A 56,505-nucleotide genomic window follows, 5' to 3' on the forward strand; every position below is an offset into this window, starting at 1 on the left:
CTGGCTTCTCCCTGTTAGCATTCGCCCGGAGGTCCATTATGCGTGGGGATCGAAGGTCGGTCGCGATTATAATCGGATTATAAAATTCTTATAATCGATCGCCGGGCACATCCTTGTCGGTGCCGCGAAATGGATCGCGGTCTATCGAAGAGGAACGTGTGATGGAAAAGACTGTCGAACGTCGCAACGACGATATGATCGACCTCGGCGCAATCAGCGTCGAGACGAAGGGCCCGGGCCTTGGCCAGGGTGACGAGATCGGGCTGCAGAACCCGGTCGGCCTTTCCGACGACTGACACCACTGCCGGTGCGCGGTGCTCCCGCGCACCGGTTATCGGAAAGGCGCCGTCATGGCCTTGTCGCTTCGCCCCGGACTGACATTCTGTGAAATCCAGCATCACCTCATCTTCATGGATTATGAGGCGGATCGCTATTTCAGTCTGACAGGGCCTGCGCGCGACAGTCTTCAAAAGCTCCTGAAGTCCTCCGATGCGGGCTTTACGGAACAGGAGATAGCGCCGCTGCGCGCTGCGGGGATCATAGGGCACGGTGAAGGTGCCAAGCCACTTACACCCTGCCAGCATGTACCAGCTGGGCGCAGCATATTCGACCAAGAGGATGGCGCCTCACGCATGGCGGCCCAGATTCCTGAAATTATTGTCCGTTTGGCGGCAATGCGTCGCACATTGAGGCGGCAGGGTTTGCCGACTACCCTGCGTCGGCTTAGGGAAGCAACGCCACTGCCTGTTGTCCTTGGATCGTCCGCGCCCGGCATGCGGCGCCTGTGCGCTGCCTATGAAGCGTCGCGTCGCTACTATCTCCCTGTCGATCATTGCCTGATCCGGGCACTGGCGCTCCACCGCCACGCGCAGCAGCGCGGCCATGATGCAAGGCTGGTCTTTGGTGTGCAGTTGCATCCCTTCTCGGCGCATAGCTGGGTCGAGCAAGACGATCTCATTCTCGACGATCGTGTCGATCATGTGCAGCGTTTCACCCCAATACTGGTCCTGTAATGGCGCTCCGCTACATCGCGCTCGTCTTTCCAGGCGATCTCCTCGAAAGCATCGAGACGATAGTGAATCGCGTCATTGCCGTGACGGGCTTCATCAAGGTCGCCGCATTCGGCCGCGCGGTCGTGTTGGTTGAACCCGGCAGCCCTTTTGTCATGGCGGATGACCGCGCCGGGATCATCCTGGGTTATATGTTCGAAAAGGTTGGCGGTCGAAGCCGCCAGGTCGAGGCCATCTCCCAAGCACCGTCGGCCGGTAGCGGGTCATCGAACTGGGGGGCCTATGTCACCGTCCGGCAGAGCCCGGACGATATGGCGATCGAGATCGCCCGCGATCCCTCTGGCATGATCCCCTGTTATCATGTGCGGCGAAAAGGAATTATTGCCTTTGCATCTGAGCCGACTTTGCTCGTCGACGCGGATCTTCTTCGGACCAATATCGATTGGCGGGTACTCACGCGGTTCCTGATCGCCGATCAAATGCGTCCGGCGCAGACCTGTATCGAAGGCCTGACCGAGCTGCCCGCGGGCTCGCATATGCGGGTTGCCGAGACGGGTTCGCAAGATATTGCGGCTTTTTGGTCACCGTGGCAGCACACCGATCGCCTGTCGCTCATCCGCGATGAGGTGGAGGCCGTCCGCCTGCTGCGCGAGACTATCATGGACTGCGTCCAGGCGTGGACGCGGCCATTCGCACATGTCCTCCTCTATTTGTCGGGGGGGCTTGATTCCTCCATCGTCGCGGCGGCCATGCCCCAGAATGTTCGCGCAAGCCATATTACATTGGTGACCGCCGATCCGTCGGGAGACGAGCGGGATTATGCCCGGCAACTGACCAATCAGTTCGGGCAGCCTTTGTTCGAAAGAATGCTGGAAGTGGGCCTCGTTGACCTGCATCGCTCTGGCGCCGCCCGCTTTCCACGCCCCACGGTCCGATCCTTCGCCCAGGCAGGCGACGCGCTGGGGATCGGGCTTGCAGACGAGGTCGGGGCAGATGTCTTCTTCAACGGCGGCGGTGGTGACAATGTCTTTTGCTATCTGCAATCCGGGGCGTCGATCGCCGATCAGATGCTGGTCGAGGGCATCGGTCGTGGCTCTTGGCGGGCGATCATGGATATGAGCGCTCTCGCCCATGCAGATATCTGGTCTGTTGCCAGAAGCGGCTGGCGGAAGAGTCGGCAAAAGGCAGCCCGTTATGTCTGGAAGCCGGACCTGAGCTTTCTGTCCCCCTTTGCCACGCAGGAGGCGACTGCAGCCTGCAGGCACGATTGGCTGGACGCGCCAGACGGTGCGCTGCCGGGAACGGCAAGCCATATCGCCCTGCTTTTGCGCATCCAGAACCATCTCGACAGCGAACGTGGTTTCAATAGGCCCGTCATCTCGCCCCTGCTGTCGCAGCCAATCGTGGAACTTTGCCTGAAAATTCCATCCTGGTTCTGGTGCCGCGACGGCCGCAACCGCAATGTCGCCCGTAAGGCGTTCGAAGATGTCCTCCCGCCCCCCCTTATCGCCAGATTAGCAAAAGGCACGCCCGACAGCTTCGTAGCGACCCTGTTCGAAGCCCATCGGCAGACCATTGCGACCATGTTGCGGGAAGGTCTTCTGGCACAGGCGGGCCTTCTGGATATGGGCGCGATCGAGCAGAGCATCGATCGGTCGCAACATGCCCGGAACGGCGATTTCTGGCGGCTGATGCGTCTGGTCGATGCCGAAGCATGGGCGCAGTCATGGGCAGCGCGCTAATGATGAACCCATAGCATTATGGACGACGTTGCGATTTCAGCCGCCGCCACCGATCATATTGCGCCGCCTTTTCCGGTGCTGGATCGACGGCATCACGCAACCAGAAATTGAACCAGTCGATATTGCGCGCATAGATGGCCAAGCGGTGAGCCGGTTGCCACTTGATGTGGTGATCGCCCGGAAAGAGGAACATCTCGACCGGCGGGCCAATCTCCCGGAAGGCGGTATAGGCCTCGAGCGCGCGCAAATATTCATCGCTGGCCAGTTGCATCAGCACGGGTCCCTTGATCCTGGCGGCATTCATGGCGGGCGAAATGGGTTTCCAGAAGGCGGGATCATCGGTGGTTGGCGCGGGGTAACCGAAACGCCGCCGTTCCTTTTCCCAGGCCGGTCCACCCATGATCAGGTCCGTCTTGGGGTCGGCGCAACAGGTGCTGACGGAGGTTGCGGCGAACAGATCGGTGTTGATGAGCAGATACCAAACGGTGGTTGAGCCATCGCTCAGACCGGTCAGGCCGATCTTCTTTGGATCGATCACGCCTGTCGCCATGGCCGTCTCGACGCCAGCGACGATGGACGAGGCCACATTATGCCGTTCCCGCCATCCTTTCACATTTTCCGATTCCGCATCCTTCCACGTCCGCCAGTTGCCTTGCTTTAGACTGGTAGCGAAGAATGGCGGGCTCTCGACGCTCAGGACGGCGAAGCCCTGCGCCGCAAAGGCATGGATGGGGTATTCGTCACCGATACTGCCGCGCAGGAAGCCGCGTGTTCGATACTGGACGACGATCAACGGCAGTTTTGCGCCGACGGGGTAACTGGCGGGCAGAACAAGATCGCCGAAAGTCTCAAAGCCCAACGGGTTCTTCCAATAAAGGCGCTGGACCTTTCCCATCTGTAAATGCTGAAATTCCGGGTTTGGATCGAAGATAACCGATGATCGGCCGGTATCGGCATCCAGCGCCACGATGCGCCGGGGCTGGGTCGATCCTTCCTGGGCGCAGATGAGATGATCCTCCAAAGGGAGGCAGCCCGTCAACAGGCCATCAGTCCCCCACATCTTTCGCGGTGCGGAGTGTCCCGGCGTCCATAGATAGAATGTCAGGCGACTGCCGCCATAGCCGTCGCGGCGGAGATACCGGACGGCACCATGTTTGGCGGACCACCACATGCCGATGATGCCATCGGCGCAACTGCTGTGCTGACACTGCCATTCACGTCCCTGCCGGTCCTTGCCCCACAAGCGGATAGGACTGAGATAACGATCGGGCACCTCCGCCTTCACCCACCCTTCCTCGCCAGAAGGCCCGGTGATGGCCAAAGGTCGTCCCAGCAGCATGCCCGGACCGATCCGGTCGAGCGCGGTCCGCTCTGCTGGCGTGGCGGAGCGATCCGATGAGGACGTCGAAGAAATATCTGCAGCGGCATAATGAAGGGGTAATGGCCCCCGGATCATCGGTCGGTCACCATAGATGGGCATCGCCCGATCGTCGAACAGGTAGCCGGTCAGGCTTTCCAGATCGAGCTTAGCATTTTCTTCGATCAGGGATGGCCGGTTGGCATATATGAGCGCCCTCCCGTCATCCGACCAGGCGACGGCCTCGACATCGACGGGGGAATGGGACACCTGCGTGCCGCTTGTGCCATGCACGCTCGCGCGCCATGCCTGCGTCCTGCCCCGATCCTTGCGCAGATAGGCAATCTGGGTGCCATCGGGCGACCAGCGCGGCTGGTTGATCGCGGCGATACCCGTATCGGTCAGAAGCCCGCGCTGCTCGCTCTGGAAGGTAACCCGGATCAATTCTCCACCTTGATCGACGAGCCGGGCCACGCTGTCCGGCCGAAGATCGACCACCACGAGGCCCTGGCAATAGCTGTTGGTCTCAGGATGTGCCCGGGTCAGGATGAAGGCGATCGACCGCCCATCGGGTGACAGGGCAAGCGGACTTTGTCCTGTAGGCATGCCGCCGATTGGCCCTATGTCCCGCAACTTCGCGATATCGCCCGCCGTCACCGCGCGCGCGACGTCCTGACGCAAACCGGGTAGCAAATCCGCACATTGCGAGGCCATGGCTGGCGTCCCGCAGACATTGCCCAAGAACAGGCCGATGCCCATGATCAACAACCGTGCGCGATAGTTCATGCATGCCAATGCCATGGCGATCACCAATGCTTCGTAATCGAAAGGCTGACGAAACGGCCGATCGCTGAATTGTTGGTGGAGTCGTAGGGCAGATCGTAGACTTGCGAGCGGCGCACGATCCCCGGCTTCTCGTTGAGGATATTGAGAAGTGTCAGCCCCACATCCATGTCTGATAGCAGACCCGCCTCGCCTATATGGTGCCGCGCCGTAAGGTCGATCGTCGTCATCTCGCCCGATCGGGTGACAGGTGTGAAGCGAAGGTCTTCCGTCGATCCCATATGGCTCAGGGTGCTCGACAAGGATGTGGCGCCGTTGGTCCAGGTGACGGCACCGCGACCCCGATAATGGGGCGGATTGAAGATTGTGCCTGCCAGAGCCACAAGTGGCTGGCTGGCGCTGAGCTTTTGCGTGCTATGCAGATAGCTGCCGTTGGCACTCAATGTCAGTCGTTGCCCGCCGCCAAGCGCGAGTGCGTAGCGAACGGACAGATCCACGCCCTTGATATTCTGCCGCGTAGCATTGGCGTTGCGATTATCCACAATGGCGACAACGGTCGCCGGATCGTAGGCGCCGGTCAGATAATTGATCGACTCGGTATTCGCTAGCGCGGACGCCTTGTCAGCCTCGGTCGGCGAGACGTTGATCAAATCCGCATAGATGGGATTGCTCAGCGACTGACTGCTATAGGTGATGGGTGCGACGATACGATCGCGATAGGCAATGTCGAAATAGCTCAGTTCGATCTGCAGGCCTGGGACTGCCCGGGGATGGAGATCGAGCGTCCCTGTCCAGCTCCTAGCGCGCTCGGGCTTGAGATCGGGGCTTCCCCCGGTCACCAATAGCGCGGTGGCGTTCGCCGGATAGCCCGATCCACCCACGTTGCGCACCGCGGTGACCGATACGAATTTCCCCGAATACTGCTGGAACATGGTGGGCGCCTTGAACGATTTCCCCCAGGATCCCTTCAATGAGACATCGGGCGTGGGTGCATAGATCAGGCCGAGCTTGGGCGTGGCGATCTTGTCGATGCCCGGATAATCCTCATAGCGGATCGCGCCACTGAACGTCAGTTGATCGACGAGGCGCACGTCCATCATGCGCGAGACAAGCGGCAGGTTCAGTTCTGCAAAACCGTAATAGCTGTCCTGGGACACATTGATGTTCTGCGGCGAGCCGGTTGTCCGATAGGCATGAAATCCATTGCGTCGATAGCCGCCGCCGACGGCGAGTTTGGCCTCGCCGCCCGGCAAATGCATCAGAGGCCCGCTAGCATTCAGTTCGATCGACTGGGCGTCGTTACAATAGCAGGCGCGGACCGACGAAAAGACGGATCCGCCGATATAGGTGTCGGAATCATAGTGCGTCTTGTCCTTGCCGTACATGCCAGCAAGGGAGAGCGACCAGCCCTGGCCGACCGACCAGTCCAGCGACGGCGCCAGAGCGAAAGAGGTGTTGCGCGGAAACAGCAATGTTCCCAACTGGCGATAGTCTCCGGTCGCGTTCAGCGGATAATTGTAGAGGCTGGTGCGGTGGTTGTAGAGCGCATCGAGCGAAAATGTGAGGTCAGCGGTCAATGCCTGATGGCCACTCATGATCAGGCTATGCCGTTTTACAGCGGGAAAAAGGGATTGCCCGCCATAGCTGGCGGTATAGCTGCGCTGGCGCGCCTCGATCGCCGTGTCGCGTTCGAAATCATAGGCTATGAAAGCCCCGCCGCTGCCCCATTTCTTCCCCACGATAACGCCATATTGCTGCTGCTCGTTGCCGCCGTCGGTCGACATCCCCAGCCGGGCGCTGGTGCTGACGCCGTCAAAGTCGCGTTTCAGGATGATGTTGGCAACGCCGGCGACAGCGTCTGATCCGTAAATCGCGGATGCACCGTCTGCCACGATCTCTAGCCGATCGACGGCCAGCATCGGGATGGCGGACACATCGACGCTTTGCCGCGACACATTATAGGCCAGCCGATGACCGTTCAGCAGCGTCAGAGTTGCATCCGATCCCAGGCCGCGCAGATTGATGCTTGATCCCGAGCCAACATTGACGCCGCTGGCCGAAGGGACATTCAATCCGACACCCACATTCTGGCCGCCGCCGAAACTCTGTGGGATGCTCCGGACGACGTCGCCGAGATTGGTTTGCCCGGCGTTGCGCATGTCGTCCTGATCGAGCACGATGGTAGGCGATGGCGACGTAACACCCTTCAGCCGGGATCCGGTGACGACGATCGCAGTCGCCGCTTCACCCGAGGCGAGGGCATCCGCCGCCCCGTCTCGCCCCCGAATGAAGATAGTCCCGTCCGTGATGCGTGCATGCAGGCTGGTTCCGGCCAGCAATCGATCGACGGCGACCTGCGGCGTGAATTGTCCCTGGAGCGAAGGCGCAGTAAGCCCGGCAACATCGGCAGGTACGAAGAGTATCTCCATCCTGGATGCAGCGGCGGCCTCGCGCAGCGCATCGGCCATTGGCTGGCTGGACTGATTATAAGGCACCGCGACGTCGGTCTGGGCCGTAGCACATTGGTACACAGCCAGCGTGGTCAGCGCCGCGCTGGCGAGCAGAGTGGAATGCAGAAATCCGGAAATACGCATTGTCAGCCCCTTTTGTGACGCCTGCCGTTGGCGGTCGTTCAAGGGGATCGATGCGGGGTCAGGCGAAGACCTTAAGGAGGACGTAAAATAATTTCAGCGTCGCAGGATGATCGCGCCAGAGGGTTGATGTTCTACGGCCAAATCGAGACTTTGGGCCAGGTTGGCAGCGAGCCGGTCGGGATCATCGATCCGAAACCGTCCGGACAATCGCATGTCAGGAAGGCCGCTGCCCTCGATGCGGATCGGCGCGCGGGCGTACCGGTTGGCGATCGCGACGATTTCCGAGAGGGGTGCGGACTCAAATGCCATCATGCCATCGACCCATTCGATGTCGCGCGGGTCGATGGCGGCGATCGGCACGGCATGATCGGTCCGGGTGAAGGTCAGGGCCTGACCAGGCTTCAGCTTACGCGGCGGCATTGGACGTGAGATCGACGGTTGCACATCGACGCCCCCTTCCAGCAGTCTGACCTGCACCGCGCCGCCAGGCGCAAGGGCGACGTCAAACACTGTCCCGGTTGCTGTCACTGTTCCTGTTCCGGCATGCACGATGAAGGAGCGGCCGTCATGGGCAACGGAAAAGCGCGCGCGGCCGGCATCCAGCCAGATATCCCGGGCCTTCGGGTTGAAGGCAAACCGCATAACGCTTTGCGTATCCAGCGATACGAATGATCCGTCGGGCAGGCGCCGGCGGGAAATCGCACCATGCTGGTTTTCTATGGTGGCCGATAGGCCAACGGTTTTGGCTGCAGCGGTCTGCCGACCATTGGTCTCGATGGTGGCAGGGGGTGACAGCGTCTTCCAGAGCGGCCAGGCTGCGCTCAATACCACGGCAACGACCGCGACGAGAGCCCATTGCGTGCGGTGACCGGGACTATCGACCGGCGCTGGCCGCCATCGCGTCGACCGGCTCAACATTTTCGCATCGTGAAAACGGCCGGCCGCCTTATTGTAAGCCGAAAGATTGGCAGGGTCGGCGGCGAGCCACGCATCCAGGTCCTGTTGATATCGCGCGGCGTCGGGCCGCTGCATTCTTGCCAGCCACATGGCCGCAACGGTGCGCCGGTCCAGGTCAGGGGCAGGATCAGCGGGCATGTTGGTCATGGTCGTCCAGATAGCGGTCGATATGGGCTATGGCGCGCATCATATGATATTCCACTGCGCCCATGCTCAGCGCGACTTTCGCCTGAATTTCCTTGTAGGTCATGCCGTCGCGCCTGCTCATCAGGAAAATCTCCCGCGTTTTTGGCGCTAGACCGGCAACGGCCTTTTCGTAAAGGGCAAGGAGCTGACTGGCTTCAATCTCTAGTTCTTGTTGTGGCGGATGAGCACAGTCGCAGTCATCCTCAAACGCCACCATCTGCCGCTCGAAGGCTCGGCGCGGTCCACGGGCGCGGCCAAACAGGAGGTTTCGGGCAACGCGTTGCAGATAGGCGGCGGGATTGGCCAGATCGCCAATGCGCGGGACGCGCGCGATCTGAACGAAACTCTCCTGGACAAGGTCACTGGCCGCGTCGGCATCGCCGGTCTTTCGCCGGAAATAGGAAAGCAGGCGTGAAGACTCCTGCCGAAAGAGCGTGTCGAGCAGCGCGCTGTCCGCGCTGGGCGCCGTCAGCACAGGCCTGTCCTTTGGCCCGGCGCTCATGGCAATGGCTCGCAGTTCGTCCGCACAGGCGGGCAGCAATGATAAGGCATGGAAAGCGTCCACGCGGCATGCTGGAATATCCGGAAAACCGGACAGCCAGATCAGCGATGGTCGCCGTCGTCCAGCGCGGTGTGCGCCTTATCCCGAAACGGCCACCCGTCCGGACAGGACAGGTGTGCATGATGCTGGCAGGGAAATCCTACACCCGGTAGCCAGATCGATCCCGTAGTGCCTGGCGATCATGCCAACTTGGCAAAGGGCATGCAAGGGCGGGTCAGCCCGCCTTGCGGACCTCGCCCTCGAGGAAGGCCAAGCGTTCCGAACACACCATATGTACGACGCGACCCAGCTCCTCGATCTGCTCCGCCAGCCAGTTGAGCTGATCGAGAGAGACGCGATAATGTTTCGAATAGCGCGCCTTCACATAGGCATCTTTGAGCTTTTCAAAGGCTGCGCGGTGAACCGTACCGGGTTTGCCGGAGGCTATTTGGTTTAAGTTACGCAGCCATGGAGACGTCGTCCAGCATGGCATAATATTGTGCTTCGGCCTCAGCCGGTGGGATATTGCCGATGGGCTCCAGCAGGCGTCTGTTGTTAAACCAGTCCACCCATTTGAGCGTGGCATATTCGACGGCTTCAAAGGACCGCCATGGTCCTCGCCGATGTATCACCTCGGCCTTATAAAGGCCGTTGATCGTCTCAGCCAAAGCATTGTCATAGCTGTCGCCGACGCTGCCAACCGATGGCTCGATCCCGGCTTCGGCAAGCCGCTCCGAGTATCGGATCGACACGTATTGCGATCCGCGGTCGCTGTGATGGATGAGACCACCCCGATGGACAGGACGTCGTTCGTGGATAGCCTGTTCCAGTGCGTCCAGCACGAAGCCGGCATGCGCAGTCCTGCTGACCCGCCAGCCCACAATGTAGCGAGCATAGACATCGATCACGAAGGCGACATAAACGAAGCCCGCCCACGTCGCGACGTAGGTGAAGTCCGACACCCAGAGCATGTTCGGCGCCGGTGCATGGAACTGCCGGTTCACATGATCGAGCGGGCACGGCGCAGCCTTGTCGCTGATCGTGGTGCGCACGGGCTTGCCCCGGATCACCCCCTGTAAACCCAGATCGCGCATCAGACGCGCGATAGTGCAACGGGCAACAGCAAAGCCCTCGCGGTTCATCTGCCGCCAGACCTTGCGCACGCCGTACACCCCGAAATTCTCGGCAAAGACCCGGACCACCTCTGGCTTCAGATCCTGATCGCGCCGGACACGATCTGACAGTCGCTCCGGATCACGTCGCTGTGCGACGCGCTCATGATAGGTGGATGGGGCAATTGGCAGAACCCTGCAAATCGGCTCGACCCCATATTCCGCGCGATGCTCGTCTATGAAGGCCGTCATCGTTTGAACGGGCGGTCGAGCTCCGCCTGGGCAAAATATGCGCTCGCCTTGCGCAATATCTCATTGGCCTGACGCAACTCCCGGTTCTCACGCTCCAGCGCCTTCAGGCGATCAGCCATCTCGGTAGGCACGCCAGCGCGCTTGCCGCTGTCCACCTCCGCCTTCTTTACCCACTCGTTCAGCGTGTGCGCCGAGCACCCGATCTTCTCGGCGATAGAAATCATCGCTGCCCAGCGAGAGGGATGATCTGCTTCGTGATCCAGCACCATGCGCACCGCCCGTGCGCGAACCTCAGGTGCAAACTTGTTCGTCGTTTTGCTCATATCGGCTCCACTTACTCAGAAGTTGGAGCCTCCGGCAAACCCGGTACGGTTCAGTCCGGCGATTATGGTCGATGGCACGTCGGTCCGCATTGGCGCGGGAGCGGCAGGCAAGGCCGCGACCGTCTGGCTGGTCCGCTATGATGCCAAATCGCGCGACGTTCCGATCCGGGCCGGCGAGAATGGCGGGCGCACGCTGCCGCATCGCGACATCGTGCGCGAACTGGCCAAGCTTGGCGACTGGTCCGGGTCATCGACTTCCTTTCCGCTTCCACCAGCACGTGAACGCGGTCTGTCGACCGCCATACTGGTCCAGCGTGGCGCAGGCGGTCCCATCATCGCCGCCCGAAAACTCTAACCACTACCCGTGGCCGACGGTGTCGCGGTCCGGTCCCCCTAAACGACGCCAAATCAAGGAGAAGACCCCATGCGTATCCTCACCCTTATAGCGATTTCTGCCATGTCTATCGCCGCCGCCACACCTGCCCTAGCACAGGACGCGATGATGAAAGGCGGCATGAAGTCCGACAAAATGATGAAGATGTCGGCCGCAGACACCAGGAAGATGCAATCCTGTCAGGCGATGTCGCACGATATGATGATGAAGAATGCTGGCTGCAAGAAGATTATGAAGATGCATCCCGACATGATGAAGTCCGACAAGATGATGCCGGGCCACTGATGCATCATGCTTTGACGGGTGCGGCATATGGTCGCGCCCGTCCCCAGTCCTACAACGCAGGATACCGGCCATGTCCGATCCCGATCGTTCCGTGCCAGAGGGCAGCGATCTCATCTACCGGCAGCGGCGACCGGTCCGCCTGTGGCATTGGCTCAACGCCTTTAGCGTCATTGTCATGCTGATGAGCGGCCTGATGATCTTCAACGCCCATCCCATGCTCTACTGGGGGCAATATGGAGCGAACCAGGACCTCCCCTGGCTGGTGATCGGCGCCAACGAGGGAGCAGGATTTCTCAAGATTGGTGGAGTGACCATCCCTACCACCGGCGTGCTCGGCATTTCCGGTGACAATGAATTGGCTTTTCCCGCGCTGGTCACGATCCCGTCGAGCTATGATCTGGCGGCTGCTCGCCGGTGGCATTTTGCCTCCGCGTGGCTGCTTGTCGTTCCCGGTCTCTTATTCTGGATCTGGGGTCTGGCGAGTCGCCACGTCCAGCGCGACCTCGCCCCTACAGGGCAGGAACTGCGCCCACGGCACATCTGGCAGGACGTCAAGAACCATGCCCGTCTGCGTTTCCCCAGGGGCGAGGCAGCGCGGCGCTATAATATTCTCCAGAAACTCAGCTATGTCGGCGTGATCTTCGGGTTGCTGCCGACAATGGTACTGACCGGCCTTACCATGTCGCCCGGCATGAATGCCGCCTGGCCGTGGATGCTCGATCTGTTCGGCGGGCGCCAGTCGGCGCGCTCGGTCCACTTCATCTGCGCCAGCCTGCTCGTCGCCTTCATCATCGTCCATCTTATGATGGTCGTGCTCGCCGGCCCGGTGAACGAACTGCGCTTGATGATCACCGGTTGGTACCGATTGCCTCGGGAGAAAGCGCGATGACGATCCTGACACGGCGCAAGCTGATCGGATCGATCGGTGTTGGGGCTGGCAGTCTGCTGCTGGCGGGTTGCGATCGGATCGTTGCGTCGCCGACGGTCAGGCAAGTCCTGGGCGTGGGCGAAGGACTAACCCGTCGGACACAGCGACTCGTGACCGATCGACATGCGCTAGCGCGCGAATTTTCGCCGTCCGACATGTCCCCCAGTTTTCGCGTGAACGGCAACAGCATGCCGACAAGTGAGGCGTACCAGGCCCATGCGGCGCAGCGCTTTGTCGACTGGCGGCTTGTCGTCGATGGCCTTGTGCGACGCCCGCTGGCTCTATCGCTCGCGCAAATTCGGGCCATGCCGACGCGGACCCAGATCACCCGCCATGATTGTGTCGAGGGCTGGAGCGCGATCGGCAAATGGACCGGGTTGCCGCTAAAGCTGCTGATGGACGGGGCTGGTCCCTTGCCGGCAGCGCGTTACGCCGTCTTCCATTGTGCGGACGATTTCGATGGTGAACCCTATTATGAGAGTATCGACCTGATCGATGTCTATCATCCACAGACGATTCTAGCCTGGGGGATGAACGACGAATTATTAAGTGTCGGTCATGGGGCACCACTCCGCCTGCGCGTCGAGCGGCAGCTCGGCTACAAGCAGGCGAAATATGTCATGCGGGTCGAGTTGGTCGACGACCTCGCCAAAGTCGGTTCGGGCAAGGGCGGCTATTGGGAGGATTCGGCCGACTATCAATGGTATGCCGGAATTTAGGCCAAGGTAGCGAAGGCCTTTCCGGCACACCATATATAGCATCCGATGGAGGTATATCATGGCAGACTATCGCAAGACCGATGAAGCTATCGCCGCGCTAACGCCCGAACAACATCGCGTCACGCAGCAAAGCGGCACCGAACGACCCGGCACAGGCAAATATGAGAAGCACAAGGAGCCGGGCATCTATGTCGATATCGTCTCAGGCGAGCCCCTTTTTGCCTCGTCCGATAAATATGAGTCGGGTTGCGGTTGGCCGAGTTTCACCAAGCCGATCGAACCGGCCAATGTCGCTGAACTGAAGGACGGCTCGCTCGGCATGGTCCGTACCGAGGTAAGGTCCGCTCATGGCGACAGTCATTTGGGTCATGTCTTCACCGATGGTCCGCGGGACCGGGGCGGCCTGCGCTATTGCATCAACTCGGCCTCGCTGCGCTTCGTCCACCGCGACGATATGGAGGCGCAGGACTATGGTGCCTATCTGCCGCAAGTAGAGGATATATCCTGTCCATGAGATGGCGCTTGTCCGTCAGAGCTTCTTGCGCACTCGCCCGTTGAAGTCGCGTTTGCCGATCTCCAGCCCCTTCATCCGCAGGATGTCATACGCCGTCGTCGCGTGAAAATAGAAATTGGGCTGGGAGAAGGAGAGGAGGAAATCTTCCGCCAGAAAATCGATATGATTATCGCCGAAGGTGAAGCGCATATCGCGGCCTATGAAACTTTCCACCTCATCGGGATCCATCCCTTTCAGGCTGGCGATAGTCTCGGCTACCCGATTACGAAGTGCGTCGAAGCTTGCCGGCGGTGGGGCGATGTCGGGCGAGAAGCTGCCCCTTCGCACCCCCTCGATCGCACCGATCGAATGCACCGCCGTCGATTTCACCTGGTAGGCGAAGGGCTGCATGTCAGGAGCCAGCCGGGCGTCGATCAGTGCGTCGGGCAACAAGTTATTTGCAGCGCAATAGGCTTCTGCCTTGCCGACGAGGCGTTCGACGGAACTGAGTATCTGCAAATAGGACGGAATCGTCGCCGCATAGAGGGTGAACGCCATGTCTAGCTCCCATATTTTCGGCATGAGTAGCGACTGGGCGCGCTTTCGACCAGTCTCATGCTTGAGCTATCCTCGCCTTACGCTTTCCAGTTTTTGGGAAACAAGCGCTTGAGCGCCTCGACCTTGGGTCGATCGTTATGGACGATATAGGGATAGGTCGGGTTGCGGGCCATGAAATCCTGATGATAGGCCTCGGCCGGAAAGAAGGCCTGACCGTTCTCGATCCGCGTCGCGATCGGTCGGCTGTAGACATGCGCGGCGGTCAACTGGTCGATATAGGCGCGCGCGACCTTCTGCTGCGCGGGGGTCGTCGGGAACAGGGCAGAACGATATTGCGTGCCTGTATCTGGTCCTTGCCGATTAACCAGAGTGGGATCGGCCACGACGGAAAAATAGATACGCAAGAGATCGGCATAGTTCACCTGATCGGGATCGAAGACCACCCGGACCGATTCAGCATGTCCCGTCGTTCCGGACGAGACCATTTCATAATCCGCCGTCGACGCCTTGCCGCCGGCATAGCCCGACGTCGCGCTGATCACGCCCTTCACATGGGAGAAGACGCCCTCGACACCCCAGAAGCAGCCACCGGCGAATATCGCAGTTTCCTTGAGGCCGGTGGCCGGTTCGGTCACAGCAGCGGCCGGCGCCATAACGACCTGCTCGGTCGCAAGCCCGGGACTCATCGCGGCGAGCAGAGCACCTCCAGCAAGAAGCGCAGCGGCGAAGGGCGTAAAGCGGGGCATGATCGATACTCCTTAGGTTCTTTCCATCTATACGGTTGACGCGGTCGGCTGGTTACACGCCGTGACGGCAAGTTCTGTAACCGATCGCGGGGCTGGCGCGTATTTACGATATGACACAGCTCTCCGCTTCCGACCGCCGTCATTTTCTTGCCCTGTGCAGCACCGCCGCGCTTGGCGCCGTCGCATGGTGCCTGGTAGATACAGGATCATCGCCCGCAAGCGCTGCGACAACGGCCATGTTCAATTTCACCGACGCCGAATGGCGAAAACGCCTGTCGCCGCAGGCCTACACCGTGTTGCGCCAGGCCGGTACCGAACGTCCCTATTCGAGTCCGCTCAACGACGAGCATCGCAAGGGCCGGTTCGTCTGTGCCGGCTGCGCGCTGCCGCTTTTTGCATCCGCTACCAAGTTCGATAGTGGAACCGGATGGCCGAGCTTTTACGACCACCTGCCGCGCGCAGTTGCGACGGAGACCGATCACAATCTCTTGATGACGCGGACGGAGGTGCATTGTGCGCGCTGCGCTGGACATCTGGGCCACGTCTTCAAGGACGGGCCCAAGCCAACCGGGCTGCGCTACTGCATGAACGGGGTCGCGTTACGCTTTATAAGTAGTTGATCGTGGCCCATGCGCTTGCGCGGATACCGGCTTTTACGGATATTGGCTTTTCCATGTCTGCCGCAACCCGCGCTCAAAGCTGCGGCGCGCCATCGGCATAGCCTTCGAAAGCATAGTCATTGAGGAACTGGCGTCGCCATAGATATCCGCGATCTACCCTACTCAACTCGGCTTCGTCGCAAATGTCGCCCCATATTTGGGTGATCGAAGTGACCTGATGGTTGATCAGATCGCGGGCATCCCGGTCACTCAACAGGAAGTTTGACGCCGACAATCGGCAGCTTTCCACAAGGCTACGCTTATCCTCGCCATTCACCAGCATCGCCTGATTGGCCTCCCGGCCGTTACGTGGCTGCGGGCATATGTCGTATGCCTTTGTCAGCGTGAGGTTGGCGCCATCCCAGAAAGCGGCATGGTTGCGGGCATGGTCATCGGTGTTGCCCGTCAGAACGTTGAAGACCAGCCGCCCGAACAGTTCGCGCAGCGTTGCTTGCGGATCGGTGAAACGCGTGCGCACCATTTCGGCCAGATCGACATAGCTGGCATAGCGTGCCTGCATTTCCCCCAGCCCGAACATGGTCAGGGCAGAGACCATTGCGCGGCGTGTCCAGCCAGTACCGTTCCATTCGCGGTCGAAGCGGCGAACGAGCAGGACGTCCTTGCCACTTGCCCTCGCCAGGCGGACTGGCGCGACGTCCAGCCCTACCTCTGCCGCCAGGCGCATGGCAACAAACTCGGCCTTCACGACGGCCATGGTATCGTTTGTCGCCGAGAATTTGGCGATGAACTTGTCCTCGCCGTTCTGGATCAAGGCTTTGGGACGTGCGCCGCCGATGGAACTCCCATGGAACAGCGCCTTGTCGAGAGTCTGGGGGATGGGCTCGCCCCTCTCAACCCGTTCGGCCGCTTCCAGCAGTTCCTCGAGCGCCGCATTGTCCTGCTCACGAGGCTGATACCGATCGGCTGACGTCTGGAAATCGAGCGCGCCAATGCGGTCGGAGCCCGAATTGAGCATGTAGGTCAGTTCGTCGAACTCGACATTGTGCGCTGCGTTGCTGCGAAGGCCGGTCAGGCGATTGATGATGACTCGACGCCCCCATGCGTCCGGAGCGCCGTCTCGCAAGCAGCCGGCCATATCCAGCGGGGCTTGCGGGATGATCCTGCCACGCTGGAGAGGCAACTCCGGCGCATAGATCGGCATAGCGTCGGCACGTTCAAGATAAGAACGACCATAGTTGAAGGTATAAATATCTCCGTTCAATTCGATCCGCCCGGCGATGATGGGTTCAAGCGCCCCCGGTAGCCATATCCACACGAATGCTTCGGTGGCTGGCATGATTGGACCTTGAGCGGCAACTGCGGTCACAGGCCGAGGGCGATCAGAAGTCATCTTTCACCTCCGAGCGCGGACGCCGCACCGCCTGCGGGAGGATTGCCAGCTTGTCGTTGACCCTCGAAATCTCGGGAGCGAGCCGCGAAGGTTCGTCAACGAATAACGGCACGCCCACTAGAGTCGCGGCCTCAAATACCAGCCCGATTTCTACTTTGGGATGACCCTTCTCGATGAGCTGTAGCGTGCTGCGCGCGATGCCGATCCGGGCTGAAAGGTCAGTTTCCGACATCTTGCGCTGTTTGCGCCCAAGACGAATGAGTCCACCCATCATGGTCAGTGCTTCGCGCGTCACGCGAGAATATGCGCGGGTATGCGCCTTCATATTGGCCTCAATGCTTGTTATAGCGGTCATTAATTAGCTTGAAGACCGCCATAACGGTCAATATCACGCAGGGAATTAACAATCAATAGAATGACCGCGAGGTCGGGCATAAAAGCCATTCGTGACTGTTATGTCGGTCAGTTGAATCTGGTTGATGTTGACCCGGAAAAGCGGTGGCCTCGCCAGGTCAGGAGGCATGATATTGCACCACAGCAGTACGGGGCTTGTAACGGAATTGTGCCGGTCACCTTCCTGACCCTAACGACATCATAGGCATAGGCGCACCATTAGGCTGTAGCCTCTCGGACGAGCGGCGCGTGCCGGTCGACTAGGATCGCACTGGCTTGGTTAAGACCGATCAATTCCACGCTCATACCGTGTCGGCGCATCTTCGTAACGACATCTTCCAACGCGCCGACTGCCGTAACATCCCAGAGATGGGCCGCCGTGAGGTCGATCCGGACCTTTTGCGCCGTATCGCGCAGATCAAATTGGTCAGCAAAAATCTCTGCGCTGGCGAAGAAAATTTGACCAGACACGGTGTATGTTCTCGTACTGGTTCGCGGATCGAGTTCCTCCTCGACGTGCATCAATTTTGTCACCTTGAAGGCGAAGAACACGCCACTGAGCAGCACGCCAACGGCAACGCCTGCGGACAGGTCGTGCGTGGCGACAGTCACCGCCACCGTGGCCAACATAACCACGCCGGATACCTTCGGATGTCGTGCAAGGTCAGATAGCGATCCCCAGGAGAATGTGCTGATGGAAACCATGATCATGATCGCGACGAGCGCCGCGACTGGTACTTGAGCGATCCATGGACGCAGCGGAACCATGACGACCAGCAGGAAAACGCCAGCGACGAGGGTCGAAAGCCGTCCTCGGCCGCCATACCTAACATTGCCAACGGTTTGCCCGATCATACCGCAACCCGCGATGCCCCCGAAAAGGCCGGCAGCAACATTGGCGAGGCCCAGACCCGTACATTCCCGTGCCTTCGAACTGGTCGTGTCCGTGAGTTCATCAACCACGCTCGCGGTCATCATTGATTCAAGCAAGCCGACGGCGGCCATCGCGCAAGCATAAGGGGCGACAATCCGGAACGCTTCAAGATTGAGCGGAAGGTCGGGAATATGGAAAGATGGAAGTGACGTGGGCAAACGGCCCAAATCAGCAACAATATGGATGGGCATTGGGTAGGCGACGCTGATCAACGTCAGAACCACGATGCAGATAAGGGGGGAAGGGATGGCCGTCGTCAGACAAGGCAACAGATAGATTATTCCAAGACCGCCAGCGATCATCGCATAGGTGTGCCACGTGACACCCAGCATTTGCGGAACCTGCGCAGAAAAAATGAGGATAGCGAGGGCATTTACGAAACCCGTTCGGACGGAGCGCGATACAAAACGCAGGAGGACGTCGAGCTTAAGCAGTCCAAAGGCGATCTGAAGGATGCCGGCCAAGAGGGTTGCGGCAAGCAGATATTGAAGGCCGTGGCTATGAACCAAAGCTGCCACGACGAGCGCGACCGAGCCAGCGGCGCCGGAGATCATTGCCGGTCGACCGCCTGCAAAAGCTATGACGATTCCGATTATAAAGGACGCGAAAAGGCCGACCTCAGGATCAATGCCAGCGACGAAGGAAAAGGCGATCACCTCCGGAATGAGCGCGAAAGTGCCGACCATGCCGGCCAACACATCGCGACGAGTGCCGATGGTATCGTTGAGCCATTCAGCACGATACCGAGCTAAGGACGTGATGTTCATAAATGGATTATTCCGCAAAAATCGCAGCTGCGCCGCCGTTGAATAGCGGCATGATATTAGGGTGCGAAGTGCGTTGTCCGGCGGATCGGCGGCCGGAATAGCCACCCGGAATTGCACCGGGTCCATGCGATTGCCGCCCCACTAGCCGGAAATTTGTCACAGTGCAACATGGCGCGTTGGTTCAAGCCGCTTATGATTGCTAGGGAGCAGCTTATGTCAGGGTAGGCTGTTTTGCGAACAAGACATGGAAAGCCGGGCGGTCAGAGTCCGGAAAACAAGGATTGATCGCCGAGCGGCTGATTTAGGTCAGCTCGGGCCTAGTTGTCGGTCCGTTGCAAGTTGCAGATCCGAACCCGCAGGGCGCTGGAACAACCGCAGTCCGAATTCTGGCATGATGGCAACGAGGTGATCAAAGATATCGGCCTGAATATCTTCATATTCCGCCCATATGACTGTGGAAGCGAAGGCGTAGATTTCCAGCGGCAATCCATCTTCCGTCGGCGCAAGTTGGCGTACCAGCAAGGTCTTGTCCACCGCGATATCCGGCCGTGCCTTGAGGTAGGCAAGGATATAGGTCCGAAAGGTGCCGATGTTGGTCAGCCGACGGCTATCGAGTACCTGATCATGAGCATGTTTCCTGTTCCATCGATCGAGATCATCCCGCTTTGCTTCAAGATGCTCACGCAACAGGCCGAAGCGGGACAGGTCCGCCAGTTCCTCGCCGTCCAGAAACCGAATGCTATTCTGGTCGATGGCCAGGGATCGCATGATCCGCCGACCACCAGATTCCTGCATCCCGCGCCAGTTGCGAAAGCTTTCCGTGATCAGGCGGTAGGTCGGAATGGTCGTGATGGTCTTGTCGAAATTCTGGATCTTGACCGTATGCAGGGCGATATCGATCACATCGCCATTGGCGTCGAGTTGCGGCATTTCGATCCAGTCGCCCACGCGGACCATATCGTTAGAGCCGATCTGAACCGATGCCACCAGGGATAATATGGTGTCCTTGAACACCAGCATCAGGACAGCCGCCATCGCGCCAAGCCCCGACAATAACAGCAACGGGGACTGGTTCATCAGCGCCGCGATCCCCAATATGGTCGCCGCGGCGTAGATGATCAGCTTGCCGACCTGGACATAGCCTTTGATCGGTCGGTTGGCGGCATCGGGGCGCCGCTGATACAGATCGTTCATCAGACCAAGCCCGCCGCTGAGCACGATCGCGATGGTCAGGATGATGAAGGCTGCGCACAGGCTGCGGATGAAAAGAGCGATCCAACCGGGAAGGTGCGGGACACTCTCGATCCCCACCTGGATGATCAGCGCCGGCACGATGTTCGAAAGCCGGGCGACAATCGACCCCAGATGCTGGGCTTCCAAGGCGAAAGGCCGACGCTCCAGCAGCTTGACGACCAATGTGGAGACAAGGCGTTTTGCGACCCAGTTCGCTATCCAGGCGATCGCGATCAGGAGCATGATCGCTAACATCGCCTGCAACCAGGGTTGATCGAAATGGCCGCCGGTCACGACAGCCATCATATTGTCAGTCATCCATGTCATGTGCCCGTCCGATCGGCGAAGACATTTTCATGCAGCGAACGCCCAGCCGTTTCGGGCATGAAGCGGAGCGCGACAAGGCCCACGATGCAGGCCATCATCATGTAGAAAGCCGGCATCAGGTCGTTGCCGGTGGCGCTGATCAGACCGCTGCCGATCGCTGGCGCGGTGCCACCGAACAGCGACGTTGACATATTATAGGCAATCGCGAAGCCTGCGAACCGAACAGGCGTCGGGAACAGCGCGGGGAAGGTCGCGGAAATCGTGGCCAGTTGCGGCACATAAAGCAGTCCGAGCAACGCGAAGCCTATGATCGCGCCGACGAACCCTGTCGCCATGACCATGTAGAGCGGCAATATACCCAGCAGAAGCCCGATCAGCGACAGGCGCCACATCGGTTTGCGCCCGATCCGATCCGACAGATGGCCCGCGAACGGCAGGAAGACCATCATGAAGACCATGCCGATGATCGGCACGACCAGCGCTTCGTCCGGCGAGAGGCCGATGCGCCGCTGCAAATAGGTCGGCATGTAGCTGAGCAGCGTATAGTTGACGACGTTGAGCGCCACGACCAACCCACTCACGACCAGCATTGGCCGCCAATGGTCGCGCATCAACCTTCTGAGCGGAGGCGATCCGCTGCCTTCGACGGCCTGTTCGCGAAAGACTGGCGTGTCCTCCATCCTCGATCGCAGATACATGCCGACAAGGCCCATGGGCGCTGCGACCAGGAATGGGATGCGCCAGCCCCAGTCATGCATTGCCGCGTCCCCCAGCAACAGCGAGAAGCCAAGCATCAGCACCGCACCAAAGGAAAAGCCCGCCAACGTGCCAAACTCCAGAAAACTGCCATAGAAGCCGCGCCGGTCGTCGGGCGCATATTCGGCCATGAAGGTTGCCGCGCCGCCATATTCGCCGCCGGTGGAAAAGCCCTGCACCATGCGCAGCGCGATCAGCAGCGCAGGGGCGCCCCAACCGATCTGCGCGTAGGACGGGATGAGGCCGACCGCCAGCGTTGCGCCGGACATCAGCAAGATAGTCAGCGCCAGCACCGATTTGCGCCCTAACCGATCGCCTAGCGGCCCCCAGAACAGTCCGCCCAATGGCCGCACAAGGAAGGAAATGGCGAAGGTCGCCAGCGCGAACAGCACGGCATCATCGACGTCGCCGGGAAATAGCGCGGCCGAAATATAGGTGACGCCATAGGCATAGATGCCATAGTCGAACCATTCGGTCGCATTGCCCAGCGCAGAGGCGGCGATGGCCCGGCGTAGCGTGGCGTCATCGACCCTGTCCTGGGGTGGCGAATGGATAGGTGTGGAGGTGGTCATGACATATGTCCATCTGCGGTATTGGGATCGAGCAGGGACGCCATCGGCGTCGTGCGCGGAACGATCTGAAAATCCTGCTGGTCGGGCGCTGGCACGGACGGCGTGGCGGTTTGGCGCCACAGGCCGAACGCAAGCGTTGCGCCTGCGCACAGGGCAATGAAGAGGAAAAGACCGCCGCCCGGTGCGACGCTCATCAGCATGGCCGCGCCCAGCGGGCCGATTGCGGCGCCAACCGAATAGAGCAGCACCAGTCGCCCGCTCGCCGCCACCCGCTCGTTAGCGAGCAGCCGGTCGTTGCAATGCGCGACACACAGCGGATAGAGCGCGAAGCTGAGACCGCCGAACAGCGCGCCCAGGGCCAGAAGCCATGGGCCGGTGGAAACCAGCATCGCCAGCATCAGGCAAACGACCATGGTGGCGGCGAAGCAGCCCACGATCACGCGCCGCCGATCGAGCCGGTCGGACAGGCGACCTAGCGGCCATTGCAGCGCCACGCCGCCTAGGATCACGATCATCATGAAACTGGCAGTCGCGCCCAGATCCAGCCCCAGCCGCCGCACATGGACAGCCGCCATGCCGTAGAAAGCGCCCAGCATCAGCCCGGTCGTGACTGCGCCGAAGGTGCCGAGCGGTGATGCGGCATAGAGGGCGCGGATCGAAAAGGCCTGCGCCTCGACCGGTGCTGGTGCGGCGCTGCAGGTCAGGCAAAGGGGAATGATCGCCAGGGAGATGAGGATGGAGGCCAGTTGGAACGGCACGGCCGGTAGCGCGCCGCTCGCGGCGAGCAGCAATTGCCCGACCGCCTGCCCAGAATAGAGCGCGACCATATAGGCGGCCAGCACGCTGCCGCGCGTCTCCGCCTCGGCCCGATCATTCAGCCAGCTTTCCAGACAGATGAACACGCCCGCGACGCAGACGCCGTCGATCAGCCGCAGCATCGTCCAGAAGAGCGGATAATGGAGCAGGGCGTAAGCGAGCGTACTGGCCGACAATAGCGATACGAAAGCCGCGAAGGCGCGGATATGCCCGACCTGCCGCACGATACCGCCAGCGCGCAAAGCGCCCACCACCAACCCGCCGAAATAGGCGGTGGCGACGGCGCCGATCGCCATGGTGCCGGCCCCGGCCCGCTCCAGCCGAAGGCCAATCAGTGTGGACAGGAAGCCGCTGCCCGCCATCAACATGAAGATGGCGAGCAGCAGGCTGCGGACGGGATGGATTGCGGCGAACATCGATATCGGACGGGGCGCGGATCAAGCCGCGCGCCGATCCTCCGCTTCGCTTGCGTCATGCTCGACCAGCGCGCGATGCAGGGCGCTAACCGCATTGTCATAATGGTCGACGCCCACCATGAACTGGACATCGACATTGCGGATCTGGTGCTGCATTGCGACGATCGGCACATGCGCGGTGGCCAGAGCCTGCAACGCATCGGTCATCAGCCCCGGTCGCGATATGTCGCTGCCGATCACCGATACGATCGCCACCGGCTGGGCGGAAATGGCAGCGTCGGGATAGCGCGCCTGAAGGTCGGCGATCACGCGTTTCACCGTCGCGGCATCCGCCGACAGATAATGGGTGATGGTGTTGGCGTTGGACGCTTTGCTGACGATCCAGGCGCCATGTCGGGTCAGCGCTTCCAGAATGGCGGCGTCATAACCCTTCACTCCGACCATATCCTGCTCGAAAAATTGCAGCGCCTGCGCATGGCGCACCCCGGTCACGATTTCGACGCGGGGCGTGTCGGAGACATAGGCGCTACAAATGAGCGTCCCGCTATCCTCCCGGTCGAAGGTGTTGCGCACGCGCAGCGGGATATCCGTCTGGCGCAGCCCACGGCCTGCGCCCGGATGGATCGCCTCCATACCCAGATTCGCCAACTGGTCCGCCACATCATAATTGGTGCGGCCGATCTTGCGCGCCTTATGCTTGCCGACCAGTCGCGGGTCAGCGCTCGACAGGTGAAATTCCTTGTGGATGATCGCTTCGCGCGCGCCGGTCAGTACAGCGACGCGCGAGAAGGTCATTTCGGAATAACCGCGCGCATAGCGGCGCACCATGCCCTCACTACACCCGGCATAGCCGGTGACGATGGGGAGGGTGGTGGCCAGGTTGATCGGCGCAAAGGCTTCGCTTATCCGCTCGTCCAATTCGCGCATGTCCTGCTGGTCCCACAGAGTCAGGTCCACGAACTGCGCGTTGACGCCGCGTTCGCGCAACAACAGCGCCGTCGAATGGGCGCTGTGCGCTTCGCCAAGGCCGGCGAGCAGTTCGCGCACCGTCATCAGCTGTTCCTTCACGCAGAAACGGCCATGGCTGCGCAGCCGGGCCAGATCGTCCAGGCAAGCGGCGACGGCGTCGATCCGTATATCGACAAAGATGTTCGCCTCCGCCAGCCGGTCGGTGCGCACGAACATGGCCGCGTTGCGATCCTGCATGGCGCGACGCACCCTTTCCATTGCCTGGCGCCAGCCTTGGATATTTTCATCCGCAACGAAGCGCGCATAAACGCCCGGCTCGCCGCTTTTCTTATGCTCCAGCAGCAGATCGGTCATGCCGGCATAGGCAGATACCACGAAGATGCGGTTATAGAGGTCCGCATCCTTGCGCCCGCCGATCAGCACATTGTCGAAAAGGGTAGTGGTGGCGGCCATGGACGTGCCGCCGATTTTCTCGACGCTATGGATATTGCTCATGCCGGCACCTGCGCCATCAATGGTCCGGTAACAGGCGTGATTGCTTCCGGCTCGCCGCGCGCGGCGATGAAGGCGGGGCGCGGTGTGTCGACGCCGAAGGGCGCAGTCAGGCGGTTCGACACGGCGTTATAGACCAGGAAAGCGTTGGCGCGTGGGAACGGCGTGATGTTGCCGTTGGACCCATGCATGATGTTGCAATCGAAGACCACCACCGATCCGGGCTTGCCAGTCGGTGCGACGATCCCGAATTTATGTGCCAGTTCAGCAAGGCTGTCTTCGTCCGGGACGCCATATTCCTGCTTCTTCAGCGACTGGCGGTAATGATCGTGCGGCGTTTCGCCGACGCAGGTCAAGAACTGGCGGTGCGATCCGGGGATCAGCATCAGCGGGCCGTTATGCGGGGTGTTCTCTGCCAGCAGTACCGACATGGACAAGGCCCGCATGCGCGGCATCCCGTCTTCGACATGCCAGGTTTCGAAATCGCTGTGCCAGTAAAATTCCTTGCCCTGGAAACCGGGTTTATAGTTGAGCCGCGATTGATGCAGGTAGACGTCGTCGCCCAGCAGGAAACGGGCAACCCCGGCCAACCGCATGTCGGAAGCCAACCGATCGATCACCTGACTTTGGGCATGAATACGGAAAATGGAGCGGACTTCCTTGCTTCCCGGTTCGGTGACCACCGTTTCCGTTTCCAGTACATCGGGATCGCTCAGCAACGCGCCGCCCTCCCGCTGGAGGAAAGCGACCTCGGCGTCAGAGAACATATCCTCCAGCACCAGATAGCCGTCGCGGTCGAACTGTTCGGCCTGGCTGCGGGTAATGGGGGCATCTTCGCTCCAGTCGCTATGGACGACGGGGTCGAGGCGCGGCGAAAACGCCGCCACCTGTGTGTGGCGGGATGGGTAGAGATCTTTCAAGGGACATGCCCCTTTGCTTGTTCGGGGAATTTAGTCGGTCAGCGCTGGTTCGCGCGTGGCACCAGTGTCGGCGCTGGATGTGTCGGCGGGATAGGCGCCATTCTCGTCATGCACTTCGCGCCCGCTGACCGGCGGATTGAAGGCGCAGGCGCACAATATCTCTGTTTCGGGGCGCACGATATGCTGGTCGTGGGCATTGAGCGCATACATGACGCCCGGCGCCAGCCGATGGGTCACACCAGTGCCCAGATCCTCGATCGTACCTGTGCCCTTGAGCACCAGCACCGCCTCCAGATGGTTCTGATAATGCATGTGCAATTCCTCGCCAGCGTACATTTTGGTGACGTGGAAGGAAAAGCCCATATCGTCGTCTTTCAGCAGAAGGCGGGCACTTTCCCAGCCCTTGGACTTCACATTGCGGTCGGACGTGCGGATATCCTGCAATTTGCGAACGATCATCGGTCGTATCTCCTTATTCTGCGGCGACGCCATAGGTGACGGTCAGGGCGGAACGGACGCTGTCTTCAAGAATGTCGAGACCGGCTGAAAGAACGGCATCCTCGATTGTGAGAGGCGCCAATATCTTGACGATTTCGTCATGCGCGCCGCTAGTTTCTATGATCAGCCCCTGCGCGAAGCAGGCGGCGGTGATGGTTTGCGCGGTGTCGCCGGAGCCTACGTCCAGACCGCGCATCATGCCGCGACCGCGGGTCGACAGGCCATGTTCGGCTGCCATCGCGTCCAGCCTGCGTTCCAGCAACGCGCCCCGGCGGACGATGTCCTGCTGGAAACTGTCATTGCTCCAGAAATGACGCAACGCTGCCGTGGCGGTGATAAAGGCGTGGTTGTTGCCGCGAAAGGTGCCATTATGTTCACCCGGCGACCATTGGTCGAGTTCAGGCCGGAACAGGGTCAGCGCGAACGGCAGCCCCATGCCCGACAGCGACTTTGCCATAGTGACAATGTCCGGGGTGAACCCCATGCCTTCGAAGCTGAAGAAATTACCGGTCCGGCCACAACCGGCCTGAATATCATCCACGATCATCAGTGCGCCGTGGCGCTTTGCAACCTCGGAAATCGTGCGGAGCCATGCGGGCGACGCGACATTGAGGCCGCCTTCGCCCTGCACCGTTTCGACGAGGATGGCGGCCGGTGCATCAAGGCCGCTCGACGGATCGGACAAGCGACGTTCCAGCAGTTCGGCAGTGTCGACGTCGGGACCGTGATAGCCGTCATAGGGTTCGTGCGACACATGGCTGAGCGGTACGCCCGCGCCACCGCGCTTGGTAGCATTGCCGGTGCAGGCGAGCGCGCCCAGCGTCATACCATGGAAACCATTGGTAAAGGCGATCACCATCTCGCGACCGGTGATCTTGCGCGCCAGTTTGATCGCGGCTTCGACGGCATTGGTGCCGGTCGGCCCCGTGAACATGACGCGATAGTCGAGACCGCGGGGCTTGAGGATCACATCCTCCAGCGCGGTCAAAAAATCGGCCTTGGCATCGGTGTGGAAATCCAGGCCATGGGTGATGCCGTCGCCTGTGATATAGTCGACCAGCGCGCTTTTGAGCACCGGATGATTATGGCCGTAGTTCAACGTTGAGCAGCCCGACAGGAAGTCGAGATACCGACCGCCCTGATTGTCGTGCATCCATACGCCCTGCGCGCGGTTGAACTGGCGCGGCATGGCGCGGGCATAGCTGCGCACGATGGATTCGCGTCGTTCGTAGATCGCCGTGTCGGGAATGGCGGCGGTCGGTTTAGGGTGAGTGGTAATGGTCATACGTATCTCCTCAAGGGCGTGCCAACTGGGGCAGCGGGCCGATCCGCGCCTGCCATTCGGTGGCGTGGGCACTCGCGAAATGGGCGTCGCGTTCAAACCGGGCGGCTTTTTCAAAGTGGGCGTTCCAGCGATGCGATAACCCTTCAAACAAAGCCCAGGATGCGCGGTTGTCGTGGGTGATGGTGGTGGTCAGATGCGTGACGCCTGCCTGTTGCGGGCGTGCCAGTAGCGCTTGGATCATCCGTCCGGCCAGGCGCTGGCCTCGTGCGGCGGGCGATACAGCAACCTGCCAGACGAAGAAATTTTCCGGCGCGGCGGGTGGACGATAGCCCGATACCCAGCCGACCAGTACACCACCACATTCCGCAACGATGCAGCTGTCGGCAAAGTCGGTGCATTGCAGCAGGTTGCAATAGGCCGAATTGGGATCAAGCGGCGGACAAGCCGCGATCAATCCGCTGATAGCTGGCCCATCTGTTGCAACGGGCCTTCGTAATGCGATGTCCTGCCCCTTGCTCTCTTCGGAGCGCGCAGAAGCCCGTGGCGGCGCGGCGGCCGCTGTAGCTTGGGAATCAAAGATTGTTCATCTCCCGAATTATATTTTAAACGGAACGGTGAAAGCGTCCCGTTGATATGGCGGCTCTATGACGCATTGCAGCATGTGTTTCAACCCATGGCGGAAATTATGGTTCATTTAGTGAAGTAATATATCTATCATCAAAAGGAAATTGGCAGCGCGCCCCCTTTCCGGCTATGTCGCAAATCGATGGACGCTGAACTTTCAATGCTTACCTTGCGCGCATTGCGGCGCGTACTGCGCGCCACCGAAATCGGCAGTCGTCAGCTCGCCACGACCACCGGTCTGACGCCCTCTCAACTTCTGGTATTGCGCGAGATCGACCTGCGCGGGAGAACCACACCTTCGGCCATCGCGCAGGCCCTCGAGTTCAGTCAGGCCACGATTACCGCGATCGTGGATCGCCTCGTGTCCCTTGGCTTTGCCCAGCGTCAGCGCAGTGAAGCCGACAAGCGCCAGTTTCACCTCAGCCTTTTGCCAGAGGGTATAAAGGCGCTGGCCGATGCGCCGGACCCGCTGCAAATGCGTTTTACCAATCGTTTTGAAGCTCTGCCCATGTGGGAGCGGGCCATGATATTAGCTGCAACCGAACGGCTGGCCATGTTGATGGATGCGCAAAACATCGATGCGGCGCCGTTGCTTGATGGTGGGCAGATCGATCGTGCAGAGCCGCAATGATATCGGTTTAAGTACCAAGTGTAGCTTAAGAAGCAAGAAACAGTGGACAGATTCGATGGCAGGTTGCGAGGTTGATCAAGTGAGCGACGCGCCGGCCGAAATTGACACTTAGTTACCCAGCCACTGTCTATCTCGCGAATGTCTAGTTGCGATGTAAGCCGACGTTCGTACCCTAGCCTCTAAACGGCGTATGTTGACCGCGAGTTGCCACAACTATTTATCGCAAATCATGTTTTTCGATAGGCTTTCTACCGATTACTGCGAAAAGGGTCTTATGCAGCTGCCGAAGCCGAACAGAGCTTGGACAACGCACCACCGTCGCTAGCTTAAGCCAAACTGCCTTTAGCAAACCATGGGGCGGTTCAAGCGGCCTCCACGGTATGCGCTTCGAATGCCACGCCTAGTCGCTTGCGAACGGCGCCGAAAATTGCCGCCAAATTTTCCATGCTGGGATTACCCTTTTCGGACAGCATCCTATGCAGACTTTTGCTCGGATGTCTGGTCTCCTCGGCCAGTGCCTCGAAACCAACCGAAGCGTTGACCAGATCGCGGAGGATCAGGCGTGCGACATGCGGTTCGCCGTTGAGGAAAGCGGTCGCAGCCTCATCGAGCATGGCCTTGGCGAAGGCCGGGTCGCGCGTCGCGCGTTCCTTTACCGTTTCCTTGAAATCTCGGGTCAGCGCCATCTCGCTACTTCCTGCCTTTTTTGTCGGTCGCCTTGCGGGCCTTGTATTCATTCAACAACATCCCAGCCTGATCGATGTCTGACTGCTGCCGCTTCTTCGTCCCACCTACGAACAGGATGACGAGTTCATCCCCTTCCTTGGCGAGATAGAGTCGATAGCCCGGTCCCCAGTCGATCCGATATTCTCCCAGACCGCCGCCGATCCATTTGACATTCGAGGCGTTACCCAACTCCAACCGCACTATGGCTGTCGCCACCTTAGCGGAGGCCTGTGGATCCAGACCGTCGAACCATGACCGGAACGGACAGGAACCGTCCTCGCGGATATATTCCTGAACTATCAACTCATAGCCTTTAGAGTAACATATACGTTACCATATGTCTAGCGTCGGCCATCATGCGACCAGCCGCAGGCGGTCAAGCTTGGCGGCGCCTTGTGCCATCAGCTTGGCGATTTCATCTGACGTGCGTCGCACGGCCAGTTTCAGGGCTTCATCGACGTGAATATAGTCCTGCGTCACATTCTGTGAGGCGTGACCCAGCATTGCGCGGATCGTCAGTTCAGAGAAACCGAGTTCGGCAGCAATGCTCGCGAAAGTGTGCCGCAAGGTGTGGGGCGTAACGCCCACTATGCCTGCAAACCCGCAGATACGTTGAAGGCAGGCACTGGCCGCCGTGAAGGGGCCGTCGCCTGTCGTGGCCGGGAAAACATGGGGATTGCCTGCAACCTGTGGCTGCGCCACGATCACCTTGATTGCTTCTGGTCCGATCGCCCGGATTTGTCCGCCGGTTTTGGTGTCGGGGAAGGCGACAAAACCGCCCATCGGGTTCACCCATGCGCGCTCCATCGCTTGGCCTTCTTCACGGCGATATCCCGTCAGGAGCAACAATTTGATCACCGAAATTCCGGTCGGACTGACGCCCTGCTGCTCGGCATATACCATCGCCTTGCCCAGCGTTTCGATCTCCGCCACGCTGAGCCGACGGGTCTTCTTATTGCCTGCCAGCTTCTTGGCGCCTTTGGTAGGGTGTTCGGTAAGCAATCCCTTGTGCCTGGCATGGCCCAGGATCGCTTGGATCGTTCCAAGGCAGCGCGCAGCAACGCCGGGACCACCGGTCGCCTTACCACCACGCCCGCCACTGCGGCTCTTCTGCGTCTTATGATTTTTGACGTCGTCCTGCATTGCCTCGACATCGGCGATTGTCAGGTGCCGCGCTATGCGCTTGCCGATCAGGGGCTTGATATGCGTCTTGATCCGGCTTTCATCCATCGCCAGCGAGGATTCCTTGATCGGACGGTTCTTGCGGCCGAGAATCCTGCCGGCCCGGGCCTCCGTCAGATACCAGTCGCACAGTTCAGTGACGGTCATCTCCTTGCGCGCCCGACGTGCCACTTCGGCAGGATCTTCGCCGGCCGCAACCTCGCCAAGCTTGATCTTCGCCAGATCGCGCGCCTGATCCACGGTCAGCACGCCGAAGCGACCGATCTTGACGCGCCTGATGCGGCCTTCTTTGTTCATATATTGAATGACAAAGGTCTTGGTGCCCGTTGGCCCGATGCGGACCCCAAACCCCTTGATCTCAGTATCCCAAACGAACGCCTGGCCCGCCTTGGGCGGGGTGAGAGCATCAACCGTTCGCTTGTTGAGCTTGGCCTGGGCCATGCGCGCCTCCTCCATTTTATTACGCGAGCCCTGAAAAACCGAAAAGTAATAAGGACGTAATAAAAATCGGTCGTTTCGTGGCAAATCGGAGGCTACCGCGTCGTAGCCGTGATGGCAATATCCATTTGAAAAGGCGTAGAAAATCGTAGAATGGCGAATTCTGGCGTAATGGCTCAGATCGGGTTGCGAAGGTTGGGGTCTAGGGTTCGAATCCCTTCGTCCGCTCCAGAAATCATCGAAAAATCAATGGTTTCTGGGGCAACTGGGAAGCGATTCCCGGATATACGGTCGCTGCAAAAGCACATTGTCTCCACAAAATTCGTAGGAATGGCGAGCGACAGCCTTTGTGAGCGCAGGCCGAGCTTTGCGATTTGGCGACACCAGCGCTTCCGCCCGTTTGTTGGCGCGTGGAGCAATGGGGCCGCGTAAGCTTCCAATGTTCCCGCTACCGAGGTGACTGTCCACATCGCGGCGAGGGACATATGGCAGACTGCCTACAGCGTGCGAGAAATCGAGACGGGCTTGCCTCATAGAAACGCGGGTCAACCATCAGGGGATCAACGGTCCCTGACAAATAGTTGAGCCCTTGCATCCCTTATAAGGAAGTCGCCGTACCTCTCGTAAACCCAGTTTTTGCGAACGGATATCGAGGTGGCGGTCATGTGGGCTGAGAACGGGAGAGCGCAGCATCCTGGCCGACGCACTTCCAATCTGGTCCGCCCCATGCAGGTCAAGACGGCCCGCTTTTTGGAGGCTACCGTATGAGAAGCCTTACAGCCTATCGGCCGTTCCGGTTTCCCCTTTATCCTGGACGCGTCTCGACCCTGCACCGCGCACCGAAGACAGATTTCTATCCGTCGCGCTGTGGACAGCCATCGGCTTTGCCTATCAGCGGTCAAGACACGAAATCCGGCCGTCTCATGATTATCGAACACGAGGAGAATAGGAGCCGTGCTTTGGCCGCGCTCCTGCAAAGTTGGGGTTTTTTAACCGTCACCCATGCCGATAGCGCCTGCAAATCGCAGCGGTTCAATCAGAATATCTGCGATCTCGTTCTGCTCAACGGCGTTTTCAGTGATGCCATATATGCCCAATTCCTGTCGGCCACAAAAGGCCTTGGACAAAGCATCCTTATTTTTTCGCAAAATAGGGACGATTATAAGCGGCTGAAAATCCTCTGTGATGCTTCAGGGGCGATCATCCCTCCGGACTGGGAAGCCGAAGCGCTCAGGCGAAAAATCGGAGAAGCGATCGAGAGGCCGGCGGCTGCCGAGGACGGCGTGCCATCGACGACAATGGAATATCATCTCTATTGCTTTTCAGGTTGGACGATCGACATGAATCAGCATCTCGTCGTCAACGAACAGGGGGAATCCATAATTTTGTCGCCGGGAGACTTTGCGCTTCTCCGGGTCTTCGTGACATATCCACGCCGCGTCTTGAGCCGTAACCAGATTTTGGATTTCACCACGGCGATGGGGAGTGATGTCACCGACCGTGTGATTGACACGCAAATCTGCCGCCTGCGGCGACGATTAATGGCCGGTCACAACTTCATTCGGACGGTCAGAAACGAGGGATATATGTTTACGGAGCGTGTCCGACGTATTCCGCCGGCCTGAATCACGTCGATATCCCTGGCTTCCCCATCGGATTCAGCCGGTCCCAAAGTTGCGCGGCATTAATAGGAAGGCCTTGCGCATGACGCTGGCGCCCGGTTCTGGACCGACCGGCTGGCGAGATGATAGAGTCCTTCATAGACCAAGACGGCCACCATTATGGCTATGGCAAAGGGCAGGTCCGCACGATCAAACAGGATGGCGCGAAGGAGCAGGCCGATGGCCGCTGCCATCGCCGTCAGTCGCATGAAGGTGGAACGCAGGGTGGTTTTCATGTCAGTCCTCCTTTTCAAAGGAAAAATTCGAGCAGCAGTTTGAGATTGAGGGTGATGATGATCGCGGAGATCGCCCAGGCCGCGAATTTGAGCCAATGCGGGTTCACGAAGCTGCCCATCAGCCTGCGGTCGCTCGTGAATTTGACGAGGGGAACGACGGCGAAGGGCAGTTGCAGGCTCAGGATCACCTGGCTCAGGACCAGCAATCGGGTCGTCCCTTCCGATCCATAAAGAGCCGCCACGATCACGGCGGGGACGATGGCGAGCATCCGGGTGACGACCCGGCGCAGCCAGGCAGGCACGCGCAGGTTGACGAAGCCCTCCATCACGATCTGCCCCGCCAGCGTCGCGGTGATCGTTGAATTCTGTCCCGATGCCAGCAGGGCAACGGCGAACAGGGTGCTGGCGATGCCGGCGCCCAGCATGGGCGCGAGCAGGCGGTGCGCATCCTGGATCTCGGCCACGCCGGTCATGCCCGCGACATGGAAGGAGGATGCCGCCAGGATCAGAATCGCGCCATTGACGAACATGGCGAGCATCAGCGCAACGGTGCTGTCCACCGTGGCGAACAGCACCGCTTCGCGCTTGCCCCTTTCGCTCCGCTCGAAGCTGCGGGTCTGGACGATCGAGGAATGAAGATAGAGATTATGGGGCATCACGGTCGCGCCGATGATGCCGATCGCGATGTAGAGCATCGCCGGGTTGGTGACCACGCTGGCGCTGGGAACAAGGCCCATGCCGATTGCGGCAAGGTCGGGCTTCGACAGGAAGAGTTCGACGGCGAAGCAGCCCGCTATCACGATCAGCAGCGCTACGATGAAGGCTTCGAGTTGGCGAAAGCCGCGTTGTTGCAGGAACAGGATGAGCATCACGTCGGCGGCGGTCAGGCACACGCCCATCACCAGCGGAATGTCGAACAGCAATTGCAGGGCGATGGCCGTGCCGACCACTTCGGCAAGGCCGCAGGCGATGATCGCCAGTTCGCACATGATCCAGAGGGCAACGCGGACCGGCGCGCTATATTGGGCGCGACAGGCCTGGGCCAGGTCCATGCCGGTGACGATACCGAGTTTGGCCGAGAGTGATTGCAGCACCATCGCCATGATGCTGGACAGCAGGATCACCGACAGCAAGGTGTAGCCAAAGGCCGACCCGCCCGCGAGGTCGGTCGCCCAGTTGCCGGGGTCCATATAACCGACCGCGACGATATAGCCGGGACCGGCGAAGGCGCCCATTTTCTTCCAGACGCTGCCGCCAGCCCGCGGCACCGCGATCGTCCGATAGGAACCGGGCAGGCTGGGCCTGATGTCCGGCATGTCCATGGACGGCATCGCGATGTCGGCGGGTGGCGGAGGCGTCATCGATTATCCCCTTTGAAATGGCAGTCCAGGTCCAGCGCTATTGCGCGGTGCTGGTGTTGAGGCTGCCGTTGAGGCCATTGGGGAAGAAGCCGCCTTTCTGTGCGGCCAGCTTCGTCAGATAGACGATGTTGAGCACTTCGCCCGTCGTGCGGCTATAGGCGATGCCGTCGCTATCGGTGGGGACGATGTTCGACGCGCCGTCCTTGGGACTGATGCCCTGGTCCTTGTCCGCCGACCCGTCCAGACTGTCGCGGGCGTCGGATATCTTGTCCGCCGATGTGCGCAGCGATGGCGTGTCGACGCCCTTGGAATAGAGCACCGTGCGCACCAGCGCGGCATGATAGGCTTCGGCCGCGAGAATACCGGCCGCCGCTTCCAGGAACGTCTTGTTGGAGATGAGCGGCGACGCGCCCTTATAGGCCGTGACCCCGACATCCTCGAAAATATAGGCGCCGAGCAGGAAATTCTCGTCGCTGGCATAGGGGTCGAAGCTTTGTCCCGCAGAGATCAGGCCAGCGGCCTGCGCTGCCGAGGAGAAAGCGCCGGTGGCGCTCGATCCGATATCGATGGCCGGCTGCGCCACCGCGGTCGTGCCGATTGCGCCGCGCAGAAATTCGACATGGGCGCGTTCGTCTGCCGCGATCTCGCGCGCATAGCGGGCGATCAACGGATCGACGAAAGCGACCTGGCGGCCGCCGGTGACCGCGCCCTGCGTTCCCGCTCCGCCTAATATGCTGCTGGGCAGACCCGATCCGAAGGCGGCGAAATAATAGAATTGCGCCTCCAGATATTCCAGGTTGAGCGCGAAGTTCAGCACATCGCCATCGGTCACGGTCGGCGTGGGTGTCGGGGTCGGCGTGGGTGTTGGCGTTGGTACGGCCGTGGCTTCGTCGTCGCCGCAGCCCGACAGCAGGCTCGCGCCAGCCGCCACTACCGCCATAGACCCTGCCGCACGCAGGAAGCCGCGCCTCTGGTCGCGGCGCCGCGCGCGCGCTTCAAAGGCTTCGAGCATCAGATCGTCTTTCATGGGATCAACTCCGTTTCGAAAGGGGCTCAGTTCGCCGCGCTCATGTTGATGGTGCCGTTGACGCCGTTGGGGAAAAATCCGCCCCGGGCCGTCGCCATGTTGGTCAGATAGGCGATATTGAGCACCTGTCCGGTCGTTCGGCTGTAGGCGAGGCCGTTGGCGTCGAGCGGCACGATGTTCGACGCGTCGCCGACATTGGCGATGCCCTGATCGAGGTCGCTGGACCCGTCCAGGCTGTCGCGCGCTTTGGAAATCGCCTCGGTCGCGTCGATCAGCGATGGGGTGGCGATGCCCTTGCGATAGAGCGAGGTGCGGACCAGGCCCGCATGATAGGCTTCCACCGCCAGGATACCGGCCGCGGCTTCCAGATAGGTCTTGCTGGTAATGAGCGGCGCCGCCCCCTTGTAGGCGGTCACGCCGACATCCTCGAAGATGAAGGCCCCCAGCAGGAAATTTTCGTCGCTGGAATATGGGTCGAAGCTGGCGCCGCCGCCGATCAGGCCGGCTGCGCGCGCCGCGGACGAAAAAGCGCCATTGGGATCGGTGCCGACATCGATCGCTGGCTGGGCGACCACGGCCCCGCCCAGATTTTTGCGCAGGAAATCGACATGGGCGATCTCGTCCTGCGCGATCTCCTTGGCATATTGGGCCACGACCGGGTCGGTGAAATTGACCTTCCGCCCGCCCGTGGCGGTGCCTGGGCTGCCACTGCCGCTGGTATATTTGGTGTCGATCGGCGTGCCGAACACCGCATAGGAATAGAAATTCGCCTCCAGATATTCCAGGTTGAGGGCGAAGTTCAATATGTCACCGTCGGAGGGCGCGCTCTGCGCCATGGCCGACTGGCTGGTGGCGGCATAGCCCGCGCTGCCGAAGGCGGCCATGGCCCCGAGCGTTCGAAAGAAATCGCGACGCTCCTCTCGCCGTTTGGCCCTGCGTTCCAAAGTCTCGATTGCCAGAATATCGTCGGTCATCGCTCGATCCTCGCTGACTGGTGGTCATGATGCGCGGGAGGTGCGTCATCGGCGGGCAAAGGCAGGATTGATCGGCGAAGTTCCGGTTTTGAAGCTGGAAAAAGAATTTGCGTACGCGGACGTACAAGGATGCATCCATAACGGCAGGGCGTCCGTATCTGCTCGTTCAATCCACATGATTGCGAGGGCGTTTTGGTTGCCGGCATTCAGAAAGACACGTCGAACATCTTCCTGCGATCCTTGTCACCGCCTGACTATGCCAGCATCAGTCGGCACTTTACTGGCATCATCTTGGCGCCGAGAGTCACCATTGTCCGGGCAGGCCAGCCCGTAGAATTTCTGGATTTCCCGGAAAGCGGAATATTGGCCCTCAATTGCGATGCCGGCGCCCGTCCAGCCTGTCTGACCGCGCTGGTCGGGCGGGAAGGCTATGTCGGCTGGTCGGCGCTGCTGGATGTGGGCCTGTCCTCCTATCATATCCGCGCAGGCGGAGAGGGCGCCCGATGTCTTCGGATAGAGATTTCAAGGATGCTTCGTTTGGTGAACGAGAGGCCGAGCCTGCGCGCCCGCCTCCTGCGCTTCGTGCATAGCGTGATGATCCAGATGAACGCCACGATCGTGTCGAGCAAGACCGACCCGATCGAGCGGCGGCTGGCGCGATTGATCCTGATGCACCATGATCGCGCCAATGACGGCGACATATGCGTCACGCATCAAGATCTGGCGGATATGCTGGTCGTTCGCCGCGCGAGCATTACCGACGCCCTGCATGTGATGGAGGGAAACCGATTGATCGCCAGTAGCCGCAACAGGCTGGTCATGCGCAACCGCCCCGGTCTTTGCCTTGTTGCAGGAGAGGGCTATGGCGTGGCCGAAGAACATTACAGCCAATTTGTCGCGCCTCTGTTCGCCACCCGCTAATCCGCGCGGCGTTGAAAAAACAGGGAAGCTCGGCGCTTAAGGATCGATCGGCTCAGGGCGTCAGAATCGTATCGACCATATGGATGACGCCATTGGACTGCATCACATTGGCGATCGTGATTTTCGACGTGCCGCCCTTGGCATCGGTCAGATATCAGGCGCCGTCCTTTTGCCATGCGGTCAGGCTTTCGCCCTGCCTTGCTCTCAGGCTTCGACAGGTTATCCGCCGTACCGGTGGGCAGTTTGGCGAAGGCCGCATTGGTCGGCGCGAAGGGACCCGCGCCCTTGACGGCGGCGACCAGCGTGGCGTGGCCATATTTGCGAACCGCGAGCCCTGATCCGAGTGGATCAGCGCCCTTTCCCAGCCGATTTCCGCCCCTATGGCTCCGGCTCACGTCAAGGCCACCACGACCGCAGAGGAGTCTGGACCGGCGCTTGAAGCGGTCGGGCCCCACGGCGAAGCTTCCCCGGCGACGTACCGCATCCCGTCTGCAACGCCCGGCATAGCCTGGTTCGCCTTTGCCACCTCTTCCCGTCCTTCAGCGCGTCGTGAAATGAGGGTCCCCCCGGGTCTTTCAGTGGCGGATCGAAGTTTTCCGCGCCCTGTCGATCTCCCTCTACAGTGCCGCCATTTGTGTTGAGAATTTGCGCTAGCGTCGCGTACCCCGCCACGAACCAGGCCGTGGCCATTTTCGGGGTGGCGAGGCTGAAGTCGGGAGATGCGGCGCCGTCGCGGACATGTCGGCAATACCCTGACGAATGTCGATTTCCCAACTGGTCGTGCGTATCGGATAGGATGATCGCAAGGGTCTTGCGCACAGTCTGAACGCGCTCCGCCTGAGCGCCATGAGGGTATTTTTCAGAATACCATCAAAATACCATCACCGAGGGTGGCTGCCAGTGTACCCTTGGGGATGAAGAATTGTTCAAAACCCCACATTTTCCGTCATTTTTGAGATGTTACTGGACACGGAAAAAAGAACAAATGGTGCCCGGGGACGGATTCGAACCGCCGACACTGCGATTTTCAATCGCATGCTCTACCAACTGAGCTACCCGGGCACGGGTCTTCGGCGGGAGGCGTCCGCCGGATGGAGGCGTGCCTATAAGCGTCAATCCGGCTCGCTGTCCAGCCCATAATTGCCGTTTTTTTGTGCCGCTTCATCAACGGGCTGGCCCGGCACGCGATAGCCTTCGCCCAGCCATTGCAGCAGGTCGCGGTCGCGGCAGGCGGCGCTGCAAAAGGGGCGCGTGGCGGGCTGGGCGGGCTGGCCGCAGACCGGGCAGGCGCCGGGCTTGGACGACGCCTTAGGCGACATGGCCGCCCGCCAGAGCCAGCGCCGCATCCGCCTGCAAGGTGATCGCGCCGCCCCGGCGCTTGGCCAGTTGCTCGATCCAGTCCTGCCGCTTGTGCAACAGGTCGATGATCGCGGGCATGGCGGTGATGGTGGCCGCGCCGCCCTGCCCATGGCGTTCGGCCCGGCGCAGGAGCGCCAGCGCGGCGGTCAGCACCGCATCTTCGCGCACTATCTCCATCAGATTGGCGCGCTCGCGGCGGCGGATGATCTGGAGGAAGCCGAAGCCGTTGACCGCCGTACGCTCGAACGGCAGCGGCAGATATTTGTCGATCTGGGCGGCGGCGACCATCCGCTCGTCCTTGTTGTTCATCGTCGGCAGGTCGATGCCGATGGAACCGGAAAGCCCCATGCGTCGCACCGTCTGCGCCGCCAGCTTCGCGCCCTTGGGGCCAAGCTGCGCGGGCGGGAGCGATCCGTCGACGTCGATCAGCAGCATGGCGGGCGTCAGGTACAGGCGCAGGGCGGCGTCTTCAGCGCCGACCTCGCCGCTCGTCGCCTCGTCCATCAGCTCGCTCCAGCCATGCGCCTCCAGCCGGTCTTCCTCATGCGCGGGACAGGGGACGACCGGTACGCCGGTGGCGCGAATGCGCTGCAACAGGCTGGGGCCGGCATGGGGCTTGGCGCCCGGCTGGGGTATGCGGCCCTTGGCGCGCTTGGGGCGGCCTTCTTCTGCGATCGCTTCGCGGATGATTTCGACGAGGACGTTGGCGCCTTCGGCCAGCCGGGGCGGGATCGGCTCCAGCAGCACTTCCTCGCCCGAAATCAGCCGCACGATACCGCGCTTCTTGGGAATGATGGTGGCGACCAAGCGGCCCTGCGCCACGGCGCCCGGACGGACGGCGTCGCCCTCGCGCTCGATCAGGGCCTCGACCAGCTTGCCCTTCTCGATCAACGCGGCCCGCGCCTCGCCAATGCCTTCTTCATAGAGCCATTCGGCCATGTGCGTTCCTAGTCGGATAGATAGCCCGCTGCCTTGAGCAGCGTGCGGGTTTCGTAAAGCGGCAGGCCCATGATCGCGCTGTGGCTGCCCATGATGGTGCGGATGAGGCCCGCGGCGCGGCCCTGTATCGCATAGCCGCCTGCCTTGCCGCGCCATTCGTCGCTGGCGATATAGGCGTCGATCTCGGGCTGCTCCAGCCGCTTGAAGATGACGATATTGTCCGACAGGCGATGCCGCGCGCGTCCCTCGCCATCGATCAGCGTGATCGCGCTCAGCACCCGGTGCCGCCGTCCGGACAGCAAGGCCAGGCAGGCGCGCGCCTCCGCCTCGCTTTCCGCCTTGGGCAGGATGCGGCGCCCCACGGCCACCACGGTATCGCCCGACAGGACCAGCGCGCCGGGATGGCGCGCGGCCACAGCCACGCCCTTTTCAGCCGCGACGCGCGCGGCGTAAGCGGCAGGCAGTTCGGCTTTCAGGGGCGTTTCGTCGATATCGGCGGGATCGACGGCATCGGGGACGACGCCGATCTGTCCCAGAAGGTCACGCCGTCTGGGAGAAGCCGAAGCAAGAATAAGCCGCATGAACAAGCGGCTTATTTGAAGCGGTACGTGATCCGACCCTTGGTCAGGTCGTAGGGGGTCAGCTCGACAAGCACTTCGTCGCCCACCAGCACGCGGATGCGATTCTTGCGCATCTTGCCGGCGGTGTGGCCGAGAATCTCGTGGTCATTTTCAAGCCGGACACGGAACATGGCGTTGGGGAGAAGCTCCACAACCTGTCCGCGCATTTCAAGCAGTTCTTCTTTAGCCATATTATCCCGAATTCGCAAAATCGCGCCGCCATAGCGCCAAATTGCGGAAATTGAAAGCCAAGGGTTTATTCGCCGAAATGATCGCCTGCTGCGGCGAGCGCCAGGAAGAGTCGATCGAGCTGATCTTCGTCCAGGCAATAGGGCGGCATCAGGTAAATGGTGTTGCCCAGCGGCCTTAGCAAGAGGCCGCGTTCCAGGAAGAAGGCACGCAGGCGCGGCGCCAGATCGGACAGATAGCCCGCATCGGCGGCGATGAGGTCGATCGCGGCGATCGCGCCCAACTGCCGCGGGTTGGCGAAGGCGGGGTGTCTAGCAAGCCGTTCGAGTCGCTTCGCGATTCCCTGCGCAAGCGCGGCGATGCGACCCAGCACATCCTCCTCGCGCCAGATCGCCAGATTGGCGACCGCGGCGGCGCAGGCGATGGCGTTGGCGGTGTAGCTGGACGAATGATAGAACAGCCGGGCGCGGTCGGTCGATCGATGCGCATCGAAAATCGGGGCGGTCGCCAGGGTCGCCGCCAGCGGGATCGCGCCGCCGGTGATACCCTTAGCCACCGCCATGATGTCCGGCACGACGCCCGCCTGTTCGCAGGCGAAGAGGGTGCCGGTGCGGCCCCAGCCGGTCATCACCTCGTCGGCGATGAACAACACGCCATGGCGGCGGCAGATCGCGGCCATCTCGCGCAGTATGTCCGCGGGATAGATCAGCATCCCGCCAGCGCCCAATATCAGCGGTTCGACGATGAAGGCGGCGGGCTTGTCGGCGCAGGCGGCGTCGAGTGCTTCGAGGCAGGCCCGCTCGCGACCGGGCGCGGGAAAGGGGATGGTGCCGACATCGAACAGCAAGGGCTGCCAGGCGGCGTTATAAACGCCGCGCTCGCCGATCGACATCGCGCCGATCGTGTCGCCATGATAGCTATGCTCCAGCACCAGGATGCGGCTGCGCGGCCCCCCCAATTCTTCCGTCGCCAACCCGTCCAGCGCCAGATTGTGCCAATAGCCCAGCGCCATCTTGAGCGCGACCTCGACCGCGGTCGAGCCGCTGTCGGAATAGAAGATATGGGCCAGTGCCGGCTGTCCTTCGGCGCGGGGCGCCAGATCGATCAGCCCCCGCGCCACCGTTTCGGCCGGATCATGGGTGTAGCCCGCGAAGATCAGCTGATCGAGTTGCCCCGCCTGCGCGGCGATGGCGGCGGCGATGCGCGGATGGCAATGGCCATGGGTGGTTACCCACCAGCTCGAAATCGCGTCGATCAGCGTGCCGCCGTCTGCCAGATGCAGCAGCGCGCCTTGCGCCCGCGCGACATGGGGGATCGGCTCATTGAGGCCATGCTGGGTGAAGGGGTGCCAGACGGGGGATGTCATGACGGTCCCTTAAGCCAGCAAGGTGGCCAAATCTATGGCTTTGCCGCCTCGGCCGCGTTCGGCACCACCGGCGGCGGCACGATGACGGTCGGGAGCGCGACCGTCACCTCGACCCGGCGATTCTTCGCCCGGCCGTCGGGATCGTCGCTGCCATCCTCCTTCGCATTGGGGGCGATCGGGCGGGCCTCGCCCAGCGCGATCAGGGTGATGCGCGCCTTGTCCACGCTTTTGTCGATCAGATAGTCCCGGACCTTTTCGGCGCGGATGCGGGACGCGACCTTGTTGTCGCCATCGGCCCCGCGCGAATCGCTATGGCCGCGCAATATGATCGGGCCGCCGGCCTTCATCGCCGCGCCGGAGAGCAGCGTTTCCAGTGTCGCCTTCGCCGTCTCATCCAGCGCCATGGGCGACGCGCCGAAGCCGATCACCGCCTCTTCCGGCTCGATCTTCGGCGCTTCGGACTCGGGCACGACTTCGGGACGCAGGATCGACCGTTGCGGTTCGGCGCCATTATCCGCGCCATTCCCTGCGACGGCATTGGCGGCATTGTCGGCCTCGTTCACCGCATCGGCCGCGGGTGGCTGGCAGGCGGCGAGCGCCGCACATAGGAGGATCGGAGCCTGGGTAAATCGTCTCATTCTTCCTCTCCTTGTCGCCGGGGCTGGGCGGGCGGCACATAGGACAGGATCGTGTCGCCGGGTTGGGGCGTGGGGCGCGAAGCATGGGTGAAAAAGCGCAGCGCCCCGGTCTTGCGCAACAGCAACAGCATGTCGCCCTCCGGCGGCAGCGCTGCGCGCGCTGCGTCATAGTCGAACTGCTCGCTGATCCGTGTCTTGCGGAAGGTCCAGCCCTGCTCCTCGCGCTGCATGATGTCCTCCACGCCATGGCCGGATTCGAACAGCGCGCGCCCGCGCAGCGATTCAGGCAGGCTGCGCGGATCATGATCGTCGCTGGCGTTGCCCAGCTGATGGACATTGTCGCGCCCGATTTCCGGGGCGAATTCGTTGCACACCAGCGCATTATAGGCTTCATTGTCGGTCGCCGCCGCCAGCACCTGGAACTGGGTCAGGTCCAGCCGCTCTTCGGTCGCTTCCGACAATATCTCGCCATGATAGGTGGGGATGCCTTGATGCCGGGCCGGCGCAAGCCGCTGCCAGCTATTGTCGGCGATCGTCACTGGCACCTCCAATTGGCGCAGTTGAGCCGCAAGTCCCAGGGTGAAGGGCGTAGCGCCGACGATCAGCAAGCCCTGCTCCGACGCACCCGTAACTTTCAGCCAGCGTGCGACCGGTTTGATCGAAAATCCGTGAAACAGGATGGTGGTGACGACCACGGCGAAGGACAGGGTGACCAGGATCGACCCGTCGCTATAGCCCAGCCGATCGAGCCGCAGCGCGAACAGGCCGGAGATCGCGACCGCGACGATGCCGCGCGGCGCGATCCAGGCGACCAGCAGCCGCTCATTCCAGGGCACGGGCGAAAAGGCGAGGCTCAACAAGACCGTCGCCGGGCGAACGAGGAACAGCAGCGCCAGCAGGAAGGCCAGGAACCGCCATTCAAACTGGCGCAGCACCTCCAGATTGAGCGAGGCGGAGAGGATCACGAACACGCCGGAAATCAGCAGGACGGTGACATTTTCCTTGAACGGCTGGATGTCGCGCAGCGAATCGAAACGCATATTGGCCAGCGCCACCCCCATCACCGTGACCGCCAGCAGGCCGGTTTCCTGCTGGATCATGTTCGATCCCACGAATACGCCAATCACTGCGACCAGCAGCACCGGGGCCTTGAGATATTCGGGCACATGGCCGCGCGGGAAGGCCCAGCCCACGGCGCGGGCGGCGAGCCAGCCGATCAGACCGGCGATGACCGCCGCGGCCAGCAGCGACAGGATGACCGACGCCAGCGTGCCGCCCTCGCCCGCGCGGCGCAGATATTCATAGGTGACGACGCCCAGCAGCGCGCCGACCGGATCGTTGACGATCGCTTCCCATTTCAGGATCGCGCGCGGCCGCGCCGCGACATTGGACTGGCGCAGCAGCGGCAGCACCACGGTCGGCCCGGTGACGACCAAAATCCCCGCGAACAGGATCGCGACAGGCCACACCAGCCCCCCGACATAATAGCAGGCCAGCGACCCCAGCACCCAGCCGATAGGCGCGCCCAGCGCGACCAGCCGGGTGACCGCGCCATCGGTCTGGCGCAATTCACGGAAATTGAGGCTGAGGCCGCCTTCGAACAGGATCAGCGCGACCGCGACCGACACCATCGGTTCCAGCAATTCGCCGAAGACATGTTCGGGGTTGATGAGGTGGAGGACCGGACCGGCGAGGACGCCTGCGGCCAGCATCAGAGCGATGGCTGGCCAGCCGGTGCGCCAAGCGATCCATTGCGCGCCGATGCCTAATATGCCGATGAGCGCGATGGATAGAGCCAGTTCCTGCATGGGCGCAGGATAGACGGACACATTGGCGGTCGTCACCCCCCGATATTTTTCGATATTGCGGGAACTATCGTGACGAACCCGTGTGTCGGGCGCGAAAGAAAAGGGCCGGTCTGTGACCGGCCCCTCGCTATCACGTCATTGCGGCGGCTGGCCCGGCTGCGCTGGGGCGGCCGGAGTCGCAGGTGCCGCTGGTGCAGCCGGAGCCGGCGGCGCGGCGGCCTGGATGCGTTGCTGGAGCGCCGGATCGGCGGCCGCCGCCTGCCCGATCTGGTTGAATTTTTCAGGCGGCAGGCCCGACGCCTGCAAAGCGGCCAGCATCTTGGGCTGCTTGTCGGCCTCGGCGATCGAGGCGTCCGACTGAATCTTGGTCACTTCGACCGCCGCGGCGGCGAACTGCTTGATGTCGCTGTCACTGAAATTGCTGGCGCCTGCTGCGGGCGCGGTGGGTGCTGTAGGAGCGGCGGCATCCTGCGCAAGGGCGGGGTAAGCTGCGAACAGCGCGATCGACGCGATGCCGGCTTTCAGAAATTTACTGCTGTTGGGACCCGTCAACTTTCTTCTCCTCTTGACCGATATACTGATGAACAGACGACCAAGTTGTTGAAAGCGTTCCTTTCGGAAAAGGCCTGAACGGCCAGTTGTGGGATTTGAGGGGTAACGGGATTGAGGGAAACAGCTCGTCCCGCCACAGTCGCGATCCGCCGCAGCGCCCTTCGCCGGCGCGCAATGACGATCGGCCCGGATTCGTCAAAACGGTCCGGGCCGACCATTGGATGTCACCAGATTTTCACGCGATCCTTGGGCGCCAGATAGATTTTGCCGCCCGGCGCAGGCTTGAACGCATCATACCAGGCGTCAAAATTGCGCACGATGTCGGTCCGATATTGCGATGGCGCGTGCGGATCGGTGACCAGCCGCTGGCGTAAATTCGCCTCGCGATAATTGCGCCGCCACACCTGCGCCCAGCCCAGGAAGAAGCGCTGGTCGCCGGTCATGCCATCGATCACCGGCGCGGGCTTCCCGCCCAGCGACGCATGATAGGCGTCGAGCGCGACCGCCAGGCCGCCCAGGTCGCCGATATTCTCGCCCATGGTGAAGGCGCCCTTCACATGCGCGCCGGGGAAGGGCTCATAGGCGTCATATTGGGCGCCCAGCTTCGTGGTCAGCGCCTTGAAATTGGCGACGTCCTGGTCGGTCCACCACTGGTTGAGCTTTCCCGTCTCGTCATATTTCGCGCCCTGATCGTCGAAATGATGGCTGAGTTCATGGCCGATCACCGCGCCGATGCCGCCATAATTGACCGCGGGGTCCGCCTTGGGATCGAAGAAGGGCGGTTGCAGGATCGCGGCGGGGAAGACGATCTCCACCATGCCGAAATTGGCGTAGGCGTTGATCTCCATCGGGGTCATGCCCCATTCCCAGCGATAGATGGGTTTGCCCAGCTTGCCGATATTATAGTCGAATTCGAACTGGTTCGACCGCTGCGCATTGCCCAGCAGGTCGTCCCGCCTGATCGCCAGCCCGTCATAATCGCGCCACTTGTCGGGATAGCCGATCTTGGGCGTGAAGGCGGCCAGCTTCTTGTGCGCGCGCGCCTTGGCCGTATCGCTCATCCATGGCAGGCCGTCGATGCGGCGGCCCATGGCGGACAGGACATTCTTGACCAGCACGTCCATCGCCGCCTTGGTTTCCGGCGGGAAATATTGGGCGACATAGACTTTGCCGACTTCCTCGCCCAGCGATTCCTTGAGGAAGGTGACGCCGCGCTTCCACCGTTCCTCGCGCTCCGGCGTGCCCGACAGGGTGGTGCCGTAGAAGGCGAAGTCAGCGTTCGCGACGCTGTCGGGCAGATAGTCGGCATAGGCGTGCAGGCTGGCCAGCAGCAGCGCGTCCTTGAGCACGCCGACCGGCGTCTTGGCGATCAGCGCGGCTTCGCCGGTCACGGCGCTCGGCTGCGCGACCAGCAGGCTGGCGGGGGTCAGTCCGTTCGCCTTATAATAGGTGGCGAAATCGAAACCCGGCGCGGTCTTCTGCAGGTCGGCCAGCGTCATCTTGTTATAGGTCTTGTCGGCGTCGCGGCTTTCGACCTGGCTCCAATGGACCTTGGCGACCTCCGTTTCGAACGCCATCAGCGCCGCCGCGCGCATCTTGGCGTCGCTTTCGCCGGCCAGGGTCAGCATCTTTTCCAGATGCGCGACATAGGCGGTGCGGATCGCCGCCATCTTTTCGCCCTGGTCCAGATAATAGTCGCGGTCGGGCAGGCCCAAGCCACCCTGCGTCATCGACAGGATATAGGTTTCAGGGTCTTTATCGTCCTGCCCCACATAGAAGCGGAACGGGCCGGGTACGCCGGCGCGGGCGCCCTTGGCCGCGACCCTGGCATAGCCGGCCAGGTCGGTGACGCCCCTGACCTCGTCCAGCCAGGGCTTGATCGGCGCCAGTCCCTTGGCCTCGACCGTGGCGCCGTCCATATAGGCGGCATAGGCGTTGCCGATCTTGCTGCCGCTGTCCTTCTGCGCGCTTTCCAATATTGCCCTGGTCCGCGTGCGCGACAGGTCGTCCAGCGTGTTGAATGCGCCATAATTGGACTTGTCGGCGGGGATCGGTGTGTTCTTCGCCCATGTGCCATTGGCATAGTCGTAGAAATCGTCGCCCGGCTTCACCGACGGATCCATGCCCGCGGCGTCGAAACCATAGCTGCCATAGGTGGGCTTGCCGGCGGTGGCGGGAGAGGCGGCCGGCGCTGCGGCAGGTGTTGCCGGCTGGTCGGCCTGCGCCATGGTGGCGGCCAGCGCCAGCGCCGTGGCGGCTGCGCCGAGGAGGAGGGTTTTCATGGGTTGCATCCCTTGCATCATAATGGCGATCGGCCTTGGGCCGTTCGTTCTGACGCGGACTTGAACGCCCGTCAAAGAATGAAGTCCATGTCGTTGGTCGAAAATTATCGATCGTTGAAATATTCGGGAAGCCGGATGTGGGCTGCGAAAGCGGCGGCCAGGGCGGCGGGATCGAGCCGGTCGAGATGCGGCAAGCGGCCGAGCGACGACACGCCCGCCAGTTGCGGAATGATCCGCTCATTTTCGTCATGCGCCTCGCCGATGAAGGCGATGCCCGCCACGCGCACGCCGCGCGCCCGCAGCGCCTCAATGCTCAGCAGGCTGTGGTTGATCGTGCCAAGACCCGTGCGCGCGCACAGGATCACAGGCTGGCCCCAATGGGCGAACAGGTCGGCCATCAGCAACGTCTCGGAAATCGGCACCAGCACGCCGCCCGCGCCCTCGACCACGAGCGGTCCGTCCACCTGGGGCAGCGCCAGCTGGTCCAGCCCGATCGCCACGCCGTCGATCCGCGCGGCGAGATGGGGGGAGGCGGGGGTGGCCAGGCGAAAGGCTTCGGGCAGGATATGCGTGGCGGGCAGGCCGGACAGGGCGGCGACGCTTTCCTTGTCGCCCTCCGGATCGACCCCGGCCTGGATCGGTTTCCAATAATGGGCGCCGAGCGCGCCGGCGAGGCCGGCGGCGAAAACGGTCTTGCCGATGCCGGTATCGGTCCCGGTGACGATCAGGACGCTCATGCCCTGCCCCTCCTCATGCCATCGCCTTCCTGAGTGCGTGGCCCAGCGCGGCGACATCGGCGCGGCCGACGTTGAGCGTCAGCGAGATGCGCAATCGGCTGGTCCCGGCTGGCACTGTCGGCGGGCGGATGCCGCGCACGTCGAAGCCCGCCTGCTGCAAGGCCGCGGCCACCGCCATGGCGCGGATATCGTCGCCCAGGATGACCGGCACGATCTGGCTGCGCGGCGAGGGCAGGCCCAGCGGCGCGCAGATCGCTTCGGCTGCGTCCTGCCGCAGCGTCTTCAGCCGGTCGCGCAGGTCGCTCGCCTGCTCGATCCGGTCGAGCGCCGCCGAGGCCGCCACCGCCATCAGCGGGGACGGCGCGGTCGAGAAGATGAAGGCGCGGGCGCGGTTGATCAGATAGTCGATATGGATGCGCGGACCGCAGATCAGCGCGCCTTCCGCCCCCATCGCCTTGCCGCACGTATGCAGCGTGATGACATTGTGCAGCCCGTCCAGCCCGGCCGACAGGCCGCGCCCACCCGGCCCGAAGACCCCGGTGCCATGCGCTTCGTCCAGCAGCAGCATCCCGCCATGGGTCGCGGCCAGCTTGGCGAGGTCGGTGAGCGGCGCCATGTCGCCATCCATGGAATAGAGCGTCTCGACCGCGATCCAGATGCGCCCCGTTCCGCCCTCCTTGCGCCAGGCCACGATCAGGTCGGCGAAGCTCTGCACCATATTATGCCGGGCGAACACGGCCTGCGCCTTGCTCATGCGGATGCCGTCATGGGCGCTGGCGTGGATCAGTTCGTCCGCGACGATCAGGTCGCCGCGCTGGGGCAGCGTCGAAAACAGCGCCAGATTGCCGACGTATCCGTTGGCGACGAACAGCGCCGCCTGGGTGCGGAAGAAATCGGCCGCCTTGGTCTCCAGCCCCTCATGTTCGGGCGCATTGCCGCGCAGCAGCCGCGAGCCCCCTGAGCCGACCGGCACGCCGCGCCCGATCGCGTCGGCGACGGCCTGGGCGATGATCGGATCGCCGGCCAGGCCCAGATAGTCGTTGGAGGCGAAGTCTCGCCCGGAACGGGGGATCAGGCGACGCAACCGCCCGCGCGATTCCAGCGCGGCGAGTTGCTTGGCGTACGGTTCGGCGGTCATGCCGCGCCTATAGGCCCGGCTGGCGGAGGCGGCAAGCAGGGTCGGGGCGGCCTGGATCGCCCCGGCCCCTAAAGCGATTTCCAATCAGATGGAAACGCAGTTCGGCGAAGCCAATCATCTGACGACCCGGACATCGCGTAACACTAAAAACGAGCGCGGTTGATCCGATCTAATCGGATCGCAAACGGCTCTAGAAACTGAAGCTCAGCGAGACGGAGGCGACATTGTCGTTGCTGTCGTCGGCGTGGCGGCGGAAACCGTGCTGGTGCAGATAGCCGATCTCGGCATTCACATTCTTCGCCACCGGGGTGGTGATGGCGATCAGGTTGCGCATCCGCTCTTCGCCCTGGACCCGCTGGAAATTGGTCTTGTTGAGGTCGAAGAAGCTTTCATGGCTCAGCACAAGCGCGGTCTTGCCGCCTTCCCGGAACGGCATGACCAGCTTCACATAGGGGCGCAGCCGCCAGGCGGTGCCGTCCACGCCTTCGCGCCACCGTTCCTCCATCCGCATCCGGGCGCTGACCGATACCGGGCCGATCCTGGCGATATTGTCGAACGTCACCTGCTGCCGCCCGCGATGCTCCATCACGGTGAAGTCGCCGCCGGCATATTGGGGATCATGGGTATAGCCCGCCCAGATCGTCACCGCCTTGGACAGTTTGTAGCCGACCAGCGTGTTGGATTCGATTTCATACAGGCCCTTGCGGTCGTCGCTGAAGCGGGCGACCACCTCCTGCGACAGCCGCCAATGCTCGCCCAGCTTCACCGTGGCGCTGGCGGTGGTCCAAAGTTGCTCGTCCTCGCTGGCGTGCGCGGCGGCGGGCAGCGCCAGCACGGCCAGCATGGACAAGAATAGGGCGGTCGGGCGCATCGGGCATCATCTCCACCGCCGGCCTTGGCGGTGCCGCGCCACTATGACGGTTGCATGACTCCATGGTGACGTTTGCATTGCATTTTGATGACAATGCATGTCTGTTTCGTATCTTCGTCCCGCGTCATGCGGGGTTATACTCTTTCAGGAAGGCGTCGAGCTTTTCGAGGAACTCGATCCGATCGGCTTCGCGCGAGAAGAAATGGTCGGCCAATGGCTGTTCGACATAGATATAGTCGCGCCCCTCCACCTTGCCGGCGGCCTTCAGTTTCTCGGCCATTTCGCGGGATTGGTTGACTTGAACCCGTCGGTCCTTTTTGCCGTGCATCAGCAGGATCGGCGTCGAAAATTGCGCGGCGAAGTTCACCGGGGACACGGTCGTAAAATCAGGCGCCTGTTCCTTCATCCAGTCCTTGCGCGTGCCATGGTACAGGAAGCGGCCATCATAGCGCATCATCGCCGCCAGGTCCGACACGCCGGCATAGGACATGGCGCAGCGATAACGGCCGCCGTCGCGCTGGGCGGCGCGCATGGCCGCATAGCCGCCATAGGATGCGCCCACCATGCAGACGCGCTTGGCGTCGGCGATCCCTTGTCCCACGGCCCAGTCGACCGCGTCGTTCAGATCGTCCTGCATCGCCAGGCCCCATTGCCCCTCGCCCTTTTCCGCAAAGGCGGTGCCATAGCCCGCCGATCCGCGATAATTGGGCTGCAACACGGCATAGCCGCGCCAGGCCAGGAACTGCACCCACCAGTCCCATTCCTCGCTGTCGCGGGCGAAGGGGCCGCCATGGGGCATCAGGATCAGGGGCAAATCCTTGGCCTCGCGCCCTGCCGGCAGGGTCAGTACCGCTGCGATCTCCAGTCCGTCGCGCGCCTTGTAGCGGATCGTCTTGACCGGGGAGAGGCGGGTCTTGCCGGGGAATTGATCGCTGACGCGCGACAACACGCTCATCGCCCCGGCGGCCGTGTCGTAATAATAATAGGCGCCCGGCTGGTCGGGTGTGCCGACATGGACGATCATCTTCTGGCCGTCGCGGCTGGTGGAAATGATGCGCGCGCGCCGGTCCCCCACCGCCTTGTCGATATCGGCCTGGATTTTCGCCAGATTGGGGTCGAACCAGTGCACCGCGGGCGCATCGGCGGTGTAGCGGACCCCGGCCAGCCCGGTTCCCGCGGCATCCTCCTCAATCCCGCCCAGGTCGAAACCGGGCGCGGCGAATATCTTGCGACCCAGTTCCAGCGTGCCGAGGTCATATTCGTAGAGTGCGTCGGCGCCTTCATGATCGTCGCTGGCGATCGCCTTGCCCGGATCGGCGGTGAAGAGCAGCGGCACCACCATCAATTCGTCGCGTCGCCGGTTGGCGCGATCGACGACGCGGAAGCTGGATCTGCCATCCGCGCGATACAGCAGGGTCGATGTCCGGCTGGCGTCATTATAGCCCACGCCCATCCGCACCGTACCGCCGGCATCGGCATACCAGCCGCGCACATGCTGCCGCGGCGCGACGATGCTGCGCATCCGGCCGGTGCTGATGTCGATTTCGTCCACCTTCGGCCAGAAGCCGGGCTCGGAATAATAGATGGAGGTCTGATAGGACAACAGGATGCGCGGGCTGCCGTCGCGCGCGATCCAGATGACGTCATCGGCATTTTGCGCGGCGGCATTCTTGGCGAGCAGCGTCACCTTGCTGCCGTCCCGTTTGATGCTGACGACGCGGCTCAGATACCATGGCATGCCCTGGACGTTGGATTCATTGCCGACTCCGGCGATCAGCCAGTCGTCATTGACCCATTTCCACCAGTTGAGGTCATTGTCGCCCAGGCCCATCGACCGGATGCGATTGGGGCCTTCATAGACGTCGGCGATCACCAGTCGCTGTTCGCCATTCACCGCGACACGGCTGGCGATGTGCAGCCCGTCGGGCGACAGGCTCGGCCGCTCCATCAGCGGCAGCGCGGCGAAATCGCGGACCGTCCATTGTTGCGCCTGGGCCACGGGCGCGGGCGGCGGCGTTTGCGCCAGCGCGCTCCCGCCCAAGGCTGTACCGGCCAACAGCATGATTATGCGCGACATATTCCCCCCGACATAAGATCGACCCCAGGATCGATATATGGGCGAAGGCAAGGAGCGTCACCTGAAAATCACTGTTAATCAATCCATTACGGCGGCGATGACGCCTGGGTGGTCAGGCCGCGCGGATTGCCTCGATCGGGGCCAGTACCGCGCGGTTGCGGCCGCCGCGCTTGGCCTCATAGAGCGCCGCATCGGTCGCGGTGAGCCAGTCCTGGCTTGTCATGCGGCCGGGGCCGATCGCCGCCACGCCGAAGCTGGCGGTCACGCGCAACGGTGGATCGTGCGGGATCTCCAACGCCTCGATCGCGGCACAGAAACGGCGCGCAGCGGCCAGCGCTTCCGTCTCGCTGGTTTCGGGCAGCAGCAGCCCGAATTCCTCGCCGCCGATCCGGCCCAGCGAATCGCTGGGACGCGACAGGCCGGCGCAACATTGCGCCACCGCCTCGATCACCCGGTCGCCGACGGGATGGCCATGGCAGTCGTTGATCCGTTTGAAATGGTCGATGTCGAGCAGGATCAGCGCGGCGGGCCGCTGGTGCCGGACGAACAGCGCGATCCGCTTGTCGATTTCGGCGACGAAGGCGCGGCGGGTCATGGCGCCGCTCAGATGGTCGCGCTCGGCCAGCATCCGCAATTCCATCTGTTCCACCACGATGGCGGCCAGGCCCTTCATAATCTCCATCTGTTCGGCCGGGAAATCCCTGGCGCGGGTATCGATGGCGCACAGCGATCCGATATTATAGCCGTCGGGCGTACGCAACGGCACGCCGGCATAGCTGCGGATGCCCGGATCGCCGGTGACCAGCGGATTGTCGCGGAAGCGCACATCGTCCTGCGTGTCGGGTATGACGAGGGGGTCGCTCTGGCGGATGGCATGATCGCAAAAGGCGACGCTGCGCGGCGTTGCCTGCACGTCCAGCCCGGCAATCGCCTTGAACCATTGCCGGTCCTTGTCGATCAGCGATACGGCGGAAATCGGCACGCCGAACAGCGTCCGCACCAGATTGGTGACCTTGTCGAACGCGCCTTCCGTCGGTGTGTCGAGTATCTCATAGCGCCGCAGCGCAGCGATGCGGCCCGGTTCGTCGTTGGTAATCGCTTGCAGCATATCATGGCATCCGGTGGCTGGCTTGGGTCACGCTTCGTGAAGCATGACAGGAAATCCGGTGCGGCATGGTCCGCCCCCGTCAGGCCGACCGTCAACGGTCACACTGTGCCTCTGCCCTGAACAAAGGGTTAAAAAACAGGTTGGCAAGGATGCTATACGACCAGCCGGGCCGCAGGCAAGGGGAGGAGAGGCGCGTGGCCTCTCCCCTCCGATCGGGGGCTGTCAGGCCCCGTGCGCCAGCGCCGCAAGCAGCAGCAGCGCAACGATGTTGGTGATCTTGATCATCGGGTTCACCGCCGGGCCGGCCGTGTCCTTGTAGGGATCGCCTACCGTATCGCCGGTCACCGCGGCCTTATGGGCTTCGCTGCCCTTGCCGCCATGATGGCCGTCCTCGATATATTTCTTGGCATTGTCCCATGCGCCGCCGCCGCTGGTCATCGACAAAGCGACGAACAGGCCGGACACGATGACGCCCAGCAGCAAGGCGCCCAGCGCGGCGAAGCCGTTGTCGCTGCCCGCCACCGCCGTGATCGCAAAATAGACGACGATCGGCGCCAGCACCGGCAACAGCGACGGCACGATCATCTCCTTGATCGCCGCGCGGGTGACCAGATCGACCGTACGGGCATAATTGGGGCGCGACGTCCCTTCCATGATGCCCTTGTTAGTGGCGAACTGGTCGCGCACGTCCTTGACCACGTCGCCCGCCGCGCGGCCGACCGCGGTCATGCCCATCGCGCCGAACAGATAGGGCAGCAACGCGCCGAGCAGCAGGCCGACGATGACATAGGGGTTTTTCAGGCTGAAATCGACCGGCTCGGTCAGGCCCAGCGCCGCGCCATAATAATCGAGATCCTGGGTGAAGGTGCCGAACAGCACCAGCGCCGCCAGACCCGCGCTGCCGATGGCATAGCCCTTCGTCACCGCCTTGGTCGTGTTGCCCACGGCGTCCAGTGCGTCGGTCTTCACCCGCACGCTATCGTCCAGATGCGCCATTTCGGCGATGCCGCCCGCATTGTCCGTGACAGGGCCATAGGCGTCGAGCGCCACCACCATGCCGGCCAGCGCCAGCATCGCGGTCGCGGCGAAGGCGATGCCCATCAGGCCCGCCAACTGATAGGCGACGATGATGCCGACGACGATGACCAAAGTGGGCAGCGCGGTGGATTCCAGGCTGATTGCCAGCCCCTGGATGACGTTGGTGCCATGGCCGGTTTCGGACGCCTTGGCGATCGAGCGGACCGGGCGATAGTTGGTGCCGGTATAATATTCGGTGATGACCACCAACAGACCGGTGACGGCCAGGCCGACCAGCATCGACCAGAACAGCTTCATGCCGGTATAGCCGCCATAGCCGTCCAGATCCGCGCCGAACACGGTATTGAGGTCGCCCAGCGTATATTGGGTGGCGAAGTAGATGGCGGGGATCGACAGGATCGCTGTGGTCCAGAAACCCTTGTAGAGCGCGCCCATGATCGACTGGCTGGCGCCCAGGCGGACCATATAGGTGCCGATGATCGAGGTGATGATGCACACGCCGCCGACGATCAGGGGCAGCGCCATCAGCTTCATCAGGAAGGCGTTGTCCACGCCTGTGACCAGCAGCGCGGTCAGCACCATGGTGGCCCCGACGGTGACGACATAGGTTTCGAACAAATCGGCAGCCATGCCGGCGCAGTCGCCGACATTGTCGCCGACATTATCTGCGATGACGGCGGGGTTGCGCGGGTCATCCTCCGGAATGCCGGCCTCGACCTTCCCCACCAGATCCGCGCCGACATCGGCCGCCTTGGTAAAGATGCCGCCGCCCAGCCGCGCGAAGATGGAGATGAGGCTGGCCCCGAACGCCAGTGCCACCAGCGAGTCGATCACCAGCCGGTCGTCGGGGGCATGGCCGGCGGGGCCGGTCAGATACCAGAAGAAGACGCTGATCGCGAGCAGGGCGAGGCCCGCCACCAGCATCCCGGTGATGGCGCCGGCCCGGAACGCGACGGTCAGCCCGCTTTGCAGCGTGCCGCGACAGGCTTCGGCCGTGCGGACATTGGCCCGCACCGATATGTTCATGCCGATGAACCCTGCCGCCCCCGACAGGATCGCCCCGATCAGGAATCCGACCGCGGAGGTGATCCCCAGAAAATAGAGGACCAGCACGGCCACGACCAGGCCGACGATGGCGATGGTGGTATATTGGCGGCCCAGATAGGCCTTGGCCCCCTCCTGGATCGCGCCGGCGATCGCCTGCATGGCGTCATTGCCCGGTGGCTGGCTCAACACCTGGCGACTGGTGAACAGGCCGTAGAATATGGCCAGCAGGCCGCATCCTATGGCGATATAGACGATTTGCATGGATGTTCCTCTCCCCCTGTTATGACTGTCATCGACCGCTCCGCAGGGAATGACGGGCAGGCGAAAGGCGCAAAAGCGGGCGGCCGGACGAGGACGGTCCGGCGTCGGGCACCGCGTCAATCAGCAACATGGCAGCGCGCATAGGCGGTCCAACCGGGCTGAGAATAGGGTGGAAGGAAGCTACAGTGCCCACCGCCCGCGTCAAGATGGATGGCGCATGGGAGGAGCGCCTTCCTCGCCCCGTCTAGGGCCGCGCCTGCGTTACGATCACCCTGGCGGCGCGGGTGACGTCGTCCCAGGTCTGGTCGAACCCGGCCTCGTCCCCGAAATAGGGATCGACCACGCCCGTCCCTTCGCGCCCAGGCACCAGGTCCATCAGCAGGCGCAGGTCCGCGGTTCCGTCCGACGGGCGGATGCGGCGCAGATTTTTGAGATTGTCGGCGTCGAGCGCGAAAATATGGGTGAAGCGGCGGAAATCCGCGGCACTCACCTGTCGTCCCGCATAGCCGCTGATGTCTATGCCATGGCGCAGCGCCACGGCTTGCGCGCGCGGGTCGGGCGGGCTGCCCACATGCCAGTCGCCGGTCCCGGCCGAATCGACGACCATGTCCATCCCGGCTTTCTCCGCCGCCGCCCGCAGCGCGGCTTCGGCCAGCGGCGAGCGGCAGATGTTGCCAAGGCAGACGAACAGGACGGACGGCGCCGTCATCCGTCCGCCACCGCGGTCGAGAGGCCAAGGCCCGGCACGCCGATCGATCGCTTGCCCGAAAAATCGGTGCGGGCGACGATGACGCCCAGCTTTTCCATATAGTCGATCAGCCGCCGCACCCGACCGGGCGAACTGGTGCCATAGGCGCGCGCCAGATGCGCGTCGTCGGGGCAGGGCAGACCCGCCATCGCCGCCCGCGCGATCAGCAGGAAGGGGGCGAGCATATCCTCCGGCAGAGGCTCCGCCGCCTTCATCGCATCGGCCCAGCGCGGATCATGCGCATCGGCCATCCCGGCCTGCGCCATGGCGAAGCGCTTGCGAAAGGCGGGCAGGTCGAGCGGCGGGGTGCGCAGGCCCTTCATCCGGCAGCGCACGCCGAAATCCTGATAGAGGGTCGACACGCTGGGCTGGGCGTCGCCCAGATCGGCGACGATCTCCTCCAGCACGGCGACCACCACCGGCTCATTCTGGCCGAAATCCAGTTCCGGCGCGGCGGGCCGGGCCGACGGCGCATCGGCGAGCGCGCGGATGATCTCCTCGGCCGGGCGGGGCGGGGGATCGGCGCGGGGCGGCGGAGGGGGCGGCATATCCTCCTCGCCGCGGGCGAACAGCAATTC

The 56,505-nt window shown here is 62.0% G+C and carries 56 protein-coding genes, 1 tRNA gene, 1 pseudogene and 2 other annotated features (1 of these 60 cut by a window edge); of the genes and pseudogenes, 13 read left to right on the plus strand and 45 right to left on the minus strand.

Annotated features, from left to right (window positions below; translation table 11 throughout):
* Window positions 1–161: 161 nt before the first annotated feature.
* Genes ABT375_RS13585 through ABT375_RS13595 form a run of 3 tightly spaced genes read left to right on the plus strand, consistent with a single transcriptional unit; the run spans window position 162 to window position 2,752 of the window.
* Window positions 162–296 carry a benenodin family lasso peptide gene (locus ABT375_RS13585; protein ID WP_156106185.1) on the plus strand — a complete coding sequence of 45 codons (135 nt, stop codon included), beginning with the start codon at window positions 162–164 and terminating at the stop codon, window positions 294–296.
* Between the two features lie 54 nt (window positions 297–350).
* A complete protein-coding gene (locus ABT375_RS13590; protein WP_416462947.1) occupies window positions 351–1,013 on the plus strand; it encodes a lasso peptide biosynthesis B2 protein in 663 nt (220 codons plus the stop codon).
* A complete protein-coding gene (locus ABT375_RS13595; protein ID WP_416462948.1) occupies window positions 1,013–2,752 on the plus strand; it encodes an asparagine synthase-related protein in 1,740 nt (579 codons plus the stop codon). The genes ABT375_RS13590 and ABT375_RS13595 overlap by 1 nt, the downstream gene beginning before the upstream one ends.
* Window positions 2,753–2,768: 16 nt before the next feature.
* On the opposite strand, the gene ABT375_RS13600 is transcribed toward ABT375_RS13595, so the two are convergent.
* The 6 genes and pseudogenes from ABT375_RS13600 to ABT375_RS13625 form a co-directional block, all read right to left on the minus strand.
* The gene (locus tag ABT375_RS13600) at window positions 2,769–4,895 is read right to left on the minus strand and encodes an Atxe2 family lasso peptide isopeptidase (protein WP_416462949.1); all 2,127 of its coding nucleotides are present in this window, start codon (window positions 4,893–4,895) and stop codon (window positions 2,769–2,771) included.
* A gap of 20 nt (window positions 4,896–4,915) precedes the next feature.
* Entirely contained in the window at window positions 4,916–7,486 is a 2,571-nt protein-coding gene (locus tag ABT375_RS13605; RefSeq protein WP_416462950.1) for a TonB-dependent receptor domain-containing protein, read from the minus strand.
* A gap of 93 nt (window positions 7,487–7,579) precedes the next feature.
* Window positions 7,580–8,590, minus strand: a complete 1,011-nt coding sequence (locus ABT375_RS13610) for a FecR family protein (RefSeq protein WP_416462951.1) — start codon at window positions 8,588–8,590, stop codon at window positions 7,580–7,582.
* Complete coding sequence (locus ABT375_RS13615; protein ID WP_416462952.1) at window positions 8,571–9,104, minus strand: RNA polymerase sigma factor; 534 nt, start codon at window positions 9,102–9,104, stop codon at window positions 8,571–8,573. The genes ABT375_RS13610 and ABT375_RS13615 overlap by 20 nt, the downstream gene beginning before the upstream one ends.
* A 301-nt stretch (window positions 9,105–9,405) precedes the next feature.
* A pseudogene (locus ABT375_RS13620) lies at window positions 9,406–9,588 on the minus strand (nucleotidyltransferase); the annotation flags it as partial.
* 40 nt (window positions 9,589–9,628) lie between these two features.
* Window positions 9,629–10,857, minus strand: a protein-coding gene (locus ABT375_RS13625) for an IS3 family transposase (protein ID WP_416462458.1) whose coding sequence is annotated in 2 segments (ribosomal slippage) — window positions 9,629–10,569 and window positions 10,569–10,857 — 1,230 coding nt in all. Because the reading frame shifts where the segments join, the coding sequence is not laid out codon by codon here.
* Window positions 10,460–10,576: a sequence feature (AL1L pseudoknot), on the minus strand. (Overlaps the previous gene by 117 nt.)
* A gap of 64 nt (window positions 10,858–10,921) precedes the next feature.
* On the opposite strand from ABT375_RS13625, the gene ABT375_RS13630 reads away from it, so the two are divergent.
* The 5 genes from ABT375_RS13630 (at window position 10,922) to msrB (ABT375_RS13650) (ending at window position 13,697) form a co-directional block, all read left to right on the plus strand.
* The gene (locus tag ABT375_RS13630; RefSeq protein WP_416462953.1) at window positions 10,922–11,212 is read left to right on the plus strand and encodes a DUF1223 domain-containing protein; all 291 of its coding nucleotides are present in this window, start codon (window positions 10,922–10,924) and stop codon (window positions 11,210–11,212) included.
* A gap of 69 nt (window positions 11,213–11,281) precedes the next feature.
* Window positions 11,282–11,536 carry a hypothetical protein gene (locus ABT375_RS13635; protein WP_416462954.1) on the plus strand — a complete coding sequence of 85 codons (255 nt, stop codon included), beginning with the start codon at window positions 11,282–11,284 and terminating at the stop codon, window positions 11,534–11,536.
* 70 nt (window positions 11,537–11,606) lie between these two features.
* The gene (locus ABT375_RS13640) at window positions 11,607–12,425 is read left to right on the plus strand and encodes a cytochrome b/b6 domain-containing protein (RefSeq protein WP_416462955.1); all 819 of its coding nucleotides are present in this window, start codon (window positions 11,607–11,609) and stop codon (window positions 12,423–12,425) included.
* On the plus strand, window positions 12,422–13,183 hold the full coding sequence (locus ABT375_RS13645) for a molybdopterin-binding protein (protein WP_416462956.1): 762 nt from the start codon (window positions 12,422–12,424) through the stop codon (window positions 13,181–13,183). The genes ABT375_RS13640 and ABT375_RS13645 overlap by 4 nt, the downstream gene beginning before the upstream one ends.
* Before the next feature lie 58 nt (window positions 13,184–13,241).
* Complete coding sequence (msrB, locus tag ABT375_RS13650; RefSeq protein ID WP_336973768.1) at window positions 13,242–13,697, plus strand: peptide-methionine (R)-S-oxide reductase MsrB; 456 nt, start codon at window positions 13,242–13,244, stop codon at window positions 13,695–13,697.
* A 15-nt stretch (window positions 13,698–13,712) separates the two neighbouring features.
* Here the strand turns inward: msrB (ABT375_RS13650) and ABT375_RS13655 are convergent, their stop codons facing one another.
* Both ABT375_RS13655 and msrA read right to left on the minus strand, forming a co-directional pair.
* Window positions 13,713–14,234 carry a DUF1993 domain-containing protein gene (locus tag ABT375_RS13655; RefSeq protein ID WP_416462957.1) on the minus strand — a complete coding sequence of 174 codons (522 nt, stop codon included), beginning with the start codon at window positions 14,232–14,234 and terminating at the stop codon, window positions 13,713–13,715.
* A 77-nt stretch (window positions 14,235–14,311) separates the two neighbouring features.
* Window positions 14,312–14,980, minus strand: a complete 669-nt coding sequence (gene msrA, locus ABT375_RS13660; RefSeq protein ID WP_416462958.1) for a peptide-methionine (S)-S-oxide reductase MsrA — start codon at window positions 14,978–14,980, stop codon at window positions 14,312–14,314.
* 110 nt (window positions 14,981–15,090) lie between these two features.
* Here msrA and msrB (ABT375_RS13665) point away from each other — a divergent pair, with 110 nt between their 5' ends.
* Entirely contained in the window at window positions 15,091–15,600 is a 510-nt protein-coding gene (gene msrB, locus ABT375_RS13665; protein ID WP_416462959.1) for a peptide-methionine (R)-S-oxide reductase MsrB, read from the plus strand.
* Window positions 15,601–15,673: 73 nt separating this feature from the next.
* Here msrB (ABT375_RS13665) and ABT375_RS13670 read toward each other — a convergent pair whose 3' ends face one another.
* From ABT375_RS13670 to ectA, 11 genes are all read right to left on the minus strand, one after another.
* On the minus strand, window positions 15,674–16,936 hold the full coding sequence (locus ABT375_RS13670; protein ID WP_416462960.1) for a type II toxin-antitoxin system HipA family toxin: 1,263 nt from the start codon (window positions 16,934–16,936) through the stop codon (window positions 15,674–15,676).
* A gap of 43 nt (window positions 16,937–16,979) precedes the next feature.
* The gene (locus tag ABT375_RS13675; RefSeq protein ID WP_416462961.1) at window positions 16,980–17,315 is read right to left on the minus strand and encodes a helix-turn-helix transcriptional regulator; all 336 of its coding nucleotides are present in this window, start codon (window positions 17,313–17,315) and stop codon (window positions 16,980–16,982) included.
* Window positions 17,316–17,602: 287 nt separating this feature from the next.
* A complete protein-coding gene (locus ABT375_RS13680) occupies window positions 17,603–19,084 on the minus strand; it encodes a SulP family inorganic anion transporter (protein ID WP_416464903.1) in 1,482 nt (493 codons plus the stop codon).
* A 71-nt stretch (window positions 19,085–19,155) separates the two neighbouring features.
* Window positions 19,156–19,211, minus strand: a sequence feature (sul1 is cis-regulatory element that is thought to sense ions involved in sulfur or methionine metabolism; They are found in Alphaproteobacteria).
* 179 nt (window positions 19,212–19,390) lie between these two features.
* The gene (locus tag ABT375_RS13685; protein ID WP_416462962.1) at window positions 19,391–20,644 is read right to left on the minus strand and encodes a mechanosensitive ion channel family protein; all 1,254 of its coding nucleotides are present in this window, start codon (window positions 20,642–20,644) and stop codon (window positions 19,391–19,393) included.
* Window positions 20,641–21,972: an MFS transporter gene (locus ABT375_RS13690; RefSeq protein ID WP_416462963.1), complete on the minus strand. Its 1,332-nt coding sequence runs from the start codon at window positions 21,970–21,972 to the stop codon at window positions 20,641–20,643. Before ABT375_RS13690 ends, ABT375_RS13685 begins: the two co-directional genes overlap by 4 nt.
* Entirely contained in the window at window positions 21,969–23,204 is a 1,236-nt protein-coding gene (locus tag ABT375_RS13695; protein ID WP_416462964.1) for an MFS transporter, read from the minus strand. The genes ABT375_RS13690 and ABT375_RS13695 overlap by 4 nt, the downstream gene beginning before the upstream one ends.
* Before the next feature lie 21 nt (window positions 23,205–23,225).
* Window positions 23,226–24,668 (minus strand): aspartate kinase, encoded by a 1,443-nt coding sequence (locus tag ABT375_RS13700; protein WP_416462965.1) that lies wholly within the window; start codon window positions 24,666–24,668, stop codon window positions 23,226–23,228.
* Complete coding sequence (gene thpD / locus ABT375_RS13705) at window positions 24,665–25,585, minus strand: ectoine hydroxylase (protein ID WP_416462966.1); 921 nt, start codon at window positions 25,583–25,585, stop codon at window positions 24,665–24,667. Before thpD ends, ABT375_RS13700 begins: the two co-directional genes overlap by 4 nt.
* Before the next feature lie 30 nt (window positions 25,586–25,615).
* On the minus strand, window positions 25,616–26,044 hold the full coding sequence (locus ABT375_RS13710; RefSeq protein WP_416462967.1) for an ectoine synthase: 429 nt from the start codon (window positions 26,042–26,044) through the stop codon (window positions 25,616–25,618).
* Window positions 26,045–26,057: 13 nt separating this feature from the next.
* Entirely contained in the window at window positions 26,058–27,368 is a 1,311-nt protein-coding gene (gene ectB, locus ABT375_RS13715; protein ID WP_416462968.1) for a diaminobutyrate--2-oxoglutarate transaminase, read from the minus strand.
* Between the two features lie 10 nt (window positions 27,369–27,378).
* Window positions 27,379–27,870 carry a diaminobutyrate acetyltransferase gene (ectA, locus tag ABT375_RS13720; RefSeq protein ID WP_416464904.1) on the minus strand — a complete coding sequence of 164 codons (492 nt, stop codon included), beginning with the start codon at window positions 27,868–27,870 and terminating at the stop codon, window positions 27,379–27,381.
* A gap of 264 nt (window positions 27,871–28,134) precedes the next feature.
* On the opposite strand from ectA, the gene ABT375_RS13725 reads away from it, so the two are divergent.
* Window positions 28,135–28,623, plus strand: a complete 489-nt coding sequence (locus tag ABT375_RS13725; RefSeq protein WP_416462969.1) for a MarR family winged helix-turn-helix transcriptional regulator — start codon at window positions 28,135–28,137, stop codon at window positions 28,621–28,623.
* 362 nt (window positions 28,624–28,985) lie between these two features.
* Here the strand turns inward: ABT375_RS13725 and ABT375_RS13730 are convergent, their stop codons facing one another.
* Genes ABT375_RS13730 through ABT375_RS13740 form a run of 3 tightly spaced genes read right to left on the minus strand, consistent with a single transcriptional unit; the run spans window position 28,986 to window position 30,972 of the window.
* Window positions 28,986–29,309: a DNA-binding protein gene (locus tag ABT375_RS13730; RefSeq protein ID WP_416462970.1), complete on the minus strand. Its 324-nt coding sequence runs from the start codon at window positions 29,307–29,309 to the stop codon at window positions 28,986–28,988.
* 4 nt (window positions 29,310–29,313) lie between these two features.
* Entirely contained in the window at window positions 29,314–29,652 is a 339-nt protein-coding gene (locus ABT375_RS13735; RefSeq protein WP_416462971.1) for a type II toxin-antitoxin system RelE/ParE family toxin, read from the minus strand.
* A gap of 51 nt (window positions 29,653–29,703) precedes the next feature.
* Complete coding sequence (locus ABT375_RS13740) at window positions 29,704–30,972, minus strand: tyrosine-type recombinase/integrase (protein WP_416462972.1); 1,269 nt, start codon at window positions 30,970–30,972, stop codon at window positions 29,704–29,706.
* Between the two features lie 956 nt (window positions 30,973–31,928).
* Here ABT375_RS13740 and ABT375_RS13745 point away from each other — a divergent pair.
* A complete protein-coding gene (locus ABT375_RS13745; RefSeq protein ID WP_416462973.1) occupies window positions 31,929–32,594 on the plus strand; it encodes a winged helix-turn-helix domain-containing protein in 666 nt (221 codons plus the stop codon).
* A gap of 59 nt (window positions 32,595–32,653) precedes the next feature.
* Here the strand turns inward: ABT375_RS13745 and ABT375_RS13750 are convergent, their stop codons facing one another.
* From ABT375_RS13750 to ABT375_RS13765, 4 genes are read right to left on the minus strand one after another with little or no spacing between them, the layout of a single operon-like run.
* Complete coding sequence (locus ABT375_RS13750; protein ID WP_416462974.1) at window positions 32,654–32,866, minus strand: hypothetical protein; 213 nt, start codon at window positions 32,864–32,866, stop codon at window positions 32,654–32,656.
* 14 nt (window positions 32,867–32,880) lie between these two features.
* Entirely contained in the window at window positions 32,881–34,227 is a 1,347-nt protein-coding gene (locus ABT375_RS13755; protein WP_416462975.1) for an Nramp family divalent metal transporter, read from the minus strand.
* Window positions 34,228–34,264: 37 nt separating this feature from the next.
* The gene (locus ABT375_RS13760) at window positions 34,265–35,254 is read right to left on the minus strand and encodes a ferritin-like domain-containing protein (protein ID WP_416462976.1); all 990 of its coding nucleotides are present in this window, start codon (window positions 35,252–35,254) and stop codon (window positions 34,265–34,267) included.
* A 26-nt stretch (window positions 35,255–35,280) separates the two neighbouring features.
* Complete coding sequence (locus tag ABT375_RS13765; RefSeq protein WP_416462977.1) at window positions 35,281–36,228, minus strand: ferritin-like domain-containing protein; 948 nt, start codon at window positions 36,226–36,228, stop codon at window positions 35,281–35,283.
* 291 nt (window positions 36,229–36,519) lie between these two features.
* On the opposite strand from ABT375_RS13765, the gene ABT375_RS13770 reads away from it, so the two are divergent.
* Window positions 36,520–37,149, plus strand: coding sequence for a Crp/Fnr family transcriptional regulator (locus ABT375_RS13770; RefSeq protein WP_416462978.1), 630 nt, complete (start codon window positions 36,520–36,522; stop codon window positions 37,147–37,149).
* Between the two features lie 52 nt (window positions 37,150–37,201).
* Here ABT375_RS13770 and ABT375_RS13775 read toward each other — a convergent pair whose 3' ends face one another.
* Window positions 37,202–37,252 (minus strand): hypothetical protein, encoded by a 51-nt coding sequence (locus ABT375_RS13775; protein ID WP_416464905.1) that lies wholly within the window; start codon window positions 37,250–37,252, stop codon window positions 37,202–37,204.
* On the opposite strand from ABT375_RS13775, the gene ABT375_RS13780 reads away from it, so the two are divergent.
* Complete coding sequence (locus ABT375_RS13780) at window positions 37,242–37,487, plus strand: hypothetical protein (RefSeq protein ID WP_416462979.1); 246 nt, start codon at window positions 37,242–37,244, stop codon at window positions 37,485–37,487. The two genes, ABT375_RS13775 and ABT375_RS13780, sit on opposite strands and share 11 nt — an antisense overlap.
* Window positions 37,488–38,135: 648 nt before the next feature.
* Here ABT375_RS13780 and ABT375_RS13785 read toward each other — a convergent pair.
* From ABT375_RS13785 to ABT375_RS13870, 18 genes are all read right to left on the minus strand, one after another.
* Window positions 38,136–38,211, minus strand: a tRNA-Phe gene (locus ABT375_RS13785).
* A 50-nt stretch (window positions 38,212–38,261) separates the two neighbouring features.
* Window positions 38,262–38,468 (minus strand): DNA gyrase inhibitor YacG, encoded by a 207-nt coding sequence (locus tag ABT375_RS13790; RefSeq protein WP_224550404.1) that lies wholly within the window; start codon window positions 38,466–38,468, stop codon window positions 38,262–38,264.
* Window positions 38,458–39,447 (minus strand): ribonuclease, encoded by a 990-nt coding sequence (locus ABT375_RS13795; RefSeq protein WP_416462980.1) that lies wholly within the window; start codon window positions 39,445–39,447, stop codon window positions 38,458–38,460. Before ABT375_RS13795 ends, ABT375_RS13790 begins: the two co-directional genes overlap by 11 nt.
* Before the next feature lie 8 nt (window positions 39,448–39,455).
* Window positions 39,456–40,028, minus strand: a complete 573-nt coding sequence (locus ABT375_RS13800; protein ID WP_416462981.1) for a Maf family protein — start codon at window positions 40,026–40,028, stop codon at window positions 39,456–39,458.
* An 11-nt stretch (window positions 40,029–40,039) separates the two neighbouring features.
* Window positions 40,040–40,258, minus strand: coding sequence for a translation initiation factor IF-1 (gene infA / locus ABT375_RS13805; protein WP_003049127.1), 219 nt, complete (start codon window positions 40,256–40,258; stop codon window positions 40,040–40,042).
* A gap of 65 nt (window positions 40,259–40,323) precedes the next feature.
* Window positions 40,324–41,622: an adenosylmethionine--8-amino-7-oxononanoate transaminase gene (locus ABT375_RS13810; RefSeq protein WP_416462982.1), complete on the minus strand. Its 1,299-nt coding sequence runs from the start codon at window positions 41,620–41,622 to the stop codon at window positions 40,324–40,326.
* Window positions 41,623–41,654: 32 nt separating this feature from the next.
* Window positions 41,655–42,260, minus strand: coding sequence for an OmpA family protein (locus ABT375_RS13815; protein WP_416462983.1), 606 nt, complete (start codon window positions 42,258–42,260; stop codon window positions 41,655–41,657).
* A complete protein-coding gene (locus ABT375_RS13820; RefSeq protein WP_416464906.1) occupies window positions 42,257–44,068 on the minus strand; it encodes a cation:proton antiporter in 1,812 nt (603 codons plus the stop codon). The genes ABT375_RS13815 and ABT375_RS13820 overlap by 4 nt, the downstream gene beginning before the upstream one ends.
* Before the next feature lie 135 nt (window positions 44,069–44,203).
* A complete protein-coding gene (locus ABT375_RS13825) occupies window positions 44,204–44,620 on the minus strand; it encodes a DUF4168 domain-containing protein (RefSeq protein ID WP_129925614.1) in 417 nt (138 codons plus the stop codon).
* A gap of 224 nt (window positions 44,621–44,844) precedes the next feature.
* A complete protein-coding gene (locus ABT375_RS13830; RefSeq protein WP_416462984.1) occupies window positions 44,845–46,902 on the minus strand; it encodes a M13 family metallopeptidase in 2,058 nt (685 codons plus the stop codon).
* A gap of 104 nt (window positions 46,903–47,006) precedes the next feature.
* On the minus strand, window positions 47,007–47,639 hold the full coding sequence (gene bioD, locus ABT375_RS13835) for a dethiobiotin synthase (RefSeq protein WP_416462985.1): 633 nt from the start codon (window positions 47,637–47,639) through the stop codon (window positions 47,007–47,009).
* Between the two features lie 13 nt (window positions 47,640–47,652).
* Complete coding sequence (locus tag ABT375_RS13840) at window positions 47,653–48,777, minus strand: 8-amino-7-oxononanoate synthase (protein WP_416462986.1); 1,125 nt, start codon at window positions 48,775–48,777, stop codon at window positions 47,653–47,655.
* 190 nt (window positions 48,778–48,967) lie between these two features.
* On the minus strand, window positions 48,968–49,648 hold the full coding sequence (locus ABT375_RS13845) for a DUF2490 domain-containing protein (RefSeq protein ID WP_261935745.1): 681 nt from the start codon (window positions 49,646–49,648) through the stop codon (window positions 48,968–48,970).
* 124 nt (window positions 49,649–49,772) lie between these two features.
* Window positions 49,773–51,725, minus strand: coding sequence for an alpha/beta hydrolase family protein (locus ABT375_RS13850; protein ID WP_416462987.1), 1,953 nt, complete (start codon window positions 51,723–51,725; stop codon window positions 49,773–49,775).
* Between the two features lie 112 nt (window positions 51,726–51,837).
* Window positions 51,838–52,833, minus strand: a complete 996-nt coding sequence (locus ABT375_RS13855) for a sensor domain-containing diguanylate cyclase (protein WP_261935743.1) — start codon at window positions 52,831–52,833, stop codon at window positions 51,838–51,840.
* 222 nt (window positions 52,834–53,055) lie between these two features.
* Window positions 53,056–55,179 carry a sodium-translocating pyrophosphatase gene (locus tag ABT375_RS13860; protein WP_416462988.1) on the minus strand — a complete coding sequence of 708 codons (2,124 nt, stop codon included), beginning with the start codon at window positions 55,177–55,179 and terminating at the stop codon, window positions 53,056–53,058.
* 244 nt (window positions 55,180–55,423) lie between these two features.
* Complete coding sequence (locus ABT375_RS13865) at window positions 55,424–55,888, minus strand: low molecular weight protein-tyrosine-phosphatase (protein ID WP_416462989.1); 465 nt, start codon at window positions 55,886–55,888, stop codon at window positions 55,424–55,426.
* Window positions 55,885–56,505, minus strand: partial view of a helicase HerA domain-containing protein gene (locus ABT375_RS13870; RefSeq protein WP_416462990.1) — the end only. Its footprint extends 831 nt past the window's final position; only the last 621 of its 1,452 coding nucleotides appear in the window; its start codon lies beyond the right edge, outside the window; it ends in the stop codon at window positions 55,885–55,887. Before ABT375_RS13870 ends, ABT375_RS13865 begins: the two co-directional genes overlap by 4 nt.

The sequence above is a fragment of the Sphingomonas sp. VDB2 genome (genome assembly GCF_047946695.1).
Classification (GTDB): Bacteria; Pseudomonadota; Alphaproteobacteria; order Sphingomonadales; family Sphingomonadaceae; genus Sphingobium; species Sphingobium bisphenolicum.

Coding starts and splice junctions, on each gene's coding strand:
- ABT375_RS13700 (WP_416462965.1), bottom strand. CDS start 24,668: ATGAGCAATATCCATAGCGTCGAGAAAATCGGCGGCACGTCCATGGCC.
- ABT375_RS13815 (WP_416462983.1), bottom strand. CDS start 42,260: ATGAGACGATTTACCCAGGCTCCGATCCTCCTATGTGCGGCGCTCGCC.
- ABT375_RS13695 (WP_416462964.1), bottom strand. CDS start 23,204: ATGTTCGCCGCAATCCATCCCGTCCGCAGCCTGCTGCTCGCCATCTTC.
- ABT375_RS13795 (WP_416462980.1), bottom strand. CDS start 39,447: ATGGCCGAATGGCTCTATGAAGAAGGCATTGGCGAGGCGCGGGCCGCG.
- infA (WP_003049127.1), bottom strand. CDS start 40,258: ATGGCTAAAGAAGAACTGCTTGAAATGCGCGGACAGGTTGTGGAGCTT.
- ABT375_RS13790 (WP_224550404.1), bottom strand. CDS start 38,468: ATGTCGCCTAAGGCGTCGTCCAAGCCCGGCGCCTGCCCGGTCTGCGGC.
- ABT375_RS13820 (WP_416464906.1), bottom strand. CDS start 44,068: ATGCAGGAACTGGCTCTATCCATCGCGCTCATCGGCATATTAGGCATC.
- ABT375_RS13590 (WP_416462947.1), top strand. CDS start 351: ATGGCCTTGTCGCTTCGCCCCGGACTGACATTCTGTGAAATCCAGCAT.
- ABT375_RS13845 (WP_261935745.1), bottom strand. CDS start 49,648: ATGCGCCCGACCGCCCTATTCTTGTCCATGCTGGCCGTGCTGGCGCTG.
- ABT375_RS13680 (WP_416464903.1), bottom strand. CDS start 19,084: ATGAACATCACGTCCTTAGCTCGGTATCGTGCTGAATGGCTCAACGAT.
- ABT375_RS13755 (WP_416462975.1), bottom strand. CDS start 34,227: ATGACGCCTCCGCCACCCGCCGACATCGCGATGCCGTCCATGGACATG.
- ABT375_RS13830 (WP_416462984.1), bottom strand. CDS start 46,902: ATGAAAACCCTCCTCCTCGGCGCAGCCGCCACGGCGCTGGCGCTGGCC.
- ABT375_RS13710 (WP_416462967.1), bottom strand. CDS start 26,044: ATGATCGTTCGCAAATTGCAGGATATCCGCACGTCCGACCGCAATGTG.
- ABT375_RS13840 (WP_416462986.1), bottom strand. CDS start 48,777: ATGACCGCCGAACCGTACGCCAAGCAACTCGCCGCGCTGGAATCGCGC.
- ABT375_RS13760 (WP_416462976.1), bottom strand. CDS start 35,254: ATGAAAGACGATCTGATGCTCGAAGCCTTTGAAGCGCGCGCGCGGCGC.
- ectB (WP_416462968.1), bottom strand. CDS start 27,368: ATGACCATTACCACTCACCCTAAACCGACCGCCGCCATTCCCGACACG.
- ABT375_RS13730 (WP_416462970.1), bottom strand. CDS start 29,309: ATGGCGCTGACCCGAGATTTCAAGGAAACGGTAAAGGAACGCGCGACG.
- ABT375_RS13600 (WP_416462949.1), bottom strand. CDS start 4,895: ATGAACTATCGCGCACGGTTGTTGATCATGGGCATCGGCCTGTTCTTG.
- ABT375_RS13725 (WP_416462969.1), top strand. CDS start 28,135: ATGGACGCTGAACTTTCAATGCTTACCTTGCGCGCATTGCGGCGCGTA.
- ABT375_RS13610 (WP_416462951.1), bottom strand. CDS start 8,590: ATGACCAACATGCCCGCTGATCCTGCCCCTGACCTGGACCGGCGCACC.
- ABT375_RS13670 (WP_416462960.1), bottom strand. CDS start 16,936: ATGCCAGCCACCGAAGCATTCGTGTGGATATGGCTACCGGGGGCGCTT.
- ABT375_RS13765 (WP_416462977.1), bottom strand. CDS start 36,228: ATGACCGACGATATTCTGGCAATCGAGACTTTGGAACGCAGGGCCAAA.
- ABT375_RS13605 (WP_416462950.1), bottom strand. CDS start 7,486: ATGCGTATTTCCGGATTTCTGCATTCCACTCTGCTCGCCAGCGCGGCG.
- msrB (WP_336973768.1), top strand. CDS start 13,242: ATGGCAGACTATCGCAAGACCGATGAAGCTATCGCCGCGCTAACGCCC.
- ABT375_RS13860 (WP_416462988.1), bottom strand. CDS start 55,179: ATGCAAATCGTCTATATCGCCATAGGATGCGGCCTGCTGGCCATATTC.
- bioD (WP_416462985.1), bottom strand. CDS start 47,639: ATGAGCGTCCTGATCGTCACCGGGACCGATACCGGCATCGGCAAGACC.
- ABT375_RS13800 (WP_416462981.1), bottom strand. CDS start 40,028: ATGCGGCTTATTCTTGCTTCGGCTTCTCCCAGACGGCGTGACCTTCTG.
- ABT375_RS13685 (WP_416462962.1), bottom strand. CDS start 20,644: ATGACATGGATGACTGACAATATGATGGCTGTCGTGACCGGCGGCCAT.
- ABT375_RS13750 (WP_416462974.1), bottom strand. CDS start 32,866: ATGAAAACCACCCTGCGTTCCACCTTCATGCGACTGACGGCGATGGCA.
- ABT375_RS13630 (WP_416462953.1), top strand. CDS start 10,922: ATGGTCGATGGCACGTCGGTCCGCATTGGCGCGGGAGCGGCAGGCAAG.
- ABT375_RS13655 (WP_416462957.1), bottom strand. CDS start 14,234: ATGGCGTTCACCCTCTATGCGGCGACGATTCCGTCCTATTTGCAGATA.
- msrA (WP_416462958.1), bottom strand. CDS start 14,980: ATGCCCCGCTTTACGCCCTTCGCCGCTGCGCTTCTTGCTGGAGGTGCT.
- ABT375_RS13850 (WP_416462987.1), bottom strand. CDS start 51,725: ATGTCGCGCATAATCATGCTGTTGGCCGGTACAGCCTTGGGCGGGAGC.
- ABT375_RS13645 (WP_416462956.1), top strand. CDS start 12,422: ATGACGATCCTGACACGGCGCAAGCTGATCGGATCGATCGGTGTTGGG.
- ABT375_RS13640 (WP_416462955.1), top strand. CDS start 11,607: ATGTCCGATCCCGATCGTTCCGTGCCAGAGGGCAGCGATCTCATCTAC.
- ABT375_RS13810 (WP_416462982.1), bottom strand. CDS start 41,622: ATGACATCCCCCGTCTGGCACCCCTTCACCCAGCATGGCCTCAATGAG.
- ABT375_RS13675 (WP_416462961.1), bottom strand. CDS start 17,315: ATGAAGGCGCATACCCGCGCATATTCTCGCGTGACGCGCGAAGCACTG.
- ABT375_RS13865 (WP_416462989.1), bottom strand. CDS start 55,888: ATGACGGCGCCGTCCGTCCTGTTCGTCTGCCTTGGCAACATCTGCCGC.
- ABT375_RS13595 (WP_416462948.1), top strand. CDS start 1,013: ATGGCGCTCCGCTACATCGCGCTCGTCTTTCCAGGCGATCTCCTCGAA.
- ABT375_RS13585 (WP_156106185.1), top strand. CDS start 162: ATGGAAAAGACTGTCGAACGTCGCAACGACGATATGATCGACCTCGGC.
- ABT375_RS13635 (WP_416462954.1), top strand. CDS start 11,282: ATGCGTATCCTCACCCTTATAGCGATTTCTGCCATGTCTATCGCCGCC.
- ABT375_RS13855 (WP_261935743.1), bottom strand. CDS start 52,833: ATGCTGCAAGCGATTACCAACGACGAACCGGGCCGCATCGCTGCGCTG.
- ABT375_RS13690 (WP_416462963.1), bottom strand. CDS start 21,972: ATGACCACCTCCACACCTATCCATTCGCCACCCCAGGACAGGGTCGAT.
- ABT375_RS13740 (WP_416462972.1), bottom strand. CDS start 30,972: ATGGCCCAGGCCAAGCTCAACAAGCGAACGGTTGATGCTCTCACCCCG.
- msrB (WP_416462959.1), top strand. CDS start 15,091: ATGACACAGCTCTCCGCTTCCGACCGCCGTCATTTTCTTGCCCTGTGC.